This window comes from Streptomyces altiplanensis (genome assembly GCF_053591575.1).
The window spans coordinates 1-48,432 of the sequence record NZ_JBSFUB010000053.1 but is presented as its reverse complement, the minus strand read 5'-3'; the positions used below and the strand labels follow the sequence as shown (position 1 = coordinate 48,432).

Below are 48,432 nucleotides of genomic sequence, written 5' to 3'. Positions count from 1 at the left end.
GCCGCGTAACCACCGGTGACACCGCACAGCACCACCCACGCCGACGGCCGCGGGCGCCCGTCCTGGGGCTCCAGCCCCGGGGCCGCCGCCCGTACTTCCGTGCTTCCGTGCTTCCGCCGAAGGTCAGCGTCTCACCAGCCCGGCCTGGGCGGTCCCCCTCCAGTCGGCCACGCTCACGCGCGCCTCCGGGCTGGAGCCGGCCACCGACGCCGCGTACCCGTCGGGGCTGCGTACGCTCCGTACGAACCACTCGCGTTCCGAGCCCGGCACCCGCGCCGCGCGCCAGGAGCCGAAGGACTGGCCGGTGTAGCGGGGAGGAGTGCGGCTGAGCCCCGTGCCGGCCGCCTTGACCAGGGCCTCGGCCCGGGTCCACTGCTCGAAGCCGTGGGTCCTGCGGCCACCCGACACGCACGGGATCGCGGTCCAGTCCATGTGCGGCCGAATGCGCTCGATGTCGACGCCGACCGGCACCTGCGGGGAGTCGCAGACCGCGATCAGGGCGTACCGGCCGGAGTGCGACAGGCTCGCGGAGAGCACCGTCCCGTCCGGCCCGTGAGGCACCGGCTTGCCGTGCCCGTCCTCGTCGCAGTGCGCGCAGTGGCGGCGGAAGCCCACCTCCTGGGGCGCGATCCCGAGCCGCTGCCCGACGATCACGCGGAACGCGTGGTGGACGGTGCGGTACCGCGCCCGGTCCCGCTCGCGCCGCAACCGGGACATCCGCTCGCGCTCCGCCGCGTCGAGGACGGCGTACTCCTCCTCCGGGGACGCCGTCCCCCGCTCGCTGCGCACCGTCCAGATGCTGATGTCGGCCGTGCTCATGCTGCTGAACCACCTGCCAGGATGTGATGCTGAAGCTGCCGCAGGTCCTCGGAGGGCTCCAGGCCCAGCTCCCGGTCCAGTACGGCCCGTACGTCGTGGAATGCGCGGAGCGCGTCGCCGCGGCGCCCCGAGCGGTGCAGGGCGTCGATCAGCCTGGCGTGCATCCACTCGTTGAGCGGATGCGTGGCGACCAGCCGGCGCAGCTCGGGCACCAGCTCCCGGTGGCGGCCCAGGCCCATCGCCGCTTCTATGCGCAACTCCTGTGCGCGCACCCGAAGTTCCTCGATCCTGGCGGCGTGTCCGGCGAGCACCCGGCCCTGCGTCACATCGGCGAGGGTGCGGCCGCGCCACAGGCCGAGCGCCGCGTCGAACCGCTCCAGAGCGGTCTCGCGGTTCCCGGCGCGCATCTCGGCGCGCCCCTGCCCGTACAGCCGGGTGAAGGCGTCGAGGTCGAGCTGGCCGGGTGCCGGGCGCAGCGAGTAGCCGGTGGCCTCGGTGGCGATGACACCGCGCATGGCCTCGGCGCCCAGCTCGCGCTCCAGTTCCTGGCGCAGGTGGTACACGTGGGTCCGCACGGTGCTGACGGCGGTGGACGGCGGCGAGCCGTCCCACAGCTCCTCGACGAGCGTGTCCACTTCGACGATGTCGTGCGCGCGCACGGCGAGCAGGGCGAGCAGGTTGCGGACCTTGGGACCGCGGGGCCGGTGCACCGCGGAGCCACTGAACCCCTCCAGGGGCCCCAGTATTCGGAAACCGGCCTTGACTCCACTGATGTCGCTCATCATGAATCCCCGTTCTGCGTTGTGGGCCCAGTCGGCTCCAGGCGTCTCCAGTCGGTTCCGGGAGTTTTCAGGCGGTGTCAGGAGACCGGCTGGGCGAGTGTGACGAGATGCGTCGCATGCTGCGTGATCATGAAGATCCGGTACGGCAGGCGCCTGCGGGAGCGCGAGTCGCCGGGCCGTGCGGTGAGCGCCGCGCCGGCCAGGACCAGCGCACCGGCCAGCACGACGGCTGCGGGGGCCAGCAGCCCGGGCAGCGCGAGAGCCACGGCGCAGACCAGGAGGCCGGCCCCGATGGCGACGGCGCTGACCGAGACGATGACCGCGGTGACGCGGCCGCCCCACAGCACGGTCCAGTTGCGCCGGCCGTGCTTGGCGTCGCCCCGGGCGTCGGAGAAGTCCTTCGCCACGGCGCCGACCAGGCCCATCCACAGCGTCATCGCGACGGCGAGTACGACCAGGTGGGCCGTGAGCGGAGCGGCTCCGGCGAGCCACCCCGCGAAGTAGGTGAGGGCACCGCTGGCGACGACCACCGCGATGGTGTCCGGGGTCCGGCTCTTGAGGGAGAGCCCGGGGGCGGAGTAGGCGTACCCGAGCGCGATCATGCAGAGGGTGACGGCGAACATGACGTGCCCGAGCGAGGCGGCACCGGCCAGGGCGAAGGCGGCCAGCGCCCAGGCGATGCGCCGGGCGTGGGCGACGGGCAGGTCGCCGCGGGCGATGGGGCGGCGGGAGCCGTTGGCACGGTCCTCCCCGATGTCCGTCACCCCGTTGTAGAGGTAGGTGAAGGCGACCGAAGCCAGCCACACCAGCGAGCCGAGCACCAGGGTGGAGGGCGCCGCCGCGACCGAGGGCAGCCCGGCCGTGCCCGCCACCACGAAACGAACGAGAAAAATGGTCAGGACGGCGGGCCGGCATTCCTGAAGGCAGAACAGCAGAAGGCGTGCGCGATGGAATCTCGTAGATTTCGTGTCACGCGAATAGCTCGAGTACATGGGGGTACTGGAACTCTGGGGCCTCGCGTACGTCGCTGTCGGCATGCCGACGAATTTATGCCGAACGCCGGCGGCGGCACAGACCACCATGGAACAGCAGGCGTACTCCCTAAGATGTATGCCCGTCAGTATTCCGCCGGACCGGCGGACGAATGGTCAGGGCCTTCTGATCAGCTGGGCTTCGATGGCTTTGTTCACGGCGTCGATACGGGAAACGGCGCCAAGTTTCTCGAAGATGTTCCGGAGATGACGCTTGACAGTACCTTCGGTAATATGCAGCTTGTTGGAAATCTGGCGGTTGCTCAGGGCCGCCGCCGCGTGGGTGATGACTTCGCGTTCCCGGGGCGAGAGCGTCTGTCTCGCCTCGCCAAAACCGGATTCTGATATTCCGCTGCGCGGTACGGCAATGGTGATGTTCGGGGCGTACGTGGCCGTGTTGCGGATGGCGGAGAGCAGCGACTCGCGCGGCACGCTCTTGTGCAGATATCCGCGTGCGCCGCGGGCGATCAGTTCCTGCACGAGCTGCGCCTCGTGGTACATGGTCAGCATGAGGACGTGCAGCTCGGGGAAACGTTCCGTCAGTTCGCTCACCACGCTGGGCGCGTGGTGGTCGGGCATCTCCACGTCGAGCAGCACCACCTGCGCCCCCGTCCGCTCGATCAGATCACCGAGGCCCTTGGAGGTGTTCACGTCCGCCACCACATGGAGGTCCGGCTCGGTGTTGATCAGTTCGCACAGCGCGCTGCGAAGGAGCGAGTGATCGTCCACGGCGATGATGCGGATGGGCTCAGTCGCCGGCTCCGCGTCCTGGTCCGTCGTCTGCATGGTTCTCCTCCGTGATGGGGACGGAAAGCGTGACGGCCGTACCGGCCCCCGGTGTACTGGTGATGGTGACCTCTCCGCCCAGCAGCAGCGCCCGCTCGTGGAGCGAGGCCAGCCCGTTCCCCCGCTGCTTCGCGGGCGAGAAGCCGATGCCGTCGTCCCGCACCACGGCGCGCGCCTGATGGGCGTCGACCTCCACGTCGATGGTGACGCGGGAGGCGGACGCGTGGGCCAGCGCGTTGCGCAGGCACTCGCGGACCATGATGAACAAGTCGTCGCAGAGCGCGGACGGCAGCAGGTCGCCGGGGTCGGCCACCCGGATCTCCACCGAGGGCTCTTCGACCGCCATGGCGGTCACGAAGGCGGAGAGCGCGACCTGGAGGGACCGGGTGGAGTCGCTGCGGGTGCGGAGCTCGGTGACGATGTCCCGGGTCGTGTACAGCGTCTCCAGGATGGCCTGCTTGAGGCTGCTGAGCCGGACGTCCGTCGGCGGCGAGGAGTTCTGGGTGAGCTCGTAGAGCTCCAGCTGGCGCAGGGCCAGGCTGGCCGAGCTGCCGATCCGGTCGTGGATCTCGCGGGCCATTCCGTGCCGGCCCTGCTGGGCGGCGTCGCGTACGACGTCCAGCAGGAACAGCTCCTGCCCGGTGGAACCCTCCTCCAGCCGCCGGGTGATGGCGGCCTGAAGGGCGGGAAGCGCCTTCATCAGGTAGTGCTCGGAGCCCGGGCTGCCTTCGAGGAGCCGCCCCAGGAAGCCCAGCGTGAGGTTGAAGAACAGAGACCCCGCGCGCACGGAATATACCGGCGTGACTCCCTGGGATATCCGGGCCCCGCCCAGCTTGCGGGTTTTCCTGGACAGCTGGGGGTTGAGCGGTGCGGAATTTCCGTGCCGCAGTGCATGGGCGCATTCCGCGAGAATGTGGCGGGCCTGCTCACGGCAGGAGAGCCAGATCTCGGCATGCATTCCCAGAGGGTTCTTCTGTTCAATCAGGTGTTGCCTGTAGGCATCGAGAATTTCGGGTTCGAGCGCCAGTAATTGCGCAGCAAGTCTCGAACCCTCGGGATCTGTCCGGTCGTCCAACGCATCCTGGCATGACGCGTTACTCACACTCTTTCCCCCCGCCGCTTGACACCCGACGCCGCTCTTCGCACATCTCGACGACGCTGTCAAGGGGAAAGGGGCTCGGGGATCCGTTGGATGATGCCGCGCGCCCCGCCGGGTTGTCAAGTGACTGAATGCAGTTGTTCATTCGTCAACTTGGCCCGTTTTCGCGGGTGCCGGGCAATGGGCCGACGTCAGGAACAGGCTTGCCCCGTGCTGCCCCTCTGTCAATTGCGTTGCGTCGGCTCTCCCCGCTCCGCGAGATTTGAGAAATGTTCATGAATAAGCCTGCGCAGCGCGGACAGCGCAACATCGCCCAGCACGGCGGAGGTCACCATGCCGGCCGCGGCGCTGTCCGGGGCCGGCCGCGACCTCAGCAACGCCACCTCCGCCTCGCTGATCCGCTCCAGCGCGTCGGCGTACGTGTCCAGCAGCCGCAGCAGATCGCGCTGTTCCAGCCACTCGCACGCGACCAGCACCTGGGTGAGCGTGAGCCACGCCGGGTTCTCCTCGTTCACCTGCCAGTTGCGCGCCTCGGCCAGTCGGGCCGTGTGCTGCCGGGCCCGGGCCCACTCCTCCTGCTCCTCCTTCTCCCGGCAGGCGGTTCCGCGTACGGGCAGGGCGTACAGCACGGTTTCGAGCACCTCGTGCAGCGACGGCGGGGAGGAGTCGATATGGCGCAGGATCCTCCGTACCGCGGCGTACGGGACCCCCCCGACATCCAGCAGCGTCCTGATCAACGTGATCCGGTGGACATGCCGTTCGTCGTACACGGGCTCGGCGCGGAACAGCTCCAAGTCGAGGTACATCTGGAGCGCCCGGACGGGGACGCCTGTCTGGCGGCTCAGCTCTGAAAGCGGCACACCTCACCACCTTCGGGATCTGGTCGGGGTTGCCGGGACCCTACGCAGGCCGCGGACCCTCCTACAAGCCCGTGCCCCCGACTCCGCCCCCCACTGCCTCGAAAGACACAGTGCTCTCACCCCACGGGTGCAGAGAGGGCTCACCCCACGGGTACGGGGAGAGTGTTCAGTTCAGGCGCGCCCGTGTTCAGTTCAGGCGGGCCCGTGCCGCCCGCGCCTGGCCGCGGACGGCCTCCGCCGACGCCGGGTCCACCGCCGACACCACCTCCGCGTACGCCTCCATCTCCGCCGCGCCGCCCAGGAAGTCGCCGCGCTGCACCAGCAGTTGCGCCCGCTCGAACCTCAGCCGGGCCGCGTGCGAGGGCAGCAGCAGGGACAGTTCCACCGCCCACAGCTGGACGTCCGTACGCTCCGGGCGGGCCGCCGCCCACGCCCGGATGTTGTTCAGGATCCGCGCCACGATCGCCGGCGGGTCCGCCGGCGCCAGCATCGAGGGATCGAGCGGCTCCCCCGTCGCCCCCGCCACCAGCAGCTCCGCGTCCGCCCCCGTCAGCAGCCGCCCGCCGTCGAAGGGGTCCACGAGGACCCGTTCCTCCCCGGACCCGAAGCCCACGACGAAGTGCCCGGGCAGGGCGACCCCGTACACCGGCGCGCCCGCCCGCCGGGCGACCTCGATCCATACGACGGACAGCAGGATCGGCAGCCCGCGCCGCCGCCGCAGCACCTCGTGCAGCAGTGAGGACTCCAGCCGCCGGTAGTCCCCGGGCGACCCCCCGAACCCGTACCGCGCCCCCAGCAGGCCGGACACGGCCGAGGCCCACCCCCGCGCCCCGCCGGGACGGAACGGCAGCAGGCCCGCCAGCCGGTCGAGTTCCATCTCGGCCGCGTCCATCCCGGCCTCGTCCAGCGATCCGTCCGCCTCCGCGCCCACCAGCAGGCACAGCAGCGCGAGGTCCGGCCGCTCGGAGCGGGCCTCCTCGGCGAACCGCTGCCGCCGTTCGCGTTCGGTCGGTCGTCCCATGCGTCCCTCGTCCCCGCCTACGCCGGCCGGAAGTGGTGGTAGCTGTGGTGGGTGGCGAAACCCATCCCGTCGTACAGCGCCCGCGCGCCCTCGTTGCCGGCCTCGACCTGGAGCCACGCGGCCGAAGCGCCCTCCTCCAGCGCCCGCCGCGCCAGCGCCGTCATCACGGCACCGGCGAGCCCCTGCCGCCGGTGCGCGGGATCGACCTCGACCGCCAGGAACCCGGCCCACCGCCCGTCGACGACGCACCGCCCTATCGCGAGGGGCACCTCCCCCTCGCCGGCGACGGAGGCGAACCACACCGAAGGCCCGCTCTCCAGGACCTTCGTCACGTGCGGCCCCGGCTTCCCCGACCGCTGGTAGCGCGCGAGCCAGGCCGTGTCGCACGTCCGCTCCAGCCGGACCCGCGACACGTCCGCGTCCCGGTCCCCGACCGGTGCGAGCGCGGCGATCCGCACCTCGGCGCTGACGTCGCGCACCCACCCGAGCCGCTCCAGTTCGGCGGCGAGGCGTTCCTGTGCGCCCTCGGCCCCGGTGGAGACCTGGACGTACGCGGGGAGCCCCCGCGCCGCGTACCACTCCCGTACCCACTCCAGCGCCGCGCCGACGGGCATCCCGGGGTCCCCGAGCGGCAGCACCGAGTTGGCGCGCCGGGTGAAGCCGCCGGCGGCGCGCAGCCGCCACTCACCGAGCGGCTCGCTCTCGACGGGCTGCCACGCGCGTGCGCACGCGCGCGACAGCTCCTCGAAAGTCGCCGCGGGACCGCGCCGCCGGGCCGGGGCGGAGGGCACGACCTTGCCCGCGACCAGGGAGGATTCGGCGATACGGACCGACTCGCCCCCGCGCCGTGTGATCGACAGCACGCCGCTGTCCCAGGATGTGAGAACACCGACCGTGTCGGTGAACTTCGCCCCCGGCGCCCCGGCCTCGTCGAGGCGCCTGACTGATACCCGTTTGCCCACGTCGGCAGGTGAAATACGGACCTCGAGTCGTCCGCCGGTAGTGAATTCCACAGCTCTGGTCGCCCCTCCTGTTCGGATCGTGCCCGGGAACGGAGATACTAGAGGCGGGCATCGACGACGCCGCGCTCCCGCGCGCCACGTGGACGGAGCCGCAGATCGGCCCGCCGCGCCCTATCGAGGAGGAACGACAGCGTGACCTACGTCATCGCGCAGCCTTGTGTCGACGTCAAGGACAAGGCGTGCATCGAGGAGTGCCCGGTCGACTGCATCTACGAGGGCTCCCGGTCCTTGTACATCCACCCGGACGAATGCGTCGACTGTGGTGCCTGTGAGCCGGTCTGCCCGGTCGAGGCCATCTTCTACGAGGACGACACCCCGGAGGAGTGGAAGGACTACTACAAGGCGAACGTCGAGTTCTTCGACGAGCTCGGCTCGCCCGGCGGTGCTTCCAAGCTCGGCCTGATCGAGCGCGACCACCCCTTCATCGCCGCGCTCCCGCCGCAGAACCAGTAAGCGACGAGGCGAGTGCGCCGCCCCGGTCCCGTACGGCCTGCCCGCCGTACGGGACCGGGGCGTTTCCAGAGCCAGAGCGAGCCCGTACGAGCACGAGAAAGCGATCACCGTGTCCGCAGTCACTGACCGCCTGCCCACCTTCCCCTGGGACAAGCTGGAGCCGTACAAGGCGAACGCGGCCGCCCACCCGGACGGCATCGTGGACCTGTCCGTCGGCACGCCCGTCGACCCGGTCCCCGAACTGATCCGGCGGGCCCTCGTCGCGGCCGCGGACTCCCCGGGCTATCCGACGGTGTGGGGCACGGCCGCGCTGCGGGACGCGCTCACGGGGTGGGTGGAGCGGCGCCTGGGCGCGCGCGGCGTGGCGCACACCAACGTCCTGCCCGTCGTCGGCTCGAAGGAGCTGGTGGCCTGGCTGCCGACGCAGCTCGGGCTGGGCGCCGGCGACCAGGTGGCGTACCCCCGGCTCGCGTACCCGACGTACGAGGTGGGCGCGCGGCTGGCGGGCGCCGAGCCGGTCGTGTACGACGACCCCGTGGCGGACCTCGACCCCACCCGCCTCAAGCTCCTCTGGCTCAACTCGCCGTCGAACCCGACGGGCCGTGTCCTGGCCAAGGACGAGCTGACCCGGATCGTCGCGTGGGCGCGCGAGCACGGCGTGCTGGTCTTCAGCGACGAGTGCTACCTGGAGCTGGGCTGGGAGGCCGAGCCCGTCTCCGTACTGCACCCGGACGTCTGCGGCGGTACGTACGAGGGCATCGTCGCCGTCCACTCGCTCTCCAAGCGTTCCAACCTGGCCGGCTACCGCGCGGCCTTCGTCGCGGGCGACGCGGCCGTCCTGGGCGACCTGCTGCTGATCCGCAAGCACGGCGGCATGATGACGCCGGCGCCGGTGCAGGCGGCGACGGCCGCGGCGCTCGGCGACGACGCGCACGTGGCGGAGCAGCGGGAGCGGTACGCGGACCGGCGCGCGGCGCTGCGGACCGCGCTGGAGGCCCACGGTTTCCGGATCGAGCACAGCGAGGCGAGCCTGTACCTGTGGGCGACGCGTGACGAGCCGTGCTGGGAGACGGTGGCCCACCTGGCGGAGCTGGGGATCCTGGTGGCTCCCGGCGACTTCTACGGGGCTGCGGGGGACCGCTTCGTACGGGTGGCGTTCACGGCCACCGACGAGCGCGTCGCGGCGGCGGTCAAGCGCCTCGGCGGCTGACGGCACCCGCAGCGCGCGAAGGGGCCCCGGGGAGTTCGTGCTCCCCGGGGCCCCTTCTGTTCGTTCTGTTCGTTCTGCTTGCTTCTGCTTCGCGTACGGACTAGCCGAGCGGGAGGCCCTTGGTGGGCAGCTGGTCGGTCGGCAGGCTGCCGCCGCCGACGGGCAGGCCGCTGTCGGTCGCGGTCGTCGCGGTGTCACCGACGACGTCGCCGGCGGAGCCCGCGACGTCACCGGCCGCCTTCTGCGCGGCCGGGGTGGCCGTCTTGCCGGTCTTGCCGACGGTCTCGCCCGCGGCCGGGACGGCCTTCTTGACGGCCTTGCTGCCGGTGTCACCCGCCGCCTTGGTGCTCTTCTGCGCCGCTCCGTCGACGGTGTCGCCGAGACTGGCGCCGTCCAGGGCGGTCAGGCCGCCCAGCTCCGCGGCGGGAAGGCCGGCGGCGCTCGCGGAGCCGGCAGCACCGACCACGGGGGCTGCGCCGGCCGCGATGATCAGTGCGGCACGGGCGATCCGACGGGTCAGGGGGAGAGACATGGTGCTCCTTCTAGGCGGGAGGGACGTTGAGTCGGGACAGTCGGTCCGACGGCCAGACGCCATGACAACCGCTCACAGGGCGGGAGAGGTTGCGGTGCACCAAGGTAAAGAGTTTGCAATGCGTCGCATTATCGGCTGTGGATGAACCCGGGCAAATGATCTGCGCGGGAACGGGGCGCCGTGGGGCTGCTTCCCTTTGTTTCCCGGGGAAAAGAGCGAGGGAGGAGTGAGGGGCCGCAGGCGCGTGCGCACCCCGCCTCCCGCGCGATCCGCTTACCGCTCCCGGGTGACCGTTCGCACTACTGCGCAGTGGTGATCCGGACCTCTCCGGAGCCCTTCCCCGCGCTCTCCGGCTGCCATTTCTTCCCGGAATCCCCGGTGGTCCACACGCGGCCCGCATAGGAGACCTGTTCGATGTGCAGCTCGGAGGAGTGAGCGACGGCCCAGTGCGCGAGCTCCCAGCCGCGCCGGTCCCCGCCGGCCCTGCCGCCGCCCGCCGCCCGCGCGGGTACCGGCACGGTCACCGTCGCCGCGGAGGTGCCGCCGGGATTCGCGCTCGCGCCCGCGGAGTCGCCCGCACCGGCCGGTGCGCCGGCGGCCCGCGCCGGGCCCGGGGATCCCGCCGCCCGGGCGCCGGGCAGTACGCCGGCCCCGAAGTCCCGTACCAGCGCGGCCCGTACGTCGGCCGGCTCGCCCCGCTGCGCGCCCGGGGGCGTCGAGCAGGTCAGCGACGCGGGCGCGCGCCCGGTGAGCGCGGCGGCCAGCAGGGCCGCGTCCGGCTCGTGCTTCGCGTACGCCTGCGGGAAGCCGCTGCGCTGGACGCGCTGGGCGGCGACGGTCAGCGGCAGCCGGGAGTAGCCGGGGACCTTCTCCAGGTGCTCGTAGAACTTCCCCGCCGAGTAACCGGGATCGAGAATCTGCTTCTCGGTTCCCCAGCCCTGCGAGGGGCGCTGCTGGAAGAGACCGAGCGAGTCCCGGTCGCCGTGCTCGATGTTGCGCAGCGCCGACTCCTGGAGCGCGGTCGCGAGCGCGATCGTCACCGCCCGCTCCGGCAGCCCGCGCGAGGTGCCGACGGCGGAGATCGTCGCGGCGTTGACCGCCTGCTCCGGAGTGATCTCGTACGTCGCCCCGTCACCCTCCGCGGAACGTACGACGCAGCGCGGCGCGCCTCCGCCGCCGGTCACGTACTGCGCCACCATGTACCCGGCCAACGCCAGCAGCACGGCGACACCCGCCACGATGCGCAGGATGCGGCCGCGGGTTATGGAAGAGGTGGACTCAGGCACGCTGCCAAAGGTACTGGAGGCGGGTGCGGGCCCCGTGGGGTCCTCGCGCTTCCGTCCGCCTGCCTCCTGCCCGGCCCGGACCGTTAGGCTCGGGGCATGGCCGAAACCATGCTTGACCTCGCCCTGGACGCCCCCGCGCTGACCGCCCGGCTCGTCGACTTCCCGTCGGAGAGCGGCAGCGAGAAGGCACTCGCCGACGCCGTCGAGGAGGCGCTGCGCGCGCTGCCGCACCTCACCGTCGACCGGCACGGCAACAACGTGGTGGCCCGCACGGACCTGGGGCACGCCGAGCGGGTCATCCTGGCCGGGCACATCGACACCGTCCCGATCGCCGGCAACGTGCCGTCCAGGCTCGACGAGAACGGCGTCCTGTGGGGCTGCGGGACGAGCGACATGAAGTCCGGCGTCGCCGTCCAGCTGCGCATCGCCGCGACCGTCCCCGCCCCCAACCGGGACCTGACCTTCGTCTTCTACGACAACGAAGAGGTCGCCGCGCACCTGAACGGCCTGGGACACATCGCCGACGCGCACCCCGACTGGCTCGCGGGCGACTTCGCCGTACTCCTGGAGCCGTCCGACGCGCAGGTCGAGGGCGGCTGCCAGGGCACTCTGCGGGTCCTGCTGCGCACGACGGGCGAGCGGGCGCATTCGGCGCGCGGCTGGATGGGGTCCAACGCCATTCACGCGGCCGCGCCGATCCTGGCCAGGCTCGCGGCGTACGAGCCGAGGCGGCCCGTGATCGACGGCCTGGAGTACCGCGAGGGCCTCAACGCCGTCGCGATCGAGGGCGGCGTGGCGGGCAACGTCATCCCCGACGCGTGCACGGTGACGGTCAACTTCCGCTACGCGCCCGACCGCGGCGAGGAGGAGGCGCTCGCGCACGTGCGGGAGGTCTTCCAGGACTGCGGCATCGCGGAGTTCGTCGTGGACGACCACTCGGGGGCGGCCCTGCCCGGCCTCTCGCACCCGGCCGCCGCGGCGTTCATGGAGGCGGTGGGCGGCAGCGCGCAGCCCAAGTTCGGCTGGACCGACGTCGCGCGCTTCAGCTCGCTCGGTGTGCCCGCGGTCAACTACGGGCCCGGGGACGCGCTTTTCGCGCACAAGCGGGACGAGCACGTCGCCGTCGAGCGCATCACGCACTGCGAAGAACGACTGCGCGCCTGGCTGACTGCCTGAATTTCACTGTTCGTCACGTCTGTGGATCTACCCTGACCGGACAATGTTCGGCAGCGGAGGGAGTACGGCATGACGATTCCTGAAGAGGAGCGGGTACCGGAAGAGCAGCGTCTGGGCCCTGTGGTACGCCGCCGCGACCAGATCCAGCCGGGCACGACCGACCAGCGGCTGCTGGACTCCGACGGTGACACGGGGTGGGTGCACACCGACCCCTGGCGGGTCATGCGGATGCAGGCGGAACTGGTGGACGGCTTCGGCGCCCTCGCCGAACTTCCGGCCGCCATCAGCGTCTTCGGTTCGGCCCGCACGCGGCCCGGCATGCCCGACTACGAAGCGGGCGTGGAGCTCGGCCGGGCCCTGGCCGAAGCGGGGTTCGCGGTGATCACGGGCGGCGGCCCCGGCGCGATGGAGGCCGCGAACAAGGGGGCGCGGGACGCCAAGGGCATCTCGGTCGGCCTCGGGATCGAGCTGCCCTTCGAGCAGGGCATCAACCCGCACGTCGACATCGGCGTGAACTTCCGCTACTTCTTCGTCCGCAAGATCATGTTCGTGAAGTACGCGCACGGCTTCGTGGTCCTGCCGGGCGGCCTCGGCACCCTGGACGAACTCTTCGAGGCCCTCACCCTCGTGCAGACCCGCAAGGTCACCCGCTTCCCGATCGTGCTCTTCGGCACGGCGTACTGGGGCGGTCTGGTCGACTGGCTGCGCGACACGGTGATCGCTCAGGGCAAGGCGTCCGAGAGTGACCTGCTGCTGTTCCACGTGACGGACAGTGTGGAGGAAGCGGTGGCGCTGGTGTCGAAGGAGTCGGAGCGGTAGCAGCCGGAGGGCGGGAGGGGCTGAAGGCCGCGGCAGCGCGGCGGCCTTCAGCCCCTCGGGGCCCCGGACGAAGCCCGGGGGAGTCCGGGGAGCGCCGTCCCGCGCCCCGCCCGCCCCCGCTCAGGCCAGCCCCCGCCGGGCGACCGCCGGTGCCCGGTGCCCCGCGATGGACGCCACCATGTCCAGCACCTGCCGCGTCTCCGCCACCTCGTGCACGCGGTAGACCTGCGCCCCCAGCCACGCCGACACCGCCGTCGTCGCCAGCGTCCCGACGACCCGTTCCTTCACCGGCTTGTCGAGCGTCTCGCCGACGAAGTCCTTGTTGGACAGCGAGACCAGCACCGGCCGCCCCGTCTCCACCATCTCGCCCAGCCTGCGGGTCGCTTCCAGGCTGTGCCGGGTGTTCTTGCCGAAGTCGTGCCCCGGGTCGATCAGGATCGCGTCACGCCGTACGCCCAGGCTCTCCGCGCGCTCCGCCAGGCCGAGCGTGACGCCGAGGATGTCCGCCATCACGTCGTCGTACGCGATCCGGTGCGGCCGGGTCCGCGGCTCCGCGCCGCCCGCGTGCGTACACACCAGGCCCACGTCGTAACGGGCCGCCACCTCGGCCAGCCGGGGGTCGACGCCGCCCCACGCGTCGTTCAGCAGGTCCGCCCCCGCCTCGCAGACCGCCTCGCCCACCTCGTGCCGCCACGTGTCGACGCTGATCACCACGTCCGGGTGGCGCCTGCGCACCTCGGCCACGAAACCGACCGTGCGCCGCGCCTCCTCGGCCGCGCTCACCTCTTCGCCGGGGCCGGCCTTCACGCCGCCGATGTCGATGATGGCGGCGCCCTCCGACACCGCCTGCTCGACGCGGGCGAGCGCGGGCTCGTCGTGGAACGTCGCACCCTGGTCGTAAAAGGAATCAGGGGTCCGGTTCACGATCGCCATGATCACCGGCTCGTGCGCTCCGAACTCGCGTCGTCCCAGCCTGAGCACCGTTTTTCCTCCTTGCGTCGGTCGCCTGCGACCTTAACCGTCGGTGCCGCATGGCACGATCGGGACTGGACGGTTTCGGCATGCGCGCGTGGCCCGGGGAGACTCTCGTGTTCTTGTTCTTGGTGGTGGCGATGGTCGTCGTGGTCGCCGCGGTCACCCTCGCCGTGGTCGGCGGAGGAGACGGCGCCGGCGGGGCCCTGCCCGAAGCGGCGCCCGAACAGCTCGTGGACCCGCTGCCCGCGACGCGCCCGGTGGGCCGCGCCGACATCGAGGCGCTGCGCCTTCCGATGGCCCCCCGGGGTTACCGGATGGGTGACGTCGACGACGTGCTCGGCCGCCTCGGCGCCGAGCTCGCCGAGCGGGACGCGCGGATCGCCGAGCTGGAGGCCGCGCTGGCCGGTGTCCAGGCCGGCGCGATCGGCGGCGCGGGCCTCTTCGGGGACGCCCCCTTCGAGAACACCCTCCCCAAGGACGCCCCCTCCAAGGACGCCCCCGCCTCCGGCGACGAGCCCCGGTCATGACGGAGACGGAGGCGGGCGGCGGCGCCGCGCCGGGCCCCGACGGCAGGCTCCGCTGCCCGTGGGGCCTGGCCACCGAGGAGTACGTCGCGTACCACGACGGGGAGTGGGGCCGGCCGGTCCACGGCGACGACGCGCTGTACGAGCGCCTCTGCCTGGAGGCGTTCCAGTCCGGTCTGTCCTGGCTGACGATCCTGCGCCGGCGCGAGGGCTTCCGCACCGCCTTCGCCGGTTTCAGGATCGCGTCGGTGGCCGCCTTCACCGACGAGGACGCCGCGCGCCTGCTCGCCGATCCCGGGATCATCCGCAACCGCGCCAAGATCGAGGCGACTCTCGCCAACGCCAGGACGCTCGCCGGCTGGCACGCCGGCGAGCTGGACACCCTGATCTGGTCGTACGCCCCGGATCCCGCGGCGCGCCCGGCCCCGCGGACGGTCTCGGACGTCCCCGCGATCACCCCGGAGTCCGTCGCGCTCTCCAAGGCGCTCAAGAAGCGCGGCATACGGTTCGTCGGCCCCACGACGGCGTACGCGCTGATGCAGGCGTGCGGCCTGGTGGACGACCACCTCGCCCAGTGCGTGGCGCGCGGAGCGGCACGGGCCTAGCGGCCGAGGTACTGCGGCTTCTCCTTGGCGATGAACGCCCGGACGGCGATGGCGTGGTCCTCCGACGCGCCCGCCCTCGTCTGGAGTTCGTCCTCCTTCTCGAGGGTCTCGCCCAGGCTGTGGTCCGCGCCGTACGCCAGGGACTCCTTGAGCGCGGCGTACGCCAGGGTGGGGCCCGCGGCCAGGGCGCGGGCGACGGCCTCGGCCTCGGCGGCCAGGTCGGCGGAGGGCACCAGCTTGTTGGCGATGCCCAGGTCGAAGGCCTCCTGTGCGGAGATCGAGCGCGGGAAGAGCAGCAGGTCGGCGGCGCGGCTCTGGCCGATCAGGCGCGGCAGGGTCCACGAGACGCCCGAGTCGGCGGTCAGCGCGACCCCCGCGAAGGACGTGTTGAAAGCGGCGGTGTCGGCGACGACACGGTAGTCGGCGGCGAGCGCGAAGCCCGCGCCCGCGCCGGCGGCGACGCCGTTGACCCCGGCGACGACGGGCTTCGGCATCCCGGTGAGGGCCCGCACGATGGGGTTGTAGTGCTCGCGCACCGTGTTCATGGTCCGGCCGGTGCCCGCCTCGCGGTCGGCGGCGAGCGAGGAGATGTGCTCCTTGAGGTCCTGGCCCACGCAGAACGCCCGGCCGGCGGCGGTGAGCAGGACCGCCCGTACCGCCGGATCGGCGGCCGCGGCCTCCACCGCGTCCCGCAGGGCGACCTTGGCCTCGGTGTTCATGGCGTTCATGGCCTCGGGACGATTGATCGTGATCGTCGCGAGTCCGTCGGTCACCTCGTAGAGCACGGTGTCGGCCATCGGTGGGTCCCCTTTTGCAGCTCGGCAGGCATGTCCTCGCCCAGCATGGCGGAGATCACCGGAGCTGCACATGTGACCTGCGTCTAACAAAGTGAGGCCCCCAGGTGCCCAGCGGCGGCGAAGTATCGCAGGCGGAACGCCGAATTGAGTGGTTTTGAGAGAGCGCGTTGCGCAAGCGATGCCGAACGATGTTGGTCATTGGGTCCTGTGATGCGGGATAATGACCTGGAAGCAATGTGTTCGATGCCGGTGACACCTGGGTTGTCGGCTGCGATGAGCTGGTTTCAGGAAGGGGAACGAGCATGGCGGCCATGAAGCCGCGAACGGGCGACGGCCCGCTCGAGGTGACCAAGGAGGGGCGGGGCATCGTCATGCGCGTTCCGCTCGAAGGCGGCGGACGACTTGTCGTCGAGCTGACTCCGGATGAGGCCGATGCGCTCGGCGACGCTCTGAAGAAGGTCGTCGGCTAACGCGGAAGCACCGAACTTTCCACTGCCCCGGCACGCCACGAGCGTGCCGGGGCAGTGGTGTGTCCGGCCCCGGGCCGCGCGGGGCGGCCCGGGTCAGCTACGGCGTACCGCGCAGAGGAGGCCGTCGCCGACCGGGAGCAGCGTCGGGAGGAGACTGCGGCTCTCGCGCACCTCGCGCAGCAGTTCGCGCAGGCGCTGGACCTCCACCGCCTGCGCCGAGGAGTCGACCGTACGGCCGTCCGCGAAGACGCCTTCGAACACGACGATCCCGCCGGGTCGCAGCAGACGCAACGATTCGGCGAGGTAGTCCAGGCACTCGTGCAGGTCGCCGTCGCAGAAGACGAGGTCGTACCCGCCGTCGGCGAGGCGGGGGAGCACGTCCAGGGCGCGGCCGGGAATGAAGCGCGCACGGTTCCCGGCGAAGCCGGCCGCGCGGAACGCCTCGCGGGCGAACTGCTGCCGCTCCGGCTCCGGGTCCACGGTGGTGAGCACGCCGTCGGGCCGCATCCCGTTCAGCAGGTAGATGCCGGAAACGCCGGTGCCCGTACCGATTTCGGCCACCGCCTTGGCGTCCGCGGTGGCGGCGAGAAGGCGCAGCGCGGCGCCGGTGCCGGGCGACACCGAGCGCAGTCCTGCCTCCTCGGCCCGGTCACGCGCCCAGCGCAGGGCTTCGTCCTCGGCGACATAGGCGTCGGCGAACGCCCAGTTCGTCTGCCGGTTGGCGGTAATGGCCCTCTCCTGTCCCCGTAGTTGGCGCAACCGTGACTGTATCCGCTGGCGTCGGGAACCCGCAGATGGGACCGGGCGTTGGAAGAGGACAGGGGAGACATGGATCAGGACCGCATGCGAGTTCCAAATTCTCGTAAAGATGCTTATCCGGAGCTAACGGGCGAGGTGGCTATGGTAGGGGCTCCACTGGACACCACCAGAGCCGATAGGGGAGGTGCGGCTGCGCCTGTGGATCGGGGAGGAGTGCTGCGGCGCTTTCTCAGGTCGGCGGGTGAGCCGAAATCCGTGACCGACATTGCTGACCGCGCACGTCCCACGCACTCCGCACAGACCGCGACCTTCGCCTCAGATGCGGAATCTCAGGCGTGGACGCCTCCCACATGGGAGGAGATCGTCAGCACGCACAGCGGTCGCGTCTACCGTCTCGCCTACCGCCTGACAGGAAATCAGCACGACGCCGAGGACCTCACGCAGGAGGTCTTCGTCCGCGTCTTCCGCTCGCTGTCGACGTACACGCCCGGCACCTTCGAGGGCTGGCTGCACCGCATCACGACCAACCTCTTCCTGGACATGGTCCGCCGCAAGCAGCGCATCCGCTTCGACGCGCTCGGCGACGACGCCGCGGAGCGGCTGCCGAGCCGCGAGCCGTCCCCGCAGCAGGTCTTCAACGACACCCACTTCGACGCGGACGTGCAGCAGGCGCTGGACACCCTCGCGCCCGAGTTCCGGGCGGCGGTCGTGCTCTGTGACATCGAGGGCCTGTCGTACGAGGAGATCGCCGCGACCCTGGGCGTCAAGCTCGGGACCGTACGCAGCCGTATCCACCGCGGCCGCTCCCACCTGCGCAAGGCCCTGAAGCACCGGTCTCCCGAAGCGCGCGCCGAGCAGCGCTCGCTCGCGACCGTGGGCCCAGGTGTCCCCGCGGTGGGCGGAGAGGGCGGAGCCGAGTGAGTGGCACCCGACCGACCTCTGCCGAGCAGCACCTGGGGGACCGGCTGGCCGCCCTGGTGGACGGCGAGCTGAGCCACGACGTCCGCGAGCGTGTCCTGTCGCACCTGGCGACCTGCGCCAAGTGCAAGGCCGAGGCCGACGCCCAGCGCCGCCTGAAGAACGTCTTCTCCACGACCGCTCCGCCGCCGCCCTCCGAGGGGCTGCTCGCCCGGCTCCAGGGGCTGCCCGGCGGATCCGGTGGCGGGCCCGACGGTGAGGACGGCGACGGCACCAGACCGTTCGGGCAGGGAGGCTTCGGGCACGGAGTCTTCGGCGGCAACGCCCCGGGAGCGAGACCCGGCGGCACCTTCGACTTCCACTACGTGCCGGCCGCCGGGCACGGCGGCGCACTCCCCGGCGCCGCGTCCGGCCGTGGTTTCCGGATCCACGACGTGGGCCGCGCGGAGGCGGAGCGCTCCGGCGGGCGCGGGAGGCGGCTGGCCTTCGCGGCGGCGAGCGCCGTCTCGCTCGCCGCGTTCGCGCTCGGCGGCGCCATGCCCGTCGGATCCGCGGGCGAGCCCAGTGCCAGGAGCGGCGGATCGGGCAACAACGTCACGCCGCTGCGTGCGGCGGGCCCGAGCGGCGCCGCCACGGAGAACACCCGCCGCCGCCCCGCGGTCAACGGCCTCCTGGCCGCGTCCACCGCGCGGCCCGCCCCCGCCGCCACGGCCGGCCCGGTGGCTGCCGGAGCCCACGGTGTCTCGCTGACGCAGCCTTTCTCGGCGCCCGCGCTCACCGGCCAGCTCCCGCTGCCGCTGATACGTCCGTCGGCTTCCGCCCTGTCGCTGGGGCCCGTCCCCGGCCGGAGCCCGTCGCTGACCGCACCGTCGCCGCTGCGGCTGGCCGCTCCGTCCCCGTCCGGGCTGCCCGTTTACCCCTGAGACTGGTTGAATCCTGGGAGGGGTGCCCCCACGGGGGCGCGGACAGCGAAGTGGCACGGCCCGACGGGCGTGCTCGTGGGGTTGCGGGGAGAACATGGACGAGGGCATGCCCACCGGGCCGAAGGCGAAGTGGTGGAGCCGTCCCGCGCCGGTCCACCGGACACCGGGGCCGGACCCGGCCCAGGCGGCCGACCGGACGGCCGGGCCTTCAGCGGCCGAAGCCGCCGAGCCGGTGCCGGCGGCCGCGGAGCCCGTCCCCGTGACGCCCCAGGGCTCCGGGCCCACGCAGACACCGCCGCAGCCGCGTCCGCAGCCCCTGCACGCGCCCGATCCGTACGCGACACCGCCGTACGGGGGCCCGGGGCCCTGGGCCCCCGCGCCGCCCGTGCAGCGGCCGGTGCCGACCCCGCCGCAGGGCACCTTCGTACCGCCCGCAGCGCCTTCGGCGACCGGGGCCGGCGCGCCCCCGGCGCCGCACCTCCAGCCCTCCCACTGGCTGGAGTACGACCCCTGGGGCGTGCACCGGCAGCCGCTGGTCCACCCCGGTGATCCCTCGGGCGCGGACGGCGGCCGGAAGAAGAAGGGCCGCCCGGGTGCGCTGCTCGCCGGGGCGCTGCTGATCGCGCTGGTCGCCGGCGGCATCGGCGGCGGCGTCGGGGCGTACGTCGAACGCAACGGCGGCATCACCCGCGTCGAGCTTCCCCAGGCCCGGGCGGAGGACGGCAAGGGCCGCGCCCCCGACAGCGTCGCGGGCATCGCGGCCAGCGCCCTGCCGAGCGTGGTCACCCTGCATGTCGGCGGGGCCGGTGAGCAGGGCACGGGCACCGGCTTCGTGCTCGACGCGAAGGGCCACATCCTCACCAACAACCACGTGGTGGACCCGGCCGGAGCGAGCGGCACCATCACCGTCACCTTCAGCGGCGGCCAGAGCGCCAAGGCGAAGATCGTCGGCAAGGACAGCGGCTACGACCTCGCGGTCGTCCGCGTCCTGGGGGTCGACGGGCTCAAGCCGCTGCCCCTGGGCAACTCCGAGAACGTACGGGTGGGGGACCCGGTGGTGGCCATCGGCGCGCCGTTCGACCTCCAGAACACCGTGACCTCCGGGATCATCAGCGCCAAGGAGCGCCCCATCACCGCGGGCGGCGAGAAGGGCGACGGCAGCGACATCAGCTATGTCAACGCGCTCCAGACCGACGCTCCGATAAACCCGGGCAACTCGGGTGGACCGCTGGTGGACACCCAGGCCCGTGTCATCGGCATCAACAGCGCGATACGGGCGGCCGACAGCGGTACGGGCCTGGAGGGCGGCCAGGGCGGCAGCATCGGCCTGGGCTTCGCGATCCCCATCAACCAGGGCAAGCGGGTCGCCGAGGAACTGATCAACACGGGCCGGGCGACGCATCCGGTGATCGGCGTCACCCTGGACATGAAGTACGCGGGCGACGGCGCCCGCGTCGGCACCAAGGGCGCGGAAGGCCCGGCGGTGACGCCCGACGGCCCCGGCGCCCGGGCCGGGATCGAGCCGCGCGACGTCATCACCGAGGTCGACGGCCGGAAGGTGCACAACGGCCAGGAGCTGATCGTCAGGATCCGCGCCCACCGCCCCGGCGACCGCCTCGAACTGACCGTGGTGCGCGCGGGCCGGGAGCGGGCCGTCACCGTGACGCTCGGCTCGGCGGACGGCAGGTGAGCGGCAGAACGTGAGCGACGGCACAAGCGTCCATATGAGTGTTGCGTGAAGGTACCGTCCGGACAGATCGGGCGGGTACCGTGGACCGGGCCCGGACCGGTCCTCTGCCTGCGGCGGGGAGGCCCACCCGACCTGCGGGCGCGGAGAACCCAAGGAGCAACAAGGTGTTCAGTGACATAGGCGCACTCGAGCTGGTGACGCTCGTGGTCCTTGCGGTGCTCGTCTTCGGGCCGGAGAAGCTGCCGAAACTCATCCAGGACGTCACGGGGATGATCCGCAAGCTCCGTGAGTTCTCCGAGAGCGCGAAGCAGGACATCCGCTCCGAACTCGGTCCGGAGTTCAAGGACTTCGACTTCGAGGACCTGAACCCGAAGACCTTCGTCCGCAAGCAGCTGATGGAGAACGACGACCTCGGGCTCAAGGAGATCCGCAGCAGCTTCGACCTCAAGAGCGAGATGGCCGAGGTCGCGGACGCGGTGCACGGGCGCGACAGCGGTTCGTCGAAGGGTTCCCCGAACGGCTCCGCCGGCAGGGCGAACCTGTCGAAGGAGCCGGCCGGCGCTCCGGACCTGCTCAGGAAGCGCGAAACGCCCGCCGGGGGCGAGCGCCCGCCCTTCGACGCAGACGCCACCTGAGGCCCGCCCTTCCGGCCGAGCCGCGTCAAGGTGGCTATCCTCCATCTGTCCGGATGCGAGGACGCCCGAGGGGGGCGGGCCGCGCCGGACGCCACGGATCAAGGAGGCGGCCGGATAGATGGAGACCACGAGTCGGGTCGGAGCGCAGGAAGCACCCCTGTTGCCCAGCACGTCCACAGCGGAGGGGGTGCCAGCGGCCCGGCGTACGGTCGACGGCTATCTGCGCGCACCTTTCCCCTGGTACGGGCTGGACGAGGCGTTCACCGGGCCCCGCTGGCTGATGCAGGTCGGCATGGCGGCGGACGGCACGGTGCAGTACGGATCCACGGGCCACGGCGAGGAGCCGTCGATACGGCCCACCGCCGACGACGCCCAGGAGAGGGAGAGCTTCGTGGTGGTCGTCACCGTCGCCAACAGCCCCGTTCGGCGCAGTGAGGACGGTACGGGTGTGATGGAGGCCACGTCGGTCTCCTCCGCCGCCTGGCTGGCCGGTTCCGGCCTGCTCTCCGCCACCTGGCCCGCGCAGCTCGACCACTCGCTGCGCGACGACTGGCTGGACCAGCAGACCGAGACGGCCTTCGCGCTGGCCGACGATCTGTCGGGGCCCGTCTGGTCGTCGCTGTCGCTGCCGGTGGACGGCGTTCCGGCGCCCTTCCACTACCGCGAGACGGAGTTCGGCTGGGTGCTGGCGGGAGCGGGCGAGGACGGCGTGATCCTGGGGGCGTACGGGCGCGGCATGAGCGCGTACGGACTGGGCTTCTCGGTGATCAAGGACATCACGACGTACGCCCACGACTAGGCGGAGCCGGCCCGGAGGCATGACGAAGGGGGGCGCCGCCCACACGGGCGGCGCCCCCCTTCGTCATCCCCGGGAAGGGCCCCGGGACGGGTCAGAACTTGTTGCGGGGGGTGATGCCCAGCGACATGCCCGACAGGCCGCGCGCGCGGCCGCCCAGCTTGCCCGCGATCGCCCGCAGCGCGGCGCCGGCCGGCGAGTCCGGGTCGGTCAGCACGACGGGCTTGCCCTCGTCGCCGCCCTCCCGCAGCCGTACGTCGATCGGGATGGCGCCCAGCACCGGCACGTTCGCGCCGGTCGTCTTCGTGAGCCCCTCGGCGACCTTCTGGCCGCCGCCGGTGCCGAAGACGTCGACCATCTCGTCGCAGTGCGGGCACGGCAGGCCCGACATGTTCTCGACGACGCCGACGATCTTCTGGTGGGTCTGCACGGCGATGGAGCCGGCCCGCTCGGCGACCTCGGCCGCCGCCTGCTGAGGCGTCGTCACCACGAGGATCTCGGCGTTCGGAACGAGCTGCGCCACCGAGATCGCGATGTCGCCGGTGCCCGGCGGCAGGTCGAGCAGCAGCACGTCCAGGTCGCCCCAGTACACGTCCGCGAGGAACTGCTGGAGCGCGCGGTGCAGCATCGGGCCGCGCCACACCACCGGCGCGTTGCCCGGTGTGAACATGCCGATCGAGATGACCTTCACGCCGTGCGCCGACGGCGGCATGATCATGTTCTCGACCTGGGTGGGCCTGCCGTCCACGCCCAGCATGCGCGGCACGCTGTGGCCGTAGATGTCCGCGTCGACGACGCCGACCTTCAGCCCGTCCGCCGCCATCGCCGCGGCCAGGTTGACCGTCACCGAGGACTTGCCGACGCCGCCCTTGCCGGACGCCACCGCGTAGACCCGGGTCAGCGAGCCGGGCTGGGCGAAGGGCACCTCGCGCTCGGCGGTGCCGCCGCGCAGCGCGCCCGCGAGTTCCTTGCGCTGTTCGTCGCTCATCACGTCGAGCTCGACGGAGACGCTTGTCACACCCTCGACGCGCTCGACCGCCTCGCGCACGTTGCTGGTGATGGTCTCGCGCATCGGGCAGCCGGAGACGGTGAGATAGACCGCGACAGCAACCGTGCCGTCTGCCCCGATCTCAACCGATTTGACCATGCCGAGTTCAGTGATCGGTCGGTGGATCTCGGGGTCGTTCACCGTCGCCAGTGCTTCGCGCACCGCGTCTTCCATAGCCATACCGTGATGGTACGGCGCTCACTGCCGCCCCGGGAAAGCCCCGTCAGCGGTCGCCTTCGTCACTCCCGGAAGCGGACTCGGGCGGGAATAGGGAGCGCCGCTCCTCCATCTCCTTGATCAGGTCCACGAACTCCGAGCGGATCCAGTCGCGGGTGGCGACCTCGCCGAGCCCCATCCGCAGCGACGCGATCTCCCGCGTGAGGTACTCGGTGTCCGCGATGGACCGCTCGTTCTGCGCCCGGTCCTGCTCGTGGGTGACGCGGTCCCGGTCGTCCTGGCGGTTCTGCGCGAGGAGGATCAGCGGGGCGGCGTACGACGCCTGGAGGGACAGCATCAGCGTCAGGAAGATGAACGGGTACTCGTCCCAGCGCAGGGCGGGGGGCGCGAAGACGTTCCAGACCACCCACACGATGATGATCAGCGTCATCCAGACGATGAAGCGCCCCGTGCCCAGGAAGCGGGCGATCCGTTCCGAGAACCGGCCGAAGGCCTCCGGGTCGTACTCCGGCAGCAGCCGCTTGCGCGGGGCGCGCGGCTGGTCCAGGCGCACCCGGGGCGCCCGCGGCAGCGCGCTCGCGCCCGTCGCGGCCCGGCCGCGCTCCCTCGGCTCGGCGCCCCTGTCACCGGCCACGGACGGCCTCCTCGTCCAGCGCGGCCCCCGGCGGCTCGTGGAACTCCGTCTCGCGCCAGTCCTCGGGCAGCAGGTGGTCGAGCACGTCGTCGACGGTCACCGCGCCGAGCAGCGAACGGCCCTCGTCCACGACCGGGGCGGCGACCATGTTGTACGCCGCGAGGTAGCTCGTCACCGCGGGCAGCGGCGTGTCCGGCGACAGCGGCGGCAGGTCGGACTCCACGACCGAGCCGACCAGCGCGAACGGCGGCTCCCGCAGCAGCCGCTGGAAGTGCACCGTCCCGAGGTACTTGCCCGTCGGCGTCTCGTCCGGCGGCCGGCAGACGTACACCTGCGCGGCCAGCGCGGGGGAGAGGTCCTGCTGCCGTACGCGCGCCAGGGCGTCCGCGACCGTCGCGTCGGGCCGCAGCACGATCGGTTCGGTCGTCATCAGACCGCCGGCCGTCCGCTCCTCGTACGCCAGCAGCCGCCGCATGTCGGCCGCGTCGTCCGGCCGCATCAGCGTCAGCAGCCGCTCCTTGTCCTCCTCGGGCAGCTCGGAGAGCAGGTCGGCCGCGTCGTCCGGGTCCATCGCCTCCAGGACGTCGGCCGCCCGCTCCTCCTTGAGCTTGCCGAGGATCTCCACCTGGTCGTCGTCGGGCAGCTCTTCGAGTACGTCGGCGAGCCGGTCGTCGTCGAGCGCGGCGGCCACCTCGGCGCGCCGCTTGGGCGTCAGGTGGTGCAGGGCGTTCGCGAGGTCGGCGGGGCGCAGCTGCTCGAAGGTGGCCAGCAGGCTCTCCGCGCCCTGTCCGTGCTCCTCCAGCGAGAAGCCGGTGACCGCCGACCACTCCACGGTCAGCGTCTCTCCGCGCCGCCGCAGCGCCCCGCCCTTGCCCTTGCGCACGAAGACCTTGTCGATCTCCCATTCGCGGCGGGCGGGCAGCTGCACGACCGACACGTCCAGGACCGTGACCTCCTCGCCGGTGTCCACCAGGCGCACCCGGCGGTCGAGGAGTTCGCCCAGGACCAGCCGCTCGGTCGGGCGCTTCTCGAAACGGCGCACGTTCACCACGCCGGTCGTGATGACCTGCCCCGACTCGACGCCCGTCACGCGCGTCATGGGGAGGAAGATCCGTCGCCGGCTCACCACCTCGACGACCAGGCCGAGCAGACGCGGCGGCCTGCGGCCCACCCGCAACATCGCGACCAGGTCGCGCACCCGGCCGACCTGGTCGCCGTTCGGGTCGAACACGGCGATGCCCGCGAGGTGCGAGACGAAGATCCGGGGAGCGCCTGATGCCATCCGATGCGCCTCCCTATGTCGGTAAATAGAGGCCGATAACGGGTTCAGGCTAGCCCGTGCAGGTCCGCCCCGCTCCCAAGGGGCGCCCGGACGGCTCCCTTCCGGACAGCGTAGACGGCACAGGTACGCTGCCTGCTGCCACCCCGGACACCCGTATGAGAGGCAGTGCGCTTGTGACTGCATTTCCCCCGGCCGCCCGAGCCCGCCGGGCTGCCCTGCTCGGCGTCGTGTGCGTCGGGCTGACCGCGGCGCTCACCGCCTGCGGTGAGGAACCGCCGCCGGACCCGGACAAGGGGACCAACGGGGTGGGCAGACTCCGGGCCTCGGCCATCGAGGCCAAGGCGCGGAACGCTGCGCGCGACGCGGAGTCGGTACGGCTCTCGGGCACCGTCGTCAGCAAGGGCCGCTCGTACAAGCTCGACATGCGGCTCAAGGAGGACGGCGGCACGGGCTCCGTGACCTCCGAGGACAGCACGTTCGAGCTGCTGCGCATCGAGGACGAGCTCTTCATGAAGGCCGGCGCCGACTTCTGGGACCACGGGGCGGAGCGGTCCCCCGAGTCCTCGGCGTCCGACGAGGCGGCCGCGGGCAAGCTGGAGGACAAGTACGTGAAGGTCCCGGACGGCGACCCTGCGTACGACCAGCTGCGCGGCTTCACGGACAAGGACGTCCTGCTCGACGGCCTGCTCGGACTGCACGGCAAGCTGGCCAAGGGCGACCGCCGCAAGGTCGGCGGCGTCCGTACGATCGAGGTCACCGGCGGCAAGGGCACGGGGGGCAGCCTCGCCGTGTCGCTGATCGGCACGCCGTACCCGCTGAAGCTGGAGCGGGCGGGCGACGCGGGTGTGGTCAGGCTCGCCGACTGGGACGAGGGGTTCACGCTGGAAGCGCCGGACAAGGACGAGACCGTCGACTACGGCGGCCGGCTCCCCAAGACCTCGGACGGCGCTTCCTAGCCGGCGCTAGCGCTTCCCGCGCTTGAGCAGGAGGCGGGGGAGCGCCGCCGGTGCGGGCCGGCGCGTCGTCGCGTCCGTCGGCAGCGGGGCGGCCGAGAGCGGGCCGTCCGGCAGGTCGGTGTTCACGCTCAGCGGCTCCAGGCGCAGCACGCGGCACTCGCGGGCCCAGCGCTCGGTCATCTGCTCGGCGTCGGGCGCGTTCAGGCGCTTGCCCTTGAGCTCGGCGACGGCTGCCTCCCACGCCTCGGACCCGGCCGGATGCTCGGTGACCGCGGCCGTCCAGGCGACGATCCGGCCGCCCTTGTCCTTGCTGCGTACGGTCACTTCGGCGCTCCCGCCGCCGGTCAGTCCGGGCAGCGGCTGCTCGCCGGGGCCGTCGCCGACCACGTAGGCGGCGCCGTCGTGCCACACGTGCCACAGGGAGCGGGCGGGGCCGGTGCCCCGTACCCAGATGAGCCCGGACTTCTTGGTGGCCTCCTCGACGAGGGCCTGGTCGAGCAAGGTCTGCGTCATGGGCGCAAGCCTAGGCCCCGTGCGCCGCGGGGCTCGACCGGGGCTGGACAGTTCCGTAACCGCGCCACGCCCCTTACCGTGATCCCGTGCCCGCAACAGCCCGCCGCACCGACGGCTCCACCACCGCGCCGGATCCGCAGTCGCCCGGATTCCACGCCGCCCCCCGTGCCGACCTCGTCCTGCTCGGCGTCGCCGTCGCCAGCGTCTCGTTCTCCGCGCCGCTCATCGCGGCGACCGCCGCCCCGGCGCTCGCCATCGCGTTCTGGCGCAACGCCATGGCGGTCGGCGTACTGACCCCCCTGGTCCTCGTCGGGCACCGCACCGGGCTGCGCCGCATGGGACGCAGGCCGCTGCTCCTCACCGTCGCCGCGGGAGCCCTGCTCGCGCTCCACTTCGGGCTCTGGCTGCCGAGCCTGCGGATGACCTCGGTCGCGTCGTCGACCGCCCTGTGCACCACCACGCCCATCTGGACGACGATCCTGCTGCGGATGCGCGGCCACCGGCCGCCCCGCATGGTGTGGGCCGGCACGGTGCTCGCCGTCGTGGGCGTCGTCATCCTGACCGGGGTCGACATGACGCTGTCCCCCCGGGCGCTCGCGGGCGACGCGCTCGCGCTCGGCGGCGGCATCGCCGCCGCCGGGTACGTCCTGCTCGGGGCCGAGGTGCGGCGGACGGTGAGCACGACGGCGTACACCTACGTCTGCTACTCGACGACCGCCCTGATCCTGCTGGTGGTCTGCCTCGTCTCGGGCGCCGGACTCGGCGGGTACGACGCCACCACCTGGCTCCAGCTCGCCGCCCTCACCGCCGCCGCCCAGCTCCTCGGCCACTCCCTGCTCAACCGCGTCGTGAGCACCCTGGGCCCCTCCGTCACCTCGACGGCGATCCTCCTGGAGACCCCGGGCGCCGCCCTGATCGCCGCGCTGTGGCTGGGGCAGCAGCCGCCGGCGGCCGCCTACCCCGCCCTGCTGGTGATCCTGTCCGGCCTCGCGCTCGTCGTCAGAGCCAGCCGTTCCGCTTGAGCGTGCGGTGGATGCTGACACAGACGACGACGATGGAGCCGAGCACCAGCGGATAGCCGTACCGCCAGTGCAGCTCCGGCATGTGGTCGAAGTTCATGCCGTAGACACCGCAGATCATCGTCGGCACGGCCACGATCGCCGCCCAGGACGTGATCTTGCGCATGTCCTCGTTCTGGGCGACGGTCGCCTGCGCGAGGTTGGCCTGGAGGATCGAGTTGAGCAGTTCGTCGAAGCCGACGACCTCCTCGTGCACCCGCGCGAGGTGGTCGGCGACGTCGCGGAAGTACTTCTGGATGTCCGGGTCGACGAGCCGCATCGGCCGCTCGCTGAGCTGCTGCATCGGCCGCAGCAGCGGCGCGACGGCCCGCTTGAACTCCAGGACCTCCCGCTTGAGCTGGTAGATCCGGCCCGCGTCCGAACCGCGCGGACTGCCTTTGGCCGGCGCGGAGAAGACATCGATCTCGACCTCGTCGATGTCGTCCTGCACGGCGCCCGCCACCGCGATGTACCCGTCGACGACGTGGTCGGCGATCGAGTGCAGCACCGCCGACGGTCCCTTGGCGAGCAGCTCCGGATCGTCCTGGAGCCGGTGGCGCAGCGCGCGGAGCGATCCCTTGCCGCCGTGCCGCACGGTGATGACGAAGTCCTTGCCGGTGAAGCACATCACCTCACCGGTCTCCACGACCTCGCTGGTGGCGGTGAGTTCGGCGTGGTCGACGTAGTGGATCGTCTTGAAGACGGTGAAGAGGGTGTCGTCGTACCGCTCCAGCTTGGGCCGCTGATGCGCGTGCACGGCGTCCTCGACGGCCAGCGGGTGCAGTCCGAACTCGGCGGCGATACCGGCGAATTCGGCCTCGGTCGGCTCGTGCAGACCGATCCAGGCGAAGCCGCCGCCCTCCCGGACGCGGACCATCGCCTCGTGCGGAGTGAGGCACTCCGCGTCCTTCACCCGGCGCCCGTCGCGGTAGACCGCGCAGTCGACGACCGCGCTGCTCGCGGACGGGTCGCGGGTGGTGTCGTAACTGCTGTACACAGTGCTGCTCTTGCGCAGGGACGGACGGACCGCTGCGCGCAGGTCACGGATCATCGACATGGCGGGCTCCTTCACGGAGAAGCCGTCAGCGAGGCATGGCACTGCCCGGAATGGAGACGTGCGGGCCGCGGCGTCGGGGCACCGTACGTCGGCAAAGCGGGCGGCACCGCGGGGACGCGGTGACGGCGTTCGCTCAGACACGGATCAGGCAAAAACGAAGTGCTCTTCCGTCGCGCGAAATGCCGTGGGCCCCGTAGGTTTCACCGGTTGGCAGCCGGGTACGAAGGGCTTCAGGCCCCGGGGAACACTGACGGTGCGGAAGAGCGGTTGGTACTGCCTGGTCGACTTCGATCCACCGCAGCCCCACCTCCTCCGGCCGGTCCCCCTTGGGGGATGACGTGATGTCGGGACTCGAAAGCCACGCTTCTGCGTGCTGCCCCGACCAGCGGCCAAGACTATCAGCCCACTGTTGTGTCAAGGTCTTTCTTCACCGTTTCCGTACGCGCCTATGCTCACGGGCATGGGAGATGTTCTTGCGCTGGTGGAAGCCCGGTTGCGTACGGCGCTGGGCGAACCGGACGCGCGCGCCGCCGTCACGTTCCTCGGTACGGACCGTATGGAGGTACTGCGTTTCGTGGACGGCGACGTCGTCCGTTACGCCACCCTCGGCATGTCGGCCCAGCCGATGGCCGACCCGACCGCGGTCCTCGCCGACCCGGTGAAGGGCCCGCGCGCCGAGCTGGTCCTGTCGGTACGGGCCGGTCTCGCCGACACCGACAAGGTGCTGCGCCCGCTCGCGGTCCTCGCGGCGTCGCCACAGGTGGAGGGTGTGATCGTGGCCCCGGGCGCCTCGCTGGACCTCGGGGAGCCGCTGTGGCCCGGGGCGCCGTTCAGCTCCGTACTCGTCGCGGAGTCCGGCGGCCTGGTGGAGGACCTGGAGCTGGACGCCCCGATGGACCCGGTGCGTTTCCTGCCCCTGCTGCCCATGACGCCGAACGAGGCGGCGTGGAAGCGGGTCAAGGGCGCGCAGGAGCTCCAGGAGCGCTGGCTGACGCACGGCACGGACCTGCGCGATCCGCTGCGTGCGTCGGTGCCGCTCGACTGATCGTCGCGGAACGCGCGGCGCCGTGCCGCCCGGCCCCCGGCCGGGGAGGCCCGTCAGGGGACCTTCCGCTCGAACGAGTGGGCGATGGTGGGTCCGGGGCTCGGGGCGGATTCGGCTCCGGACGGGTGATCGTCCTTGACGCGGGGACGGCCGGGGAGGACCGTTGGGCCCTATGAGGGGCGAACCCAGTTGCCCGAAGTGCGGTGGCCGGGTCAGGGCGCCCGGTCTCTTTTCCGACTCCTGGCAGTGCGATGTGCACGGGACGGTGCATCCGCAGCAGCCCGTGGTCCCGCCCAGCGTGGAGGCCCTCACCGTCGCGGTGAAGCGCGCCAAGGTTCCGGTGTGGATGCCGTGGCCGCTGCCCGTCGGGTGGCTGTTCACCGGGGTGTCCTGCGCGGGTGACGACCGCAGTGGCTCCCGCGCCACCGTCGTCGCCTGCTCCGGGCCCGGACCGCTCGGCGGACTCGGCGAGCTGCTGCTGGTGGCCGAGGAGCTCGGGGTCGGTCTCGGGGCGCGCTACGCGGGCGTGGACGGGCCCGATCCGGGGGCGTACATCGACATGGAGAAACCGCCGCAGGCCAAGGTCCTCGCGGCCGGCCGGCCGGCCCCGCTGTGGCACGTCTCCGGCACCCCCGACGACCGCGCGGTCTTCGCGGGCGAGGCGTGCGGGCTGTGGGTGTGGGCGATCGCCTGGCCGGAGCAGGCGGGCCTGCTGATGTACGACGAACTGATACTGACCGATCTGCGCGACGCGGGCGCGGAAGTGGACCTGGTGCCGTGCGGGGCGCTGTCGCCGCGGCTGCTCTCCTGACGGGAGAGGGGCCGGCTCTCCTGACGGGAGAGGGGACAGGGGGCTGTTCGATTCCCGGCTATCCTGGACCGGTCTCCCGTCCCGCCGAGCCCCGGAGTCACGCGTCGTGCGCATCGACCTGCACACCCACTCCACCGCATCGGACGGCACGGACACCCCCGCGGAACTGGTGCGGGGCGCCGCCGCGGCCGGGCTCGACGTCGTGGCGCTCACCGACCACGACTCGACGCGCGGCCACGCCGAGGCGATCGCCGCGCTCCCGGCGGGGCTGACGCTGGTCACCGGCGCCGAGCTCTCCTGCCGCCTCGACGGCGTCGGGCTGCACATGCTGGCGTACCTCTTCGACCCCGACGAGCCCGAGCTGGCGCGCGAGCGCGAGCTGGTGCGGGACGACCGGGTGCCCCGCGCGCGGGGCATGGTCGCCAGGCTCCAGGAGCTGGGCGTGCCGATCCAGTGGGGGCAGGTGGCCCGTATCGCCGGAGACGGCTCGGTCGGCCGTCCGCACATCGCGTCCGCGCTGATGGAACTCGGCGTCGTCGAGAGTGTCTCCGACGCCTTCACGCCCGACTGGCTGGCCAACGGAGGCCGGGCGTACGTCGAGAAGCACGAGCTGGACCCCTTCGACGCGATCCGCCTCGTCAAGGCGGCCGGCGGAGTCACCGTCTTCGCGCACCCCGCCGCCGTCAAGCGCGGCGAGACCGTTCCCGAGAGCGCGATCGCGGCGCTGGCCGCCGCCGGCCTCGACGGGATCGAGGTCGACCACATGGACCACGACGGGCCCACCCGTACGCGGCTGCGCGGCCTCGCCGCCGACCTGGGGCTGCTGACGACCGGATCCAGCGACTACCACGGCAGCCGCAAGACCGTACAGCTCGGTGAGTACACGACGGACCCCGAGATCTACGGCGAGATCACGCGACGCGCGACCGGCGCCTTCCCGGTGCCCGGCGCGGGCGGAAGCCTCCGCCCGTAACGCCGCACTTCCCCCTCGTACGACCCTCTTCTCGCAAGGCATCACTGTGCTCGACTTTGCCGTTTTCGGATCCCTCTTTCTCACGCTTTTTGTGATTATGGACCCCCCTGGGATCACCCCGATCTTCCTTGCCCTGACCTCGGGCCGGCCCGCCAAGGTGCAGCGCAGGATGGCCTGGCAGGCCGTCGCCGTCGCCTTCGGCGTGATCGCCGTCTTCGGTCTCCTCGGCCAGCAGATCCTCGACTACCTGCACGTGTCCGTGCCGGCGCTGATGATCGCGGGCGGCCTGCTGCTCCTTCTGATCGCGCTCGACCTCCTGACCGGCAAGACCGACGAGCCGACGCAGACCAAGGACGTCAACGTCGCGCTCGTACCGCTGGGAATGCCGCTGCTGGCGGGTCCCGGTGCGATCGTCTCGGTGATCCTCGCCGTGCAGCACGCGGACAGCGCCACGGCGCAGGTCTCGGTCTGGGCGGCGATCGCTGCGATGCACGTGGTCCTGTGGCTGGCCATGCGCTACTCGCTGCTGATCATCCGGGTGATCAAGGACGGCGGCGTGGTCCTGGTGACGCGTCTCGCGGGCATGATGCTGTCCGCGATCGCGGTGCAGCAGATCATCAACGGCGTCACCCAGGTGATCCGGGGCGGCTGACACGCACGAGCGCCCCCGTACGTGACGTACGGGGGCGCTTACCTCAACAAACCACTACGGCGTTACGAAGCCGAGGTCTCGGCCGGGCGGATGTAGATGCGCTGGCCGACAGAGGCGGCCTGCTGCACGATCCGGTTGACGGAGGCGGCGTCCACGACGGTGCTGTCGACGGCGGAACCGTCGACGTCGTCCAGGCGCATGATTTCGAAGCGCAAGGCTTCTCCCTTCGTCTGATCCTCCTGCTGGAGAACTGTGGGTGGGAACGTGAGGCTAGGCGCCGCACGTTCTCTGAGGGTTACAACGGTGTGCACACCGCAGTCATTCCCTACGCTAAAGAAAATTTTCGACTATCTAAATACTCATGGGTAGCGGGACCGGTTGTGCCCGCTCGCTCACGCCACGGACAATGAGATCCGTATGGACGACGCACAGCCTTCGGGCCCCACTGAACTCGACGGGATCGCCGCCCGCCTGGAGCGCACCAACGAGCTGCTCCACCGCATGCTCGCCGAGGTGGCGAAGACCCCTTCCACCCACGCGATCTTCGTCGACGCCGGATACGTCTACGCGGCGGCCGGGCTGCTCGTGACCGGGACCGAGGACCGCAGGTCCTTCGACCTCGACGCGGAAGGGATCATCGAGGCCTTCATCGACAAGGCCCGCACGATCTTCGCGGACAGCAGGCTGCTGCGGGTGTACTGGTACGACGGGGCCAGGCGCCGCATCCACACCACCGAGCAGCAGTCGATCGCCGAGCTGCCCGACGTCAAGGTCCGCCTCGGCAACCTCAACGCCAACAACCAGCAGAAGGGCGTCGACTCCCTGATCCGCACGGACCTGGAATCACTGGCCAGGCACCGCGCCATCAGCGACGCGGCGCTGGTGGGCGGTGACGAGGACCTGGTCTCCGCGGTCGAGGCCGCCCAGGGCTACGGCGCACGGGTCCACCTGTGGGGCATCGAGGCGGGCGAGGGCCGCAACCAGGCCGAACCGCTCCTGTGGGAGGTCGACAGCCAGCGCACGTTCGACCTCGACTTCTGCAAGCCGTACGTCACGCGGCGCCCCGTCACGACGTACGAGAACGAGGGCGCCCCGCGGCCGTCCCGCGAGGACGTCCGCTTCGTCGGCGCGCAGATCGCGGCGGCGTGGCTGGGGGCGCGGGGCCGGGAGTCGCTGGCCGACCTGCTGCCCGGACACCCCTACCTGCCCGGCTCGGTGGACCAGGAGCTCCTGGTGGAGGCGGAGCGGCTGCTCCAGCGGTCCCTGCGCGGCCACGCGGACCTCCGCAGGGCGCTGCGGGACGGCTTCTGGCAGCACCTCCAGGCCCAGTACTAGCCCCCCGGCCGGGGCCGGCGTCACAGGGCGTCCCAGAACCCCGCCAGCGCCTTCGCGGTCTCCTCGGGCCGGTCGGTGTTCGGGGAGTGCCCGGCGCCCTCGACGACCGTCCGGTACGCGCCCAGCCGCTCGGCCATCTCGTCGATCAGGGGCACCGGCCAGGTGTCGTCCGTGGTTCCTGACACCACGTGCACCGCGAGCCCCGCCGCGGAGAGCTCGGCCACGCGGTCCGGCTCGCCCGTCAGCTGCCGGCCGGTGGCGACGAGCTGCGCGGGGTCGTGCCGAAGCCAGCGCGCGCGCAGGGCCGCGCCGTCGAGGTCGGTGTCCTCCGGCGGGTCGAGCGCCTGCATGGCCTCCCACACCTCGGCCATGGTCATGGCGCCGAGAGCCTGCGTCAGCAGTGCGATCCTCTGCTGCTGCGCGGGCGAGACCTCGGCCGGGCCCGACGACATGAGCGTCAGCGAAGCGAACGGCGCCGCGTCGAGCAGGGTGGCCGCGCGGGCGACCTGACCCCCGAGGGAGTGCCCGACGAGGTGCACCGGCGTACCGCAGGCGACCGCCTGCGCATGCACGTCCCGGGCCAACTCGCCCTGCGCGTAAGCCTGTTCGCTGCCCGGCCCGTCGGATTCGTACTGCCCGCGCCCGTCGACCGCGACGACCCGGTACCCGGCCTCGGCGAGCGGCACCAGCATCGCGATGAAGTCCTCCTTGCTCCCGGTGTACCCGGGCAGCAGCAGCGCGGTGCCTCTGGGCTCCGCGCGCCGCGGCCGCGCTTCGAGCGCGGCGAACACACCGCGCGAGGTGCGCAGGGGGAGGGCGCGGGTGCCGGGGGGCGGGGTGAAGGTGGGCGGCCTGCTCATGCGACGAGGCTAGCGGCTGCGCGGCGCGGCGCACGGGCCGCACGGCCGCGCTTTCCGTGGCGGCGGGAGGCCGTGCCCCCGCCGTACGCCGATGGCCCGGCCCCCCGCGAAGGGGAACCGGGCCACCGGGGCGTGCCGGATCAGCTCTCGGGCTGCGCCGCGGCGGCGGCGCGCGTGCGGCGGCGGGGCGCCTTCACCGGAGCCGGGGCCTCGGCGGACGCGGGAGCCTCGGCCGCTGCCTCGGCCGGCTTCGCCGCGCGCGTACGGCGACGGGGCTTCTTCGGGGCCTCGGGCTCCTCCGCGGGAGCGGGGATCTGGGCCTCCGCCGTCTCCGCCACGGCCTCCACCGCGTTCGCCGCACGGGTGCGGCGGCGACGGCGCGGGGTGCGCGGCTCGGCGGCAGGGGTCTCGGGGGCCCCGGACACCGTCTCCGGCACCGCGGTGGCTTCGGCGGAGACCGCCGTCGCCTCGTTCGCGTCCGCCGTCACCGGCGCGCCGTTGCGCGTACGGCGACGCTGACGCGGCGTACGCGGGGCGCGCTCCTCGACGACGGCCGGCGCGGCAGCGGCCGCCGCGGACCTGCGCCCGCGGCCGCCCGTCTCGCCGAGGTCCTCGACCTGCTCCGCGCCCAGACCCGCACGGGTCCGGTCGGCCCGGGGCAGCACGCCCTTCGTACCGGCCGGGATGCTCAGGATCTCGTACAGGTGAGCAGAGGTGGAGTACGTCTCCTCGGGCTCGTCGAACGGCAGGTCCAGCGCCTTGTTGATGAGCTTCCAGCGCGGGATGTCGTCCCAGTCGACCAGCGTGACGGCGATGCCCTTCGCGCCCGCGCGGCCGGTGCGGCCGACGCGGTGCAGGTACGTCTTCTCGTCCTCGGGCGACTGGTAGTTGATGACGTGCGTCACACCCTCGACGTCGATGCCGCGGGCGGCGACGTCGGTGCAGACCAGCACGTCGACCTTGCCGTTGCGGAACGCGCGCAGCGCCTGCTCGCGCGCGCCCTGGCCGAGGTCGCCGTGGACCGCGCCGGAGGCGAAGCCGCGCTTCTCCAGCTGCTCGGCGATGTCGGCGGCGGTCCGCTTCGTACGGCAGAAGATCATCGCGAGCCCGCGGCCGTCGGCCTGGAGGATGCGGGAGACGAGCTCCGGCTTGTCCATGTTGTGGGCGCGGAAGACGTGCTGCGTGATGTTCGCGACGGTCGCGCCCTCGTCGTCGGGCGACGTGGCGCTGATGTGCGTGGGCTGCGACATGTACCGGCGGGCGAGACCGATGACGGCGCCCGGCATGGTCGCCGAGAACAGCATCGTCTGGCGCTTCGGCGGCAGCATCTTCATGATCTTCTCGACGTCGGGCAGGAAGCCCAGGTCGAGCATCTCGTCGGCCTCGTCGAGCACGAGCGAACGCACGTGGGAGAGGTCGAGCTTCTTCTGGCCCGCGAGGTCGAGCAGACGCCCGGGCGTGCCGACGACGATGTCGACGCCCTTCTTGAGCGCCTCGACCTGGGGCTCGTACGCCCGGCCGCCGTAGATGGCGAGCACGCGGACGTTGCGGACCTTGCCGGCCGTCAGCAGGTCGTTGGTGACCTGCTGGCACAGCTCACGGGTGGGGACGACGACGAGCGCCTGCGGAGCCTCGGTCAGCTCCGCGGGCTTGGCCCGGCCCGCCTCGACGTCCGCGGGGACGGTGACGCGCTCCAGCAGGGGAAGGCCGAAGCCGAGCGTCTTGCCGGTGCCGGTCTTGGCCTGGCCGATGACGTCGCTGCCGGAGAGCGCGACGGGGAGCGTCATCTCCTGGATGGGAAAGGGGGACAGAATGCCGACGGCTTCAAGGGCTTCGGCGGTCTCGGAGAGAATCCCGAGGTCTCGGAACGTAGTCAGGGTGCTGCCTCTTCTGTGAGACGCGGCATGACGCGAACGAAGGGGGTCGTACCGTGCCTGTTTCTCGTCCGGCCGCTGATGGGCCGGGTGGCGCGGGACCACGTGCCGTCGCTCAAGCGCTCGTGCCGCTGAGGGGGCCCCTCATCTTGCGGTCGTACGCCTTGGTACGCACCGCGTGGAGGGCTGTCGGGTCGGAGCCGATCGGGCCACCGACCGGGCATCCTCATTCAATTGCGCCGCGAAATACCCTGGGTACTCTGCAGGCGCTTTACCACTGTACCCCGGATTCGCGCAGGTGTGTTGGAACGATTTCCCGGATCGGTGTGACGGGAGTGGCTGACCAGGCCCTTACGTACCGTGCGGAGCGGGCTATTGTGCGGTTCATGGAGACGCCTGACAACGCCATCGCACCCGACGAGACCCCCCGGACCGGTATCGCAGCCCAGGACTGGGCGACGGCGTCCGTCGAGCCGAATTACCACGCCGCGGTCGTGGATCTGCTGGGCGCGCTCGCGTACGGAGAGCTGGCGGCCTTCGAGCGCCTCGCCGAGGACGCCAAGCTCGCCCCGACGCTCGCCGACAAGGCGGAGCTCGCGAAGATGGCGTCGGCGGAGTTCCACCACTTCGAGCGGCTGCGGGACCGGCTGACCGCGATCGACGAGGAGCCGACGGCGGCGATGGAGCCCTTCGCGAAGGCGCTGGACGACTTCCACCGCCAGACCGCGCCGTCGGACTGGCTGGAGGGCCTGGTCAAGGCGTACGTCGGCGACTCGATCGCCAGCGACTTCTACCGCGAGGTCGCGGAGCGGCTCGACTCGGACACCCGGGGACTGGTGCTCGCCGTGCTCGACGACACCGGCCACGGGAACTTCGCGGTGGAGAAGGTGCGCGCCGCGATCGAGGCCGACCCGCGCTGCGGCGGCCGGCTCGCGCTGTGGGCGCGCAGGCTGATGGGTGAGGCGCTCTCGCAGGCGCAGCGGGTCGTGGCGGACCGCGACGCGCTCTCCACGATGCTCGTGGGCGGCGTCGCCGACGGCTTCGACCTGGCGGAGGTGGGACGGATGTTCTCACGGATCACCGAGGCGCACACGAAGCGGATGGCCGCGCTGGGGCTGGCGGCGTAACGCCGCAGGGGGACGTTACGCCGCCGCCGAACGGCGGACGCGGCCCCTGGGGCGGATGAGGAGCGACAGCAGGACCGCTCCCACCGCCACCGCGCCGGCCAGTGTCGCGACGACGTGGCCGGGGCCGAGGGCGGAGTGGGTGACGTACGCGCCGAACAGGGCGCCGAGCGGGCCCGCGGCCAGGACCAGGCGCCGTGAGGGCAGTCGGTCTCCGAGCCGGTGGCCGGCCGCCCAGGCAAGGGCGAAGCCGAGGGCGATGGAGCCGAGAGTTTCCAGGATCACGTGGTTTCCTCCCGTGCAGCCGGGTGCGAATGGGTTGTAGCCCGTACTACCCCCGCCTCGCGGAAGACAACCCTCCGCCGGCCCGGCGGGGAGGACCGGCGCGCAGGCAGACGGAACCGGCCCGGTGGGATGTCCCACCGGGCCGGTTCCGTCTGTGGTGCTGCTGTGCCGTCGACGCCTACAGCGCGCCGAAGCCCACCCTGCGCGCCACCGGCTCGCCGATCTCCACGTAGGCGATCCGGTCCGCGGGGACGAGGACCGTACGGCCCTTCTCGTCCTTGAGGCTGAGCAGCTGCGCCTTGCCGGCCAGCGCGTCGGATACCGCGCGCTCGACCTCCTCGGCGGACTGCCCGCTCTCCAGAACGATCTCCCGGGGCGCGTGCTGCACGCCGATCTTGACCTCCACGGCTATGTCCCTCCGACGATCGGTGCTGCGGTGCGCGGTCAGCCGCGCTGTACGCAGCACACATTAGCCCGGTGAGGGGACACGGAACGCTCCGGCGCCGCACGCCAGAAGCGAACACGGACCGGGAACACGCTCCCGGGGCACGCCGGAAGGCGTTCCGGGGCGCCTTCCGGGACGCGCCGCGTCAGTGCTCCGTGCCGTGCTCCGTGCCGTGCAGCGGGAAGCCCGCGATGCCGCGCCAGGCGAGCGACGTCAGCAGCTGGACCGCCGTGTCGCGCGGGATGGTGCTGCCGCTGGAGAGCCAGTAACGGGCGACCACCTGGGAGACACCGCCGAGCCCGACGGCCAGCAGCATCGACTCGTCCTTGGACAGGCCGGTGTCCTCGGCGATGACCTCACTGATCGCCTCGGCGCACTGGAGCGACACCCGGTCGACGCGCTCGCGCACGGCGGGCTCGTTCGTCAGGTCCGACTCGAAGACCAGGCGGAACGCGCCGCCCTCCTCCTGGACGTACGCGAAATAGGCGTCCATCGTCGCGGCCACGCGCAGCTTGTTCTCCGTGGTCGACGCGAGGGCGGTGCGTACCGCCTGGAGCAGCGACTCGCAGTGCTGGTCGAGGAGGGCCAGGTAGAGCTCCAGCTTGCCCGGGAAGTGCTGGTACAGGACCGGCTTGCTCACCCCGGCCCGCTCGGCGATGTCGTCCATCGCCGCCGCGTGGTACCCCTGTGCGACAAAGACCTCCTGCGCCGCGCCCAGAAGTTGATTGCGTCGGGCTCGGCGGGGCAGGCGCGTGCCTCGTGGGCGTGCCGCCTCTGTCTGCTCGGTGGCTGTCACGCCGCCTCCCATGTCTTTCGGTGTCGCGGCCTTTCAACAGCACGGCCGTTCCGTGCGCCGTGTGCGCCACGCCCGCCATCGTACTTTTGGGTAACCCGCCTGTGCGCGGTGCGGACGCAGAATTTCACGGACCGGACGGCCGCGGAAGGCCGATCAGGCGCTGATCAGGGGCTGATCAGCGGTAGTCGTCCTCGTCGAGGGCCACGACGCGGGCCTGTTCCGCGGCGTCCGCCTCGTTCGCGGAGCCCGGGTCGAGGTCGTCCAGCGGAGCGTCGTGGTTCTCCTGCCACTCCGTGTGCTGCTCCGCGGCGTCCGCCTCGGAGACGTCGTCGTCCAGTACGCCCGGCTCGGCGGGGGGCTCCTCCTCCACTTCCGCGAAGGTGTCCGGATCGGTGGGATCAACAGTCATGCGTGGCTTCCTTCCGGGACGGAGACAGGGGGCGACGCGTACCCCTTTGCTCCGAGGGTAGATCTGTGACGGCGAACACACGATTCAGTACGTGATCGTCTCGTAACATTGCCGCATGTCTTCGACCGAACTGCCCGGATCCAGCCTCGCCGCCGCCACCGCGGTGCCACGGGTCAGTGCCGTGCGGGTCGCCGAGGGCGAGAAGCTGCGCTCCGTCACCCTGCCCGGGCTGACGCTGAACGTACGCACGCGGCCCGCGACGCGCGCCGGCCTCCCGCCCGCGCTGTACGTGCACGGTCTCGGCGGGTCCTCGCAGAACTGGTCGGCGCTGATGCCGCTGCTCGCCGACCACGTGGACGGCGAGGCCGTCGACCTGCCCGGCTTCGGGGACTCCCCGCCGCCGGACGACGGCAACTACTCGCTCAACGGGCAGGCGCGCGCGTGCATTCGGCTGCTCGACGCGAGCGGGCGCGGACCGGTGCACCTCTTCGGGAACTCGCTGGGCGGCGCGGTCGCCACGCGCATCGCGGCCGTCAGGCCCGACCTGGTGCGCACGCTCACGCTCGTCTCGCCCGCCCTCCCGGAACTGCGGGTGCAGCGCACGGCGGTGCCGACCGGGCTGCTCGCACTGCCGGGTGTCGCCTCGCTGTTCGCCCGGCTCAGCAAGGACTGGACGGCGGAGCAGCGCACGCGCGGTGTGATGGCGCTCTGTTACGGCGATCCCGAGGCGGTCGATCCCGAGGCCTTCCGGCATGCCGTGGAGGAGATGGAGCGGCGGCTGCAACTGCCGTACTTCTGGGACGCGATGACGCGTTCGGCGCGGAGCATCGTCGACGCGTACACACTGGGCGGGCAGCACGGCCTGTGGCGGCAGGCCGAGCGGGTGCTCGCGCCGACGCTGCTGGTGTACGGAGGGCGGGACCAGCTCGTGTCGTACCGTATGGCGCGCAGGGCGGCAGCGGCTTTCCGTGATGCGCGGCTGCTGACACTGCCCGACGCCGGGCACGTGGCGATGATGGAATATCCGGAGGCGGTCGCCAGCGCTGTCCGGGAACTGATCGATGACTGCGGTAGGAGCTGATCCGGCGCGTGGGACGTCATAGTCGCCGAGGCCCTGCCCCCAAGGGGGCGACCGGGAATCCCGCCATATCCGGCACCGGCGAGGAAACCGCGGTGGGGCGGGACGCGGGAAGCGGACGGCGCAGGCGCGGGGGAGAGACCGGGTACGACGCCCCGCCGGCGCCCGGGTACCGGCAGGGGCCGCCCCCGCCGCCGCAGCCACGACAACAGCAGTCACAGCAGCGTCAGCAGTACGGCGGCACTCCGGCTCGCGGGGTGCCGCACGTGCGCGGCGGGCACCCCGAGCAGCGTGAGTCCGGCGGCGGCTGGGGCGCCGCGCCGGGCGGGCGGTACGGCGACTGGCAGGCAGCGCCTGGTGGGTCGCAGGGGTCGCATGAGTCGCGGGGGCCGCAAGGGACACAGGGGTCGCATGAGCCGCAAGGGGCGCCGGGGCCTCAGCTGGACTCGACCGGTCCGCAGCCCCAGGTGCGGTTCGCGGCCGGGGCCCGGATACCGGGCCCGCGGCAGGATTTCGTCAAGGCGTTCGACGCCCCGCCCCGGATTCCGTCCGCCCCGCGCGACCCCTCCGGTGCCACGGCGACCGGTCCGGGCCGCCGGGAAGCAGGGGGCGAAGCCGCCGCTGCCGGCGGTCGTCGTGACCACGACGGTCACGACGGGCACGACGGTGATTTCGGCGGGGCGGGCGACGCGCCGGCCAGGAACGGCAAGGGGCGGACCTTCACCGGGGTCGCCGCAGCCGCGGTGACCACCGTGCTCGCCGTTGTGGTGGCCGGGCAGGTCGCCCAGGGCGAGAAGGAGTCCGCCGCGGCCCCGGTCGCCGGGGGCCGGAGCGCCAAGGAGAGCGACACCTCCCGTTCGGACGCCCGGCCGACGCCGTCCCGGAAAGCGGAAGCCGCCCCGGCGACGTACGAGCAGCAGATGGCCAGGACGTATCCGATCGACCCGAAGCTGACGGCGGACGGCGACTTCGAGGCGATCGGCGGCTTCGACAAGGCGCCCGGCAAGGGACAGAAGTTCTCCTACCGGGTGGACGTCGAGAAGGGGCTCGGACTCGACGGCGCCCTCTTCGCCCGCGCCGTGCAGGAGACCCTCAACGACGACCGGAGCTGGGCGCACAACGGTGCCATGACGTTCGAGCGGATCTCCTCCGGGCGGCCGGACTTCGTCATCACGCTCGCGAGCCCGGGCACCACGGGGGTGTGGTGCGCGAAGTCGGGTCTCGACACGCTCTCCGGCAACGTCTCGTGCGATTCGGCGGCGACCGAGCGCGTCATGATCAACGCGTACCGGTGGGCGCAGGGGGCGAAGACGTTCGGCAAGGACAAGATGTTCGAGTACCGCCAGATGCTGATCAACCACGAGATCGGCCACCGGCTCGGGCACGGTCACAAGAACTGCGAGACCCCCGGCGAACTCGCGCCGATCATGCAGCAGCAGACGAAGTCGCTGGACATCGACGGCATCAAGTGCAAGCCCAACGCCTGGGTGTATCCCGGCAATTGAGGCCGTTGCGCACTGGCCGCAGTCTGACACCCCGTAATCACGCAACCCCTTAGCGCGACCGAACGTCGCTGCGGGGCGAAAGTTACGCGCGTTCACCCCTTTTGGTGGCGCGACGGACAACCGTCCGTCGCGTCACCGGCATGTCCGCATACGGTCGTCCCGCTGTGAGCCGCCGGACCAACGGCGGCCGCCCGCAAGGGAGATCGGAGGTGCGCCCGTGCGGATCGGACTGCTTACGGAGGGTGGCTATCCGTATGCCACCGGTGAGTCCAGGCTCTGGTGCGACCGGCTCGTGCGCGGGCTCGCGCAGCACGAATTCGACGTCTACGCCCTGAGCCGCAGCGCCCGTCAGGAGGCGCAGGGCCGGATCCGCCTGCCGCCCCAGGTGCGGCGCGTGCGCACCGCACCGCTGTGGGCGCCGCAGGGCGACGGCAGGGCGTACGGCCGGCGCGAACGGCGCCGCTTCGCCGGGCACTTCGGGGAACTGGCCGACGCGATCTGCGCGCCGGACGGAGAAGAGGCGGGCGCCCGCTTCGCCGACGGTCTCTACGGACTCGCGGAACTGGCCACCGAGCGCGGCGGCCTCCAGGCCGCCCTGCGCTCCGAAACCGCCGTACGCACCCTCGAAGCCGCCTGCCGTGCCCCCGGCGCCAACCGCGCGGTGCGCGCCGCGAAGGTCTCCGACCACCTCGAAACCGTCGGCCTGCTGGAGCGGGCGCTGCGGCCCCTGTCCCTGGACTGGTACGACGCGCAGAGCCTCGGCGCCGTCGACCTGTGCCACGCGGCTTCCGGCGGGGCCGCCGCCCTGCCGGGACTGCTCGCCGGGCGCTTCTTCGGCGTCCCGCTGCTGGTCACCGAGTACGGCGTACAGCTGCGCGCGTACTACCTCGCCGCCGGCGGCACGTCCCGGAGCGTGCCGGTGCGGACGCTCCTGGCCGCCTTCCACGGCAGGCTCGCCGCCGAGGTGTACGCCCGGGCCGCCCTCATCACGCCGGGCAACGCGCACGCCAGGCGGTGGCAGGAGCGGTGCGGCGCCGACCGCGCCAAACTGCGTACCGTCCACCCCGGCATGGAGTCCGGCCGTTTCGCGGCCGTGGGGGAGGGGAGCGACGGCGGCGACCCCCGGACGCTGGTCTGGGTCGGCCGCGTCGAGCCCGCCAAGGACCTCGTCTCGCTGCTGCACGCCTTCGCCGAGGTGCGCAAGGAGGAGCCGCAGGCCCGGCTGCGCATCGTCCACAGCCGGCACGGGCAGGACGCCGGGGCCACCGCCTATCTCGCGCACTGCGAGGCGCTCGCCGCCCAGCTCTTCCCCGACGAGGCGGCCGACGCGCACGCCGTCGGCGACAACCCCGTCTCCTTCGAGGACATCGGCGGCCCCGAGGCGGCGGACCTGGCCGACGCGTACGCCGCGGGGAGCGTGGTGGTGCTCTCCAGCGTGGTCGAAGGCTTCCCGGTCAGCCTGGTCGAGGCGATGTTCTGCGGACGCGCCACGGTCTCGACGGACGTCGGCGCGGTCGTCGAAGTCATCGGCGGTACGGGCCTGGTGGTCCCGCCGCGCAATCCCCGCGCGCTGGCCGGCGCCTGTGTGGCACTGCTGCGCGATCCGCGGCGGCGCGAACGGCTGGGTGCGGCGGCGCGCGCACGCGCGCTCGAACTCTTCACGGTCGAGCAGAACATCGCGGCATTTCGCGGCATTTACCTGGAGTTGATCTCGCGCTGCCCGGTGCGCCGCGAAGTGCTCGGGACGGACGGTGAGCCCCTGCTCTTCGCCAACCCGGCGGAAGCGCATGTGCCGGGCCGCTGGGCGGGAGGCGGTGCGGGCGGTCCGGGCGGCGGGGCGCCGGGGCCGCGCTGGGCGAAGGGCGCCGGTGCGGCCCGGCCGGTGGGCGCGGGTGCGGGGCCGGGGACGGGAGAGCGTGATGTCTGAGCCGCGCAGTCGGCGGGAACCGGCGAGATCCCCCGCGGCCGCGGCCGCAGCCACGACCGCAGCCGCGGCCGTCGGAGCAGGGGACACGGCGATGAGCGCATCCCGTACGCCGGCTGCCCCCGGTCGCACCGGGGGCTCGGGGAACCACCCGCCGCGCCGCGGGCCCGCCGACCCCGTGCGGGCGCTCATGCACCGGCACCGGGAGCTCTGCGAACGGGCCGTCGACCCACTGGAGATCGCCGCCGGTCTCGAAGCGCACGGAGTGACCGACAGGACCGCCGCGCGCTTCCGCCACCGGGACGTCTTCGCGCTCGCCGAGGAGCTGTACGCACGCGTGCCGCGCGCCGGTGACAGCGTCGGGGAGCCCCCGGCGCCCGGGACGCCCACGCGCGCCGGCTGGATCGTGTACGCGCTGCTGCCCGGCGCCGCCTGCGTCCTCACCGCCGCGGGGATCGAACTGACGGACGGACGGGCGGAGTTGGCGGTCGGTGCGACCGGGGCCCTGGTCGCCGCGGTCACGCTCGTCCTGTGCCTGCGCCACGGGCCCCTGCGCGCCGAGGGGCGCACGGCACCCGCCGCGCGCCTGTGGGTGTGCTGGCTGCTCGGATACGCCGTCTTCGGCGACGGACTGCTCGGCCGGCTCGTCGCGGGCGGCCCCGGTCCTGGCTCCGGTCCCGGTTCTGGCCTCGGTCCCGGTTCTGGCCTCGAAGGGCCCTGGCCGGTGGCGACGACGACGCTGGTGGCCCTCGCCGTGGCACCGGCCCCCGCGGCCTGGTGCGCGCACCTCATCGCCGTACGGGCGCGGCGCGGACTCGCCGCGAGCCGTGGCACCGAGGAGTTCGCGGCGGCGGCCCGACCCCTCGTGCTCGGCGTCACCGGACTGTTCACGGGCGTGCTCCTCTGCCTCCACGTCGGGGCGGGAAGCGTGACCGGCGACAGCGGGTGGGCCGCTCCGGCGTCCGGCGTCGCCCTCGGCACGCTCCTCTTCCTCGCCCGCCTGCTCACCGTCCACGGCTTCTCCAGGCCCGCAACCACCGGGCTCGCCGCCGCGTCCGCCGTGCAGATCGCCGCGCTTTCCGCCGTACTCGCCGCGCGCCTGCCCGGTTGCGGCTTCCTCGCCCGGCCCGTCGAGGTGCTCGTGGAGCCCGGCGGCGCGGGCGCCGTCCCGGCGGCCGCCTGCGCCCTGGCCGCGCTCGCCCTGCTCGTCCACGCCACGGCGGCGCTCTCCCGCGCCTCCGCCCACGCGCCCGGACCCGGAACGCCCTACGCATCCGACGCATCCGGCCCGCAGGGTCCGCACTGACCGCACAGATCCGCCACCACCACCGCCTCCGCCATCGTCACCGCCTCCCGCGGAGCCGACGTCGCGGGCGTACACCGCAGCACTCACCGAAACACCCCCGAAGGAGAACGTGATCATGACCCCCCAACCCCCAGCATCAGCCGGTCGGCACCGAGGGGACGCGCGATGAGGGTCCTGCTGCTGGGTGCCAACGGATATCTCGGCCGCTTCGTCGCCGACCGGCTGCTCGCCGACCCGGCCGTGCAGCTCACCGCCCTCGGGCGGGGCGACGACGCCGACGTACGGTTCGACCTCGCCACCGGCAGCCCCGGTGCGCTGACCCGCTTCCTGAACGCCGTCCACCCCGGAGTCGTCATCAACTGCGCGGGCGCCACCCGCGGCGGCGCCCGCGACCTGACCCGGCACAACACCGTCGCCGTCGCCACCGTCTGCGAGGCCCTGCGCCGCAGCGGCTGCGGGGCGCGGCTCGTGCAGCTGGGGTGCGCCGCCGAGTACGGGCCCTCGCAGCCGGGTTCGTCCACCGCCGAGGACGCCGTACCCCGCCCCGGCGGCCCGTACGGCGTGAGCAAGCTCGCCGCCACCGAGCTGGTGCTCGGCTCCGGGCTCGACGCCGTCGTGCTCCGGGTCTTCTCGCCGGTCGGGCCCGGTACGCCCGCCGGCTCGCCGCTCGGCCGGCTCGCCGAGGCGATGCGCCGCGCGATGCAGTCCGGGGACGGCGAGCTGAAGCTCGGCGGCCTCGGCGTGCAGCGCGACTTCGTCGACGTGCGCGACGTGGCGCGCGCCGTGCACGCCGCCTCCCTCTCCGCCGCGCAGGGCGCCATCAACATCGGCACCGGCCGCGCGGTCCGGTTGCGGGACGCCGCCGCGGTCCTGGCCAGGGTCGCGGGCTACGGCGGTGCCCTGCACGAGCTCGACGCCCCTCCCGGTTACGCCGCGGGCAGCGCGTCGGCGGCGGCGCGCAACGGTGGGGTGGGCGGCGTGCTCGCCTCGGTGGGCGCACCGCGCGGCGAGATGGCCCCGGAGCACCTGGGAGCCCCGTACCCGTACCCGGACGGCTGCGGCAGCTGGCAGCAGGCCGATGTGCGCACCGCGCGCGACCGGCTCGGCTGGCGTCCCCGGATCAACCTGGAGGAGTCGCTCGCCGACATCTGGATGGAGGCCGCGTGCCGCATCTGACCACGCCCCGGCTGCGGCAGGCCGCGACCGCCGCCGACCGTCTGGGCTTCGGGGTCCCCGGCTACGCCCACCCGCTCGTCGCCCCGGTCGAATGGGCCGAACTCACCCGCCCGGGGGCCCCCTTGCACTGGGTGGTGCTCAACGTCTCCAACGGCCCGGGCGCCCGCCCCGACCCGCACTGCCTGGAGGCCGCGGGCCGCATCCGCAACGCCGGTGTCAGGGTGCTGGGCCGGCTCGACGCGGTGTACGGAGCGAGACCTTTCGGCGAACTCGTCTCCGACGCGCACCGGTTCCGCGACTGGTACCGCGTCGACGGCTTCTATCTGGACCGCTGTCCCACCGACCGGACAGAGCTCCCCGGGGTGCGGCGCCTCGGTGCCGCGCTGTCCGCACTGGCCGACGGCGGCGGCCACCTGGTCCTCGGCCACGGCACGCACCCGCACCCGGGCTACGCGGAGACCGCCGACCAGCTGGTGACGTTCTCGGGACCGTGGGCGGACTACCGCTGGTCACAGGTGGCGGAGTGGACCGCGGACCATCCGCCCGAGCGCTTCTGCCACCTGGTGCACGGCCTGCCGCGTACGCACCTGGAGGAGGCCGTGCGGATCGCCCGCTGGCAGGGCGCGGGGACGGTCTTCCTGACCGACCGCAGCGACCCTGACGGACAAACCGACCCATTCGAGACACTGCCCGGTTACTGGGACGAAATCGTCTCGCGGATCGGACCGGGTGTCTCGGAATGAGGAGGGGCGTGGCAGTGTTACGCGGAGAACAACCGTACTGATTGACCGACCTACGGAGTCCCCGTGTCGCTGCCACCCCTGGTCGAGCCCGCTGCCGAGCTCACTGTCGACGAGGTTCGCCGGTACTCCCGCCACCTGATCATCCCGGATGTCGGGATGGACGGGCAGAAGCGGCTGAAGAACGCCAAGGTGCTCGCCGTGGGCGCCGGCGGCCTGGGTTCGCCCGCGCTGATGTACCTCGCGGCCGCCGGCGTGGGAACGCTCGGCATCGTGGAGTTCGACGAGGTCGACGAGTCGAACCTGCAGCGCCAGATCATCCACAGCCAGGCCGACATCGGCCGCTCGAAGGCCGAGTCCGCCCGCGACTCGGTCCTCGGCATCAACCCCTACGTGAATGTGGTCCTTCACGAAGAGCGGCTCGAAGCCGAGAACGTGATGGAGATCTTCTCCCAGTACGACCTGATCGTCGACGGCACCGACAACTTCGCGACCCGCTACCTGGTCAACGACGCGTGCGTGCTCCTGAACAAGCCGTACGTCTGGGGCTCGATCTACCGCTTCGACGGCCAGGCGTCCGTGTTCTGGTCCGAGCACGGCCCCTGCTACCGCTGCCTCTACCCCGAGCCCCCGCCGCCGGGCATGGTCCCGTCCTGCGCCGAGGGCGGCGTGCTGGGCGTGCTCTGCGCGTCCATCGGCTCCATCCAGGTCACCGAGGCGATCAAGCTCCTGGCCGGCGTGGGCGACCCGCTGGTCGGCCGGCTGATGATCTACGACGCCCTGGAGATGCAGTACCGCCAGGTCAAGGTCCGCAAGGACCCGGACTGCGCGGTCTGCGGCGAGAACCCGACCGTCACCGAGCTCATCGACTACGAGGCCTTCTGCGGCGTCGTGTCCGAGGAGGCGCAGGAGGCGGCGCTCGGCTCCACGATCACTCCCCAGCAGCTCAAGGAGTGGATCGACGCCGACGAGAAGATCGAGATCATCGACGTCCGCGAGCCGAACGAGTACGAGATCGTCTCCATCCCGGGCGCGCGGCTGATCCCCAAGAACGAGTTCCTGATGGGCGCCGCCCTCCAGGACATGCCGCAGGACAAGCGCATCGTCCTGCACTGCAAGACGGGTGTCCGCAGTGCGGAGGTCCTCGCGGTGCTCAAGTCCGCGGGCTTCGCGGACGCGGTGCACGTCGGTGGCGGCGTCATCGGCTGGATCAACCAGATCGAGCCGGAGAAGCCGATCTACTAGGTCTTCGCCGTACGCGGGCGATTCGCTGTACGCAGGCAGGAAGGGGCCGCCCCGCACGTCACGTGCGGGGCCGTACGACGCGCCCTTGTTGTCGGTGTTGTTCTTGTAGAGGTGGATCGGCTGGGCGCCCGGCAGC

52 protein-coding genes are annotated in these 48,432 nt (G+C 72.2%); 27 read left to right on the top strand and 25 right to left on the bottom strand.

The features are described from left to right. Positions 1–123: 123 nt before the first annotated feature. The 8 genes from ACWD0Y_RS22430 to ACWD0Y_RS22395 form a co-directional block, all read right to left on the bottom strand. Positions 124–819, bottom strand: a complete 696-nt coding sequence (locus ACWD0Y_RS22430; protein WP_450262087.1) for a 4'-phosphopantetheinyl transferase family protein — start codon at positions 817–819, stop codon at positions 124–126. After that, on the bottom strand, positions 816–1,601 hold the full coding sequence (locus ACWD0Y_RS22425; protein ID WP_450262086.1) for an AfsR/SARP family transcriptional regulator: 786 nt from the start codon (positions 1,599–1,601) through the stop codon (positions 816–818). Before ACWD0Y_RS22425 ends, ACWD0Y_RS22430 begins: the two co-directional genes overlap by 4 nt. Positions 1,602–1,678: 77 nt before the next feature. After that, positions 1,679–2,476, bottom strand: a complete 798-nt coding sequence (locus ACWD0Y_RS22420; RefSeq protein WP_450262085.1) for a UbiA family prenyltransferase — start codon at positions 2,474–2,476, stop codon at positions 1,679–1,681. Between the two features lie 273 nt (positions 2,477–2,749). After that, on the bottom strand, positions 2,750–3,418 hold the full coding sequence (locus tag ACWD0Y_RS22415) for a response regulator (RefSeq protein ID WP_093799210.1): 669 nt from the start codon (positions 3,416–3,418) through the stop codon (positions 2,750–2,752). Continuing rightward, entirely contained in the window at positions 3,381–4,376 is a 996-nt protein-coding gene (locus ACWD0Y_RS22410) for a sensor histidine kinase (protein ID WP_450262084.1), read from the bottom strand. Before ACWD0Y_RS22410 ends, ACWD0Y_RS22415 begins: the two co-directional genes overlap by 38 nt. A gap of 365 nt (positions 4,377–4,741) precedes the next feature. Next, on the bottom strand, positions 4,742–5,377 hold the full coding sequence (locus ACWD0Y_RS22405; RefSeq protein ID WP_450262083.1) for a MerR family transcriptional regulator: 636 nt from the start codon (positions 5,375–5,377) through the stop codon (positions 4,742–4,744). 187 nt (positions 5,378–5,564) lie between these two features. Next, positions 5,565–6,398 carry a transglutaminase family protein gene (locus tag ACWD0Y_RS22400; protein WP_450262082.1) on the bottom strand — a complete coding sequence of 278 codons (834 nt, stop codon included), beginning with the start codon at positions 6,396–6,398 and terminating at the stop codon, positions 5,565–5,567. Between the two features lie 17 nt (positions 6,399–6,415). Continuing rightward, positions 6,416–7,411 carry a GNAT family N-acetyltransferase gene (locus ACWD0Y_RS22395; RefSeq protein ID WP_450262081.1) on the bottom strand — a complete coding sequence of 332 codons (996 nt, stop codon included), beginning with the start codon at positions 7,409–7,411 and terminating at the stop codon, positions 6,416–6,418. 141 nt (positions 7,412–7,552) lie between these two features. Here ACWD0Y_RS22395 and fdxA point away from each other — a divergent pair, with 141 nt between their 5' ends. Together fdxA and ACWD0Y_RS22385 are read left to right on the top strand one after the other, a co-directional pair. Further along, a complete protein-coding gene (fdxA, locus tag ACWD0Y_RS22390; RefSeq protein ID WP_018089397.1) occupies positions 7,553–7,873 on the top strand; it encodes a ferredoxin in 321 nt (106 codons plus the stop codon). 109 nt (positions 7,874–7,982) lie between these two features. Next, entirely contained in the window at positions 7,983–9,083 is a 1,101-nt protein-coding gene (locus ACWD0Y_RS22385) for a bifunctional succinyldiaminopimelate transaminase/glutamate-prephenate aminotransferase (protein ID WP_450262080.1), read from the top strand. 100 nt (positions 9,084–9,183) lie between these two features. Here the strand turns inward: ACWD0Y_RS22385 and ACWD0Y_RS22380 are convergent, their stop codons facing one another. Further along, positions 9,184–9,615: an ATP-binding protein gene (locus ACWD0Y_RS22380; protein ID WP_450262079.1), complete on the bottom strand. Its 432-nt coding sequence runs from the start codon at positions 9,613–9,615 to the stop codon at positions 9,184–9,186. A 299-nt stretch (positions 9,616–9,914) separates the two neighbouring features. Then, a complete protein-coding gene (locus tag ACWD0Y_RS22375; RefSeq protein ID WP_450262078.1) occupies positions 9,915–10,901 on the bottom strand; it encodes a heavy metal transporter in 987 nt (328 codons plus the stop codon). 96 nt (positions 10,902–10,997) lie between these two features. Between ACWD0Y_RS22375 and dapE the strand changes: the two genes are divergently transcribed. Then, positions 10,998–12,077: a succinyl-diaminopimelate desuccinylase gene (gene dapE / locus ACWD0Y_RS22370; protein WP_450262077.1), complete on the top strand. Its 1,080-nt coding sequence runs from the start codon at positions 10,998–11,000 to the stop codon at positions 12,075–12,077. A gap of 69 nt (positions 12,078–12,146) precedes the next feature. Continuing rightward, positions 12,147–12,896, top strand: a complete 750-nt coding sequence (locus ACWD0Y_RS22365; protein WP_450262076.1) for an LOG family protein — start codon at positions 12,147–12,149, stop codon at positions 12,894–12,896. 120 nt (positions 12,897–13,016) lie between these two features. Here ACWD0Y_RS22365 and folP read toward each other — a convergent pair whose 3' ends face one another. Then, the gene (folP, locus tag ACWD0Y_RS22360; RefSeq protein WP_450262075.1) at positions 13,017–13,877 is read right to left on the bottom strand and encodes a dihydropteroate synthase; all 861 of its coding nucleotides are present in this window, start codon (positions 13,875–13,877) and stop codon (positions 13,017–13,019) included. A gap of 107 nt (positions 13,878–13,984) precedes the next feature. Here folP and ACWD0Y_RS22355 point away from each other — a divergent pair, with 107 nt between their 5' ends. Then, the gene (locus ACWD0Y_RS22355; protein WP_450262074.1) at positions 13,985–14,398 is read left to right on the top strand and encodes a DivIVA domain-containing protein; all 414 of its coding nucleotides are present in this window, start codon (positions 13,985–13,987) and stop codon (positions 14,396–14,398) included. Then, positions 14,395–15,000: a DNA-3-methyladenine glycosylase I gene (locus ACWD0Y_RS22350; protein WP_450262073.1), complete on the top strand. Its 606-nt coding sequence runs from the start codon at positions 14,395–14,397 to the stop codon at positions 14,998–15,000. Before ACWD0Y_RS22355 ends, ACWD0Y_RS22350 begins: the two co-directional genes overlap by 4 nt. On the opposite strand, the gene chcB is transcribed toward ACWD0Y_RS22350, so the two are convergent. Continuing rightward, a complete protein-coding gene (gene chcB / locus ACWD0Y_RS22345; RefSeq protein WP_450262072.1) occupies positions 14,997–15,797 on the bottom strand; it encodes a 2-cyclohexenylcarbonyl CoA isomerase in 801 nt (266 codons plus the stop codon). The two genes, ACWD0Y_RS22350 and chcB, sit on opposite strands and share 4 nt — an antisense overlap. 302 nt (positions 15,798–16,099) lie before the next feature. Between chcB and ACWD0Y_RS22340 the strand changes: the two genes are divergently transcribed. Beyond that, positions 16,100–16,267, top strand: a complete 168-nt coding sequence (locus ACWD0Y_RS22340) for a DUF3117 domain-containing protein (protein WP_003966491.1) — start codon at positions 16,100–16,102, stop codon at positions 16,265–16,267. Between the two features lie 93 nt (positions 16,268–16,360). Here the strand turns inward: ACWD0Y_RS22340 and ACWD0Y_RS22335 are convergent, their stop codons facing one another. Next, entirely contained in the window at positions 16,361–17,026 is a 666-nt protein-coding gene (locus tag ACWD0Y_RS22335; protein WP_450262071.1) for an O-methyltransferase, read from the bottom strand. A 141-nt stretch (positions 17,027–17,167) separates the two neighbouring features. On the opposite strand from ACWD0Y_RS22335, the gene sigE reads away from it, so the two are divergent. The 5 genes from sigE to ACWD0Y_RS22310 all read left to right on the top strand — a co-directional run bounded on the left by sigE (position 17,168) and on the right by ACWD0Y_RS22310 (position 21,991). Then, positions 17,168–17,947 carry an RNA polymerase sigma factor SigE gene (gene sigE, locus ACWD0Y_RS22330; protein WP_450262070.1) on the top strand — a complete coding sequence of 260 codons (780 nt, stop codon included), beginning with the start codon at positions 17,168–17,170 and terminating at the stop codon, positions 17,945–17,947. Continuing rightward, positions 17,944–18,867, top strand: a complete 924-nt coding sequence (locus ACWD0Y_RS22325) for an anti-sigma factor family protein (RefSeq protein WP_450262069.1) — start codon at positions 17,944–17,946, stop codon at positions 18,865–18,867. The genes sigE and ACWD0Y_RS22325 overlap by 4 nt, the downstream gene beginning before the upstream one ends. A 94-nt stretch (positions 18,868–18,961) precedes the next feature. Then, positions 18,962–20,557 (top strand): S1C family serine protease, encoded by a 1,596-nt coding sequence (locus tag ACWD0Y_RS22320; protein ID WP_450262068.1) that lies wholly within the window; start codon positions 18,962–18,964, stop codon positions 20,555–20,557. Between the two features lie 164 nt (positions 20,558–20,721). Then, positions 20,722–21,192, top strand: coding sequence for a sec-independent translocase (locus tag ACWD0Y_RS22315; RefSeq protein WP_450262067.1), 471 nt, complete (start codon positions 20,722–20,724; stop codon positions 21,190–21,192). Between the two features lie 118 nt (positions 21,193–21,310). After that, entirely contained in the window at positions 21,311–21,991 is a 681-nt protein-coding gene (locus ACWD0Y_RS22310) for a hypothetical protein (protein ID WP_450262066.1), read from the top strand. 91 nt (positions 21,992–22,082) lie between these two features. Here ACWD0Y_RS22310 and ACWD0Y_RS22305 read toward each other — a convergent pair whose 3' ends face one another. Genes ACWD0Y_RS22305 through ACWD0Y_RS22295 form a run of 3 tightly spaced genes read right to left on the bottom strand, consistent with a single transcriptional unit; the run spans position 22,083 to position 25,129 of the window. Next, positions 22,083–23,216, bottom strand: a complete 1,134-nt coding sequence (locus ACWD0Y_RS22305; RefSeq protein ID WP_450262065.1) for an Mrp/NBP35 family ATP-binding protein — start codon at positions 23,214–23,216, stop codon at positions 22,083–22,085. A gap of 43 nt (positions 23,217–23,259) precedes the next feature. Further along, positions 23,260–23,847 carry a DUF1003 domain-containing protein gene (locus ACWD0Y_RS22300; RefSeq protein WP_450262064.1) on the bottom strand — a complete coding sequence of 196 codons (588 nt, stop codon included), beginning with the start codon at positions 23,845–23,847 and terminating at the stop codon, positions 23,260–23,262. Further along, positions 23,837–25,129: a magnesium transporter MgtE N-terminal domain-containing protein gene (locus ACWD0Y_RS22295; RefSeq protein ID WP_450262063.1), complete on the bottom strand. Its 1,293-nt coding sequence runs from the start codon at positions 25,127–25,129 to the stop codon at positions 23,837–23,839. Before ACWD0Y_RS22295 ends, ACWD0Y_RS22300 begins: the two co-directional genes overlap by 11 nt. Positions 25,130–25,302: 173 nt before the next feature. Between ACWD0Y_RS22295 and ACWD0Y_RS22290 the strand changes: the two genes are divergently transcribed. Then, the gene (locus ACWD0Y_RS22290) at positions 25,303–26,085 is read left to right on the top strand and encodes a hypothetical protein (protein WP_450262062.1); all 783 of its coding nucleotides are present in this window, start codon (positions 25,303–25,305) and stop codon (positions 26,083–26,085) included. Between the two features lie 6 nt (positions 26,086–26,091). On the opposite strand, the gene ACWD0Y_RS22285 is transcribed toward ACWD0Y_RS22290, so the two are convergent. Then, a complete protein-coding gene (locus tag ACWD0Y_RS22285) occupies positions 26,092–26,598 on the bottom strand; it encodes a hypothetical protein (RefSeq protein ID WP_450262061.1) in 507 nt (168 codons plus the stop codon). A gap of 86 nt (positions 26,599–26,684) precedes the next feature. Between ACWD0Y_RS22285 and ACWD0Y_RS22280 the strand changes: the two genes are divergently transcribed. Continuing rightward, positions 26,685–27,620 carry a DMT family transporter gene (locus ACWD0Y_RS22280; protein WP_450262060.1) on the top strand — a complete coding sequence of 312 codons (936 nt, stop codon included), beginning with the start codon at positions 26,685–26,687 and terminating at the stop codon, positions 27,618–27,620. Here ACWD0Y_RS22280 and ACWD0Y_RS22275 read toward each other — a convergent pair. Next, positions 27,598–28,713 carry a magnesium and cobalt transport protein CorA gene (locus tag ACWD0Y_RS22275; protein WP_450262059.1) on the bottom strand — a complete coding sequence of 372 codons (1,116 nt, stop codon included), beginning with the start codon at positions 28,711–28,713 and terminating at the stop codon, positions 27,598–27,600. The two genes, ACWD0Y_RS22280 and ACWD0Y_RS22275, sit on opposite strands and share 23 nt — an antisense overlap. A gap of 460 nt (positions 28,714–29,173) precedes the next feature. On the opposite strand from ACWD0Y_RS22275, the gene ACWD0Y_RS22270 reads away from it, so the two are divergent. The 4 genes from ACWD0Y_RS22270 (at position 29,174) to ACWD0Y_RS22255 (ending at position 32,194) form a co-directional block, all read left to right on the top strand. Next, a complete protein-coding gene (locus ACWD0Y_RS22270) occupies positions 29,174–29,758 on the top strand; it encodes a suppressor of fused domain protein (RefSeq protein ID WP_093803333.1) in 585 nt (194 codons plus the stop codon). Between the two features lie 172 nt (positions 29,759–29,930). Then, positions 29,931–30,569 carry a DUF6758 family protein gene (locus ACWD0Y_RS22265; RefSeq protein ID WP_450262058.1) on the top strand — a complete coding sequence of 213 codons (639 nt, stop codon included), beginning with the start codon at positions 29,931–29,933 and terminating at the stop codon, positions 30,567–30,569. Between the two features lie 106 nt (positions 30,570–30,675). Further along, complete coding sequence (locus ACWD0Y_RS22260; RefSeq protein ID WP_450262057.1) at positions 30,676–31,542, top strand: PHP domain-containing protein; 867 nt, start codon at positions 30,676–30,678, stop codon at positions 31,540–31,542. Positions 31,543–31,588: 46 nt separating this feature from the next. Beyond that, positions 31,589–32,194, top strand: coding sequence for a MarC family protein (locus ACWD0Y_RS22255; protein ID WP_093799181.1), 606 nt, complete (start codon positions 31,589–31,591; stop codon positions 32,192–32,194). A 62-nt stretch (positions 32,195–32,256) separates the two neighbouring features. Here the strand turns inward: ACWD0Y_RS22255 and ACWD0Y_RS22250 are convergent, their stop codons facing one another. Continuing rightward, the gene (locus ACWD0Y_RS22250) at positions 32,257–32,409 is read right to left on the bottom strand and encodes a hypothetical protein (RefSeq protein WP_093799180.1); all 153 of its coding nucleotides are present in this window, start codon (positions 32,407–32,409) and stop codon (positions 32,257–32,259) included. A gap of 202 nt (positions 32,410–32,611) precedes the next feature. Between ACWD0Y_RS22250 and ACWD0Y_RS22245 the strand changes: the two genes are divergently transcribed. Continuing rightward, positions 32,612–33,529, top strand: coding sequence for an NYN domain-containing protein (locus ACWD0Y_RS22245; protein WP_093799179.1), 918 nt, complete (start codon positions 32,612–32,614; stop codon positions 33,527–33,529). Between the two features lie 20 nt (positions 33,530–33,549). Here the strand turns inward: ACWD0Y_RS22245 and ACWD0Y_RS22240 are convergent, their stop codons facing one another. Both ACWD0Y_RS22240 and ACWD0Y_RS22235 read right to left on the bottom strand, forming a co-directional pair. Then, on the bottom strand, positions 33,550–34,389 hold the full coding sequence (locus tag ACWD0Y_RS22240) for an alpha/beta fold hydrolase (RefSeq protein WP_450262056.1): 840 nt from the start codon (positions 34,387–34,389) through the stop codon (positions 33,550–33,552). Positions 34,390–34,529: 140 nt separating this feature from the next. Further along, positions 34,530–36,176 carry a DEAD/DEAH box helicase gene (locus ACWD0Y_RS22235; RefSeq protein WP_450262055.1) on the bottom strand — a complete coding sequence of 549 codons (1,647 nt, stop codon included), beginning with the start codon at positions 36,174–36,176 and terminating at the stop codon, positions 34,530–34,532. A gap of 464 nt (positions 36,177–36,640) precedes the next feature. Here ACWD0Y_RS22235 and ACWD0Y_RS22230 point away from each other — a divergent pair, with 464 nt between their 5' ends. Then, positions 36,641–37,390: a ferritin-like fold-containing protein gene (locus tag ACWD0Y_RS22230; protein ID WP_450262054.1), complete on the top strand. Its 750-nt coding sequence runs from the start codon at positions 36,641–36,643 to the stop codon at positions 37,388–37,390. A gap of 15 nt (positions 37,391–37,405) precedes the next feature. On the opposite strand, the gene ACWD0Y_RS22225 is transcribed toward ACWD0Y_RS22230, so the two are convergent. The 4 genes from ACWD0Y_RS22225 to ACWD0Y_RS22210 all read right to left on the bottom strand — a co-directional run bounded on the left by ACWD0Y_RS22225 (position 37,406) and on the right by ACWD0Y_RS22210 (position 39,322). Then, complete coding sequence (locus ACWD0Y_RS22225; protein ID WP_093799177.1) at positions 37,406–37,672, bottom strand: hypothetical protein; 267 nt, start codon at positions 37,670–37,672, stop codon at positions 37,406–37,408. A 178-nt stretch (positions 37,673–37,850) separates the two neighbouring features. Further along, positions 37,851–38,078, bottom strand: a complete 228-nt coding sequence (locus ACWD0Y_RS22220) for a DUF3107 domain-containing protein (RefSeq protein ID WP_218058186.1) — start codon at positions 38,076–38,078, stop codon at positions 37,851–37,853. Between the two features lie 184 nt (positions 38,079–38,262). Continuing rightward, positions 38,263–38,913: a TetR/AcrR family transcriptional regulator gene (locus ACWD0Y_RS22215; RefSeq protein ID WP_450262053.1), complete on the bottom strand. Its 651-nt coding sequence runs from the start codon at positions 38,911–38,913 to the stop codon at positions 38,263–38,265. Between the two features lie 175 nt (positions 38,914–39,088). Beyond that, positions 39,089–39,322: a hypothetical protein gene (locus ACWD0Y_RS22210; protein ID WP_450262052.1), complete on the bottom strand. Its 234-nt coding sequence runs from the start codon at positions 39,320–39,322 to the stop codon at positions 39,089–39,091. Between the two features lie 115 nt (positions 39,323–39,437). Here ACWD0Y_RS22210 and ACWD0Y_RS22205 point away from each other — a divergent pair, with 115 nt between their 5' ends. The 7 genes from ACWD0Y_RS22205 to moeZ all read left to right on the top strand — a co-directional run bounded on the left by ACWD0Y_RS22205 (position 39,438) and on the right by moeZ (position 48,296). Further along, positions 39,438–40,403 (top strand): alpha/beta fold hydrolase, encoded by a 966-nt coding sequence (locus tag ACWD0Y_RS22205; RefSeq protein ID WP_450262051.1) that lies wholly within the window; start codon positions 39,438–39,440, stop codon positions 40,401–40,403. An 8-nt stretch (positions 40,404–40,411) separates the two neighbouring features. Then, positions 40,412–41,905 (top strand): DUF3152 domain-containing protein, encoded by a 1,494-nt coding sequence (locus ACWD0Y_RS22200; protein ID WP_450262050.1) that lies wholly within the window; start codon positions 40,412–40,414, stop codon positions 41,903–41,905. Positions 41,906–42,122: 217 nt separating this feature from the next. Beyond that, a complete protein-coding gene (locus ACWD0Y_RS22195) occupies positions 42,123–43,832 on the top strand; it encodes a DUF3492 domain-containing protein (protein WP_450262049.1) in 1,710 nt (569 codons plus the stop codon). 91 nt (positions 43,833–43,923) lie between these two features. Further along, positions 43,924–45,135, top strand: coding sequence for a hypothetical protein (locus ACWD0Y_RS22190; RefSeq protein ID WP_450262048.1), 1,212 nt, complete (start codon positions 43,924–43,926; stop codon positions 45,133–45,135). A gap of 165 nt (positions 45,136–45,300) precedes the next feature. Beyond that, positions 45,301–46,311 (top strand): NAD-dependent epimerase/dehydratase family protein, encoded by a 1,011-nt coding sequence (locus tag ACWD0Y_RS22185; protein ID WP_450262047.1) that lies wholly within the window; start codon positions 45,301–45,303, stop codon positions 46,309–46,311. Next, positions 46,299–47,054: a spherulation-specific family 4 protein gene (locus ACWD0Y_RS22180; RefSeq protein WP_450262046.1), complete on the top strand. Its 756-nt coding sequence runs from the start codon at positions 46,299–46,301 to the stop codon at positions 47,052–47,054. Before ACWD0Y_RS22185 ends, ACWD0Y_RS22180 begins: the two co-directional genes overlap by 13 nt. Before the next feature lie 63 nt (positions 47,055–47,117). Beyond that, positions 47,118–48,296: an adenylyltransferase/sulfurtransferase MoeZ gene (gene moeZ, locus ACWD0Y_RS22175; RefSeq protein ID WP_450262045.1), complete on the top strand. Its 1,179-nt coding sequence runs from the start codon at positions 47,118–47,120 to the stop codon at positions 48,294–48,296. Positions 48,297–48,432: the final 136 nt, after the last annotated feature.

Coding starts and splice junctions, on each gene's coding strand:
- ACWD0Y_RS22430 (WP_450262087.1), bottom strand. CDS start 819: ATGAGCACGGCCGACATCAGCATCTGGACGGTGCGCAGCGAGCGGGGG.
- ACWD0Y_RS22425 (WP_450262086.1), bottom strand. CDS start 1,601: ATGAGCGACATCAGTGGAGTCAAGGCCGGTTTCCGAATACTGGGGCCC.
- ACWD0Y_RS22415 (WP_093799210.1), bottom strand. CDS start 3,418: ATGCAGACGACGGACCAGGACGCGGAGCCGGCGACTGAGCCCATCCGC.
- ACWD0Y_RS22410 (WP_450262084.1), bottom strand. CDS start 4,376: ATGCATGCCGAGATCTGGCTCTCCTGCCGTGAGCAGGCCCGCCACATT.
- ACWD0Y_RS22400 (WP_450262082.1), bottom strand. CDS start 6,398: ATGGGACGACCGACCGAACGCGAACGGCGGCAGCGGTTCGCCGAGGAG.
- ACWD0Y_RS22380 (WP_450262079.1), bottom strand. CDS start 9,615: ATGTCTCTCCCCCTGACCCGTCGGATCGCCCGTGCCGCACTGATCATC.
- dapE (WP_450262077.1), top strand. CDS start 10,998: ATGGCCGAAACCATGCTTGACCTCGCCCTGGACGCCCCCGCGCTGACC.
- ACWD0Y_RS22365 (WP_450262076.1), top strand. CDS start 12,147: ATGACGATTCCTGAAGAGGAGCGGGTACCGGAAGAGCAGCGTCTGGGC.
- ACWD0Y_RS22350 (WP_450262073.1), top strand. CDS start 14,395: ATGACGGAGACGGAGGCGGGCGGCGGCGCCGCGCCGGGCCCCGACGGC.
- chcB (WP_450262072.1), bottom strand. CDS start 15,797: ATGGCCGACACCGTGCTCTACGAGGTGACCGACGGACTCGCGACGATC.
- ACWD0Y_RS22340 (WP_003966491.1), top strand. CDS start 16,100: ATGGCGGCCATGAAGCCGCGAACGGGCGACGGCCCGCTCGAGGTGACC.
- sigE (WP_450262070.1), top strand. CDS start 17,168: ATGGTAGGGGCTCCACTGGACACCACCAGAGCCGATAGGGGAGGTGCG.
- ACWD0Y_RS22320 (WP_450262068.1), top strand. CDS start 18,962: ATGGACGAGGGCATGCCCACCGGGCCGAAGGCGAAGTGGTGGAGCCGT.
- ACWD0Y_RS22310 (WP_450262066.1), top strand. CDS start 21,311: ATGGAGACCACGAGTCGGGTCGGAGCGCAGGAAGCACCCCTGTTGCCC.
- ACWD0Y_RS22305 (WP_450262065.1), bottom strand. CDS start 23,216: ATGGCTATGGAAGACGCGGTGCGCGAAGCACTGGCGACGGTGAACGAC.
- ACWD0Y_RS22295 (WP_450262063.1), bottom strand. CDS start 25,129: ATGGCATCAGGCGCTCCCCGGATCTTCGTCTCGCACCTCGCGGGCATC.
- ACWD0Y_RS22285 (WP_450262061.1), bottom strand. CDS start 26,598: ATGACGCAGACCTTGCTCGACCAGGCCCTCGTCGAGGAGGCCACCAAG.
- ACWD0Y_RS22275 (WP_450262059.1), bottom strand. CDS start 28,713: ATGTCGATGATCCGTGACCTGCGCGCAGCGGTCCGTCCGTCCCTGCGC.
- ACWD0Y_RS22270 (WP_093803333.1), top strand. CDS start 29,174: ATGGGAGATGTTCTTGCGCTGGTGGAAGCCCGGTTGCGTACGGCGCTG.
- ACWD0Y_RS22265 (WP_450262058.1), top strand. CDS start 29,931: ATGAGGGGCGAACCCAGTTGCCCGAAGTGCGGTGGCCGGGTCAGGGCG.
- ACWD0Y_RS22245 (WP_093799179.1), top strand. CDS start 32,612: ATGGACGACGCACAGCCTTCGGGCCCCACTGAACTCGACGGGATCGCC.
- ACWD0Y_RS22240 (WP_450262056.1), bottom strand. CDS start 34,389: ATGAGCAGGCCGCCCACCTTCACCCCGCCCCCCGGCACCCGCGCCCTC.
- ACWD0Y_RS22235 (WP_450262055.1), bottom strand. CDS start 36,176: ATGACGCTCCCCGTCGCGCTCTCCGGCAGCGACGTCATCGGCCAGGCC.
- ACWD0Y_RS22210 (WP_450262052.1), bottom strand. CDS start 39,322: ATGACTGTTGATCCCACCGATCCGGACACCTTCGCGGAAGTGGAGGAG.
- ACWD0Y_RS22205 (WP_450262051.1), top strand. CDS start 39,438: ATGTCTTCGACCGAACTGCCCGGATCCAGCCTCGCCGCCGCCACCGCG.
- ACWD0Y_RS22190 (WP_450262048.1), top strand. CDS start 43,924: ATGAGCGCATCCCGTACGCCGGCTGCCCCCGGTCGCACCGGGGGCTCG.
- ACWD0Y_RS22185 (WP_450262047.1), top strand. CDS start 45,301: ATGAGGGTCCTGCTGCTGGGTGCCAACGGATATCTCGGCCGCTTCGTC.